Consider the following 57671-nt stretch of genomic DNA (forward strand, 5'->3'; position numbering starts at 1 on the left):
TCAAACAAGATTTGAAGATCTGATCATGACATTGAGATTTAGTTCAAAAAAATCCCCGCTAATTTCTTAGCAGGGATTTGTGTATAAGAGACAGCTAAAATAGCGGCTTTTTTATGTTTGTTAAACTTTAAAAGTTAGTAATAAATCGTTCACTCTACGTGAGCCTTCAACAAGCTCAGCTGCACCTTTTGCCACATTAAAGCTTAAACTTAAGTTGTTATCGCCAAAGTCTTTAATTTGCGAAACATTATTACTAATGTCGTTACTAACCATTTGTTGCTCTTCTGCAGCGGATGATATTTGTATTGCTAAGTGAGATATTTCACTGATTTGGATAAAAATCCCCTCAAGTTCAACTTGGGTTTTATCGGTTGTCAAAACACAGTTATCGGCTTGTGCTTTAGTGCTTTGCATTACTTTGGACCAGCTAAATAAAGTGTCTTGTATTTCTTTAATAGAACTGTGGATTTGTGTTGTAGCATTTTGAGTACGTGACGAAAGAGTCCTTACCTCATCGGCGACTACAGCAAAGCCTCGCCCATGTTCTCCCGCTCTAGCTGCTTCAATCGCTGCATTAAGAGCAAGTAAGTTAGTTTGATCGGCAATTCCTTCTATTTCACTCATTACCTTACCAATTTTATCTGCTTCAGAGGCTAAGCTGGTGGCTGTATTTGCTGCTTGTTCCACTTGAAAAGCTAAATCAGATACCATTTTACTATTATCTGCAATGTGGTCTTTTATCTCTGAGCAACTTTGATGGGTGTTATTCACTTTATCAGCTGTTTGAGCTGTATTTACTGATATTTCACCAATGGTAGAACTCATTTGAGTCATCGCTGATGCAATTTGTTCTAAACGCTCACCTTGAGAAGAAATCCCTTTTTCGGTGAGTGTTGATTGTTTGTCTAAATCAGTTGCGATGCCATTAAAGCTTAATGTTGAGTCTTTCATACGGCCAAGGACTGTGCGCAATTTTGCACTTAGCATTTGCTCTCTATAATCACTTACACTGTGCGGTGTATGGCCGCTGTAAATATAACGAGAGATTGAATCGGCTTTTGCTTTTTGTTCTCGTAATATTTTAGGGGTAACAATGAGTTCGTCATAATTTAGCACAATAACTAAAGCACAAATAAATAGGCTAATTGCAGCAATGGTGATTGATGCCGCAACAGCAATAAAAATCAGCCAAAATAATAGGCTTATAAAAGTAAGGCTTTGTCGTATTGTGGTGTGTTCTCGTAGTTTAAATAATGACTTGTTGGTATTTATTTTGTTGTAAAGTGTTTGTGCACGTTGCTTAAGTTGAGAGCTTGCTTTGGTTCTTACAGATTGATAACCAACAAGTCGGCCATGTTCAAAAATGGGGGTTACAAAGGCATCTACCCAGTAATAGCGGCCATCTTTACAGCGGTTTTTAACCATACCGCGCCACGAGTGTTCTTGTTTTAATGTTGCCCACATTTCTTTAAAGGCTGCTTTTGGCATATCAGGGTGGCGCACGATATTATGATGCTGACCGATAAGCTCTTGTGCGCTATATCCGGCTATAGAACAAAACGCTTGATTGACGTATGTTATTACACCTTTAAGATCAGTAGTGGAAACCAGCTCTTGTGATTCATCAAAGTATACTTCTTCATTTTTTAAGCTTTTATCATTGTGCATTGTATTTATTATCATCCTTTATTGTTGCAGTCATTATATTGCTTACACACTACAAAGCAAAAAATAGCGTCTTTCCTTCTATGCTCATAAGACAAATGATTGTATTTATTGATCTAGATCAAGTTTAAATACCAGACAGCTAAATTGAACTGATTTTGTATAAGTTCCGGTCTATTACTATAGGCTGATATTTTACTTATTTGATTTATAATTAAATACGTATATAAAGCATTTGTATAATGCACATAGCAATGGCAATATTACGACTTAATATAATGATGTTGGTCATATTAAGCGCATGTATAAAGTGGGCAAATAATTATTAGATTTGAAAAGTTATATTGTTCTTAGCAATTTATTCCAGTTGCATTAAATGAATGATCTATTATAGCGCCAAGAAAATAGCACAATAACAAGGCGAAAATTATGACATATAGTTGTTCTATATGAATAATTTTTAACGCAGTGAGGGCGTTATTTAACGCGATATAATGATCATATTTTCAATAAAATTGGTATTCATCTTGAGTCTAAGTAATTAGCCCCCATAACCTTATGATTAAGCCACGTGGCCCGAGGAAAGATTTTTTGACAACACATGATTTAGCTAACGCACTTGAAGCGTTATCAGTAGATGAGCACCAACATGCAGTTAAAGGCATTAAACGTGGCATAGAGCGAGAGTCACTAAGAATACAAGAGAATGGTGCTATATCACCTAAAGGCCATCCAAAAGGGGTGGGCAGTGCGTTAACTAATGGCCATATCACAACTGATTTTTCTGAATCTTTACTTGAATTTATTACTCCAGTTAGTGAGTCGTCAACGCAAACTCTTAAACAATTAAAGGACCTTCAAAAGTTCACTCTAGAAAAGATGGACGATGAACTGCTTTGGCCTATCAGTATGCCATGCTTTATTGAACACCAAGATGATATTGTTTTAGCTCAATTTGGTAGTTCTAATACAGGCAAAATGAAAACACTATACCGTGAAGGATTAAAAAATCGCTACGGTAGTATGATGCAAGCAATTGCAGGCGTTCACTTTAATATTTCATTTCCAGATACGCTTTGGCAGTCGCTTCACTCGTTACAACAAAGTAATGCAAGCCTTCAAGATTTTATTTCAGAGGGTTATTTAGCGCTTATTCGTAACTTTAAACGCGAACTATGGCTAATAAGTTACATGTTTGGTGCATCACCAGCATTATGTAACTCATTTTTACAAGGTCGAAAAACCGATTTACCATTTAAAAAACTAGGTAAAGGTACGCTTTACTTAGAAGTTGGTACGGCACTGCGTTTAGGCAATTTAGGTTATACAAATAGCGCCCAGTCGTCACTACGCGTAATGTATAACTCGTTAGATGAATATGTTGCAGGTCTTAAAAAAGCAATCAACACACCATCAGAAATTTATGGTGATCTTGATGACTATAAGAGTGAAAACCCTAAACAATTAAATAAAAATATTCTGCAGATTGAAAACGAATTTTACTCGCCAATTCGTCCTAAGCGTAATGCTAAAAGTGGCGAAACGCCAACGGATGCATTGCTTCGAGCAGGCATTGAATATGTAGAAATTCGCGCGTTAGACGTTAACCCGTTTAGCGAAGTGGGTATTGATATTGAGCAAATTCACTTTTTAGATGTGTTTTTAACGTATTGTTTATTAAAAGATTCAGCTCCAATGGATTGGAAAGAACAAGCACGCAGTACTGAAAACCTCGACACAGTAGTCAATCAAGGTCGAGAAGAAGGGCTAATGCTTAACTTTAATAACACACAGCGTAGTTTTCAGTCGTGGGGCGATGAAATATTTGCACAGCTCACTGATGTCGCTAAATGGATGGATAATGCTTATGGTGTTAATTATTACTCCGATACTATAAAGCGCATGGCAACGTGGGTGCATAATCCAGAGCTTACTTATTCTGGACGTTACGTGTCGCAATTAAAAGAGTCTGGTTTAGACAACGGTCACTTTGCACTAGCACTGGCTAATAAATACAAACAAAGTCACGCTGACACTGATTACAGTGAGTTTTTAAAGCCTTGGCTGGAACAACAAGTTGTAGAGTCTAACGAAGCACAAACTGCAATTGAGCAAGCAGATACCCAGTCATTTACCGCCTTTTTAGATGCGTATTTTGGCGGTAAATAATCTTAATACTTAGTAAAATTTAAGCAAAAAAAAACGCAGCCTAAGTAGGCTGCGTAAATATATATTCAGGGATGAACTAATGCTGTACTGCTGCATTCATTGAGTCAGACCCACACTTTTTAGAAAAGTTCTGTGAGATCTTAGAAAAATGAAAAAAAATTCAATTATTTTATCTCTTGCCATTACTTTAGCTGGTTGTGCTACAGCGCCTCCAAAGCAACCTAATGATCTATGTAAAATCTTTGAAGAAAAACCTGATTGGTATTTTGACGCAAAAGATGCGCAAGAAAAATGGGGCTCTCCTAAGCATGTACTCATGAGTATGATGTACCAGGAAAGCTCCTTTAAGCATGATGCGGCTCCACCTATGGAGTACTTCTTATGGATAATTCCAACCGGTCGCGCAAGTGATGCTTATGGTTACTCACAGGCTAAAACACCAACATGGTCTGATTATATTCGTGAAACAGGAAACAATGGTGCTGATAGAGACGACTTTGACGATGCAATCGACTTTATGGCGTGGTTTGTTTATAAAACGCATAAAGTAAATAAAATCTCTAAATGGGATGCTTACGCACAATACCTTAATTATCATGAAGGTTGGGGTGGCTATAAGCGTGGCACATATAAAAAGAAAAAGTGGTTAATGGGTGTAGCAAATAAAGTTAAACACAGAGCGAGCCGTTATGGCGCGCAATTAAAGCGCTGTGAAGACGAGCTTGATAAAGGTTGGTTTGAACGTCTTATATTTGGCTAGAGAGTTATTAATGGATATAAAAAAGGAGCCAATCGGCTCCTTTTATACTTAGCGAGAACGCTTATTAGGCTGAATCTTCACCTGTTTTATCATATTCTCTTTTACTTCGAGTACTTCAATAGGGTACCCCGCAATACGTAGACTAATATTTGCATCGGGAATATCTTCTAAGTATTCAACAATTAAACCACTCAAAGTTTTTGGGCCGTCTAGTGGGAAATCCCAACCCATCTCTTTATTTAAATCGCGTACGTTAGCGCCGCCATCTACAATACAAGAGCCATCAGTTTGTGTTTCTACTTCTTCGCTTGGCGTACGAGTTTGTGTAGTTGTAAAATCGCCAACAACTTCTTCTAAAATATCTTCAAGCGTTACTAAACCTTGAATATCGCCATACTCGTCTACTACTAAGCCAATACGCTCTTTAGACTGCTGAAACTTTAACAGCTGAGTGTTAAGTGATGTTCCCTCTGGGATAAAGTAAATTTCGCGTACAGCACGCAGCAAAGATGGTTTATCAAATTGCTCTTTTGTAAGTAGACGAAGTGCATCTCGAGAGTGAATAAAGCCTACTGCGTCATCTATATTGTCGCGATACAACAACACGCGAGTATGTTGTGCATGGGTAAGCTGACGACTAATTAGTTTCCAATCATCATTAATATCAATAGCCACAATTTCGTTACGTGGGATCATGATATCTTCAACGGTTACTTGCTCTAAATCTAAAATTGAGGTCAGCATACTTTGATGGCGAGCAGGGATAAGTGCGCCTGACTCATTGAGCACTGTTTTTAATTCTTCTTTGCTCATGCTGTGCTCGTCGATTTGAGCGGCACTAATACCAAATAATCGCAATATCCCGTTGGTCATCCAGTTAACGATAACAACAAAAGGAAAAAGAATTTTTAGTAACCCTTTAAGTATTATTGAGCTTGGAAAAGCAACTTTTTCAGGATAAAGGGCAGCAAGAGTTTTAGGTGTTACTTCGGCAAATATAAGCACGACTAAAGTTAACACACCCGTAGCGATAGCAATACCAAGGTCACCATAAAGGCGAATACCTATAATGGTAGCAACTTGAGCTGCAGCTATATTGACAAGATTATTGCCAATTAAGATTAAACCGATGAGCCTATCTGGACGGCTAAGTAATTTACTGACTCGTTTAGCTGCACGATGATCCTCTTTAGCGAGGTGTCGCAGGCGTATACGATTGATTGACATAATTCCGGTTTCTGAACCAGAAAAATAAGCAGAAAAAAGCACCAAAAAACCTAAAATGATAAATAGGGTACTTGTCGATATGTCGTCCAACGATGGATCCTTTTCTTATAAATCAATGCGTATTAAGCTAGAGTGAGCAAGCAGAGTCAAGTTAAAACTTATTTAGTATCACTTCTTGTATGAAACGGCTGCCAAAATATGCGAGTGTGAGGACAAATGCAGCGACCATGATCGTAATAACCACAGGTTTACCGCGCCAACCCTTTTTCATATGCCCGATGGCTACAGTGGCAAAAATAGCCCACGCAACTAACGACAATATCGTTTTATGAATGAACTCTTTAGCAAACATCCCATCAAGAAATACAAACCCCGAGAGTAATGCGAACGTGAGTAATATGGTGCCTAAATTAAGGAGTTGGTAAAGCTGGCGCTCAACAACCATTAAAGGCGGAAGGTGACTATGCACAATTGCTAAATCTTTACGTTTTAAACGTTTATCAATAAAGTAGAACTGTACACCATATAAAGTAGCAATAATTAAAATACAGTAGGCCAATAGGGATAAGGAAATGTGTGTTACTAAGCCAACCTCAATATTAATGCTTTGCAGTAAAATATGATGAGGAATAAATAAACTGGCAATTGTAAGTAAAGCACCAAAACCATAAACAACGGGCAATAATAAAGTGGCAGGGAACTTTAGCGACACAGCTGTTACTGAAACTACAATAACCCAGCATGTTAAAAGGGAGACGTTTACAATACTTAAGTCTTGACCGTCGGATCTAAAAACAGAGTTAACTAACAGCAGCATATGCGCCACTATAGCAACAGTGCTCAATATGACGGTTACCTTTTGGCTAGGGCCTTGTTGATGAAACAGGCGTGAGAGCACGTGAGACGTTGCTAACACATAAAATAAACTGGCAATAATAGTTAAACTAATAATCAGCATTGTGCTTGGGCCACTTAATTTGAGACAAAATAATCCTTGTTGTTATATAGCCATTGTATTTTATAGCAAAGCAAATGCATAGACCTTAAAAAAAGAAACTCAACAAGGTGCACTTGAACACTGTATTGTAAGACGCCATATACGGTATACTACTTTTAATTGAAACTTAATAAGTCAATCCTGGTTAATTGAAAATCAAACTAACCGTAAAATTTTAATGGATTGATATAAACGTCTTATCGGAACCGTTACATGTTTGAGAACCTCCAAGAACGATTAGGTAAAACCTTAAAAAATATCAGTGGCCGTGGCCGTCTGACTGAAGACAACATAAAAGACACACTTCGCGAAGTGCGTATGGCATTTTTAGAAGCCGATGTGGCACTGCCTGTTGTTCGCGAGTTTGTAAAACAAGTTAAAGAACGTGCAGTTGGGGTTGAAGTTACAAAAAGCTTAAGCCCAGGCCAAGTATTTATAAAAATAGTGCGTGAAGAACTAGAAAAAGCAATGGGTGAGGCCAATGAAGAGCTAAGCCTAAATGCACAACCGCCAGCCGTTGTTATGGTAGCGGGTCTGCAAGGTGCGGGTAAAACCACCAGTGTAGCTAAGCTTGCTAAGTTTTTAAAAGAACGCAAAAAGAAATCAGTGCTTGTAGTAAGTGCCGATGTTTATCGCCCTGCTGCGATTAAACAGCTAGAAACGCTTGCTACAGAAGTTGACGTTGATTTCTTTCCAAGTGATATTTCGCAAAAGCCAGTGGATATTGCAAACGCTGCAATCTCTCATGCTAAAAAGAAATTTATAGATGTAGTACTTGTTGATACCGCAGGTCGTTTACATGTTGACAGCAACATGATGGACGAGATTAAAGATCTTCACAAAGCAATCAACCCAATTGAAACTTTATTCGTTGTTGATGCAATGACGGGTCAAGATGCGGCAAATACAGCTAAAGCATTTGACGAAGCTCTGCCACTAACCGGTGTAATATTAACAAAAACCGATGGTGATGCACGTGGTGGTGCTGCTTTATCTATTCGTCATATCACAGGCAAACCAATCAAATTTATGGGTGTGGGTGAGCGAACTGACGCACTTGAGCCTTTCCATCCAGACCGTATAGCGTCGCGTATTTTAGGCATGGGTGATGTACTTTCATTAATCGAAGAAGTCGAAATGAAAGTAGATAAAGAGCAAGCTGCTAAAGTTGCTGAAAAAGTATTTAAAGGTGCCGGTTTTACCCTTGATGACTTTGCTGATCAATTAAAGCAAATGAAAAACATGGGTGGCATGATGTCGATGCTTGATAAGCTCCCTGGTATGTCTAACTTACCAGATGCTGTTAAAGGCCAAATGGGTGACAAAACATTTATCCAAATGGAAGCTATTATTAGCTCAATGACTAAAAAAGAGCGTGCACGTCCAGAAATCATCAAAGGTTCGCGTAAAAAACGTATAGCAGCAGGCTCTGGTACACAAGTACAAGAGATTAATAAGTTGCTTAAGCAGTTTACGCAAATGCAAAAAATGATGAAAAAGATGAAAGGTAAAGGCGGCATGACTAAAATGATGCGCGGTATGAAAGGCATGTTACCACCTGGGATGATGGGTGGCGGTGGTCCTAAGTTTTAAAAAATACTTTTGAGTTATTTTTTAAAACAATAGCGAATCATATTTAAAGGAGCAAATAGCTCCTTTTTTGTTGAATAAATTATGCATGTAATACACCTTTAACCCTAATTTGTCGTTGAGATCACGGTTTAACCTACTAAACTGTCTTTTTGCTTCACTTCTTACTTGCGTTATTGCCAAAAACTCGTACAATTCCCCAGCTCCCCATTCTGGGGAGTAAATCTTATTAATGAAAACAGTCAATCTTTATAGAGGACGGTATGGTAACTATTCGTTTGCAACGTGGTGGCGCTAAAAAACGCCCTTTCTATCAAATTGTGGTTGCGGATAGCCGTTTCTCGCGTGACGGTCGCTTCATCGAGAAAGTAGGCTTTTTTAACCCAATTGCTTCAGGTCAAGAAGAAAAAATTCGTTTAGATTTACCACGTGTTGAACACTGGGTAGGTCAGGGCGCATCTCTTTCAGATCGCGTAGCTAAGTTAGTAAAAGACGCTCGTAAAGCGGCTTAATAGGCGTAAGTGTAACCATGAGTCAAGAGAACACCTCATCAATAATTGTCGTAGGAAAGCTCGGTGCCCCATATGGTATAAAGGGCTGGCTTAAGGTACATTCATTTACTGATGATCCCGTAGGGATCTTCGATTTCAGCCCGTGGTTGATAGGGCAGCAAGGTAAATGGCAGTCCTTAGAAGTGGTCGACTGGCGTCGCCACAACAAAGGCTTTATCGCTAAATTTGCGCAGATAAACGACCGAGACGAAGCAATGGCTTATACCCATGCTGAAATCTCAATGGATGCAGCGCATTTACCAGAACTTCCGCAAGGTGAGTTCTATTGGCGAGATCTCATTGGCATGTCTGTTGTAACCGATAAAGGTTATAGCTTAGGCATTGTTGATGACCTTATGGAGACAGGGTCAAATGACGTACTAGTTGTGAAAGCAAACAGTAAAGACGCATTTGGTCAAGCTGAACGTTTGATTCCTTTTTTAACTGATTCAGTTATTAAAGAAGTTAAATACGACGCAAAAGAAATTACCGTAGATTGGGATCCAGGGTTTTAATGACGCAAACTAGTTCATTATGGGTAGGGGTGATAAGCCTTTTTCCAGACATGTTTGACGCTATTACAGACCAAGGTGTTACCGGTCGCGCAGTAAAAAATGGTTTAATTGATTTTAACTGTTGGAATCCGCGAGACTACGCTTTAGATAAGCATAGAACCGTAGATGACCGTCCTTACGGGGGCGGACCAGGTATGTTAATGATGGTTGAGCCATTAAAAAAAGCGATTGCCGAAGCTAAAAAAGCAGCTGGTGATGGCGCTAAAGTAATTTATATGTCTCCGCAAGGGCGCAAACTTGATCAGCAGGGCGCTAGCGAACTCGCTAACTCTAATAAACTGATTTTGATTGCCGGTCGCTATGAAGGTATAGATGAGAGAATAATAGAATCATATGTTGACGAAGAATGGTCAATTGGTGATTTTATTTTGAGTGGTGGTGAACTACCTGCCATGACATTAATTGACGCAGTAGCGCGATTAGTGCCAGGTGTGTTAGGTCATAACCAGTCAGCAGAACAAGATTCGTTTTCGGATGGCTTGTTAGATTGTCCACACTATACACGACCAGAAACATTGGACGACAAACAGGTTCCTGCTGTATTACTCAGCGGAAACCACCAAGAGATAGCAAAGTGGCGGCTTAAGCAGTCATTAGGTAGAACTTGGTTACGACGTCCTGACTTGTTGCATAACCTAGCTCTGACTGAGGAGCAAGCGGTATTACTCGCAGAATTTCAGCAAGAGTACCAAAAAGCTTGTGGCTAGAAGACAGTTACACCTAGGAAAGTGAGAAACATAATGGCAAAAGTAAACCAAAATATTATTAAAGCGCTTGAAGATGAGCAGCTTAAAACAGACGTACCTGCATTTGGCCCTGGTGATACAGTGGTTGTACAGGTAAAAGTAAAAGAAGGTGCTAAAGAGCGTCTACAGGCCTTTGAAGGTGTTGTAATCGCTAAGCGTAATCGTGGTCTTCACTCAGCATTCACAGTTCGTAAAATTTCGAACGGTGAAGGTGTTGAGCGTGTATTCCAAACGCACAGCCCTCTTATTGATAGCGTAGCAGTTAAGCGTCGCGGTGCAGTTCGCCGTGCTAAGCTTTACTACCTACGTGAGCGTTCTGGTAAATCTGCACGTATTAGAGAAAAACTTAACTAATACGCGCTGTTTATCAACGCAAAAAAACGGGTTGCATCCTTCGGGTTGCAACCCGTTTTGGTTTTAGAATATTATTTTCTCAATTCTCAATTCTCAATCCTCATTAGTAAAATTTAAGCTTTAGCCTTTTATCAGTTAGCTGATCCTGTTAGTATTTATCGTATTGATTAGCTTACTTTTATGTAAATTTATATTTACGTTATTTGTTTTTTAAGGTGGTATGAACGTGGCTGACATAAGTGATTTAGCACAGCTGAGAGAAGGTATAGATGAATGCGACGCACAACTTGTTGCCTTACTCGCTAAACGTAATGGTATTACGCAAAAAATTGGTGAGATAAAACAACAAACAGGCGCGCCTTTACATGCACCTAATCGTGAAGCAGAGCTATTAGCGGCAAGAAGACAAGAAGCAATAAATCAAAATGTAAGCCCCGATCTCGTTGAAGATATACTAAGACGCATGATGCGAGAAGCCTATCAAAACCAACAAGCAAAACTTGCATGTGCAGCGCCAGAACTTTCGCCAATTGTTATTGTAGGTGGCCAAGGTGCTATGGGGCAGCTATTTGCTCAGCAGTTTATTCGCTCAGGTTACGAAGTTAAAGTTTTAGATAAAGATCAGCAAAACGATGCGCAAAATATTTTAAAAGGTGCCAAGCTAGTAATGATTAGCGTACCAATTAATGCATTGGACGCAGTAGTTGCTAAGTTACCTAAACTAGATGATGACTGTTTACTAGTTGATATTACATCGGTAAAGCAATCGCCTATTAAAGCACTAAAAGCCGCGCATAGTGGCCCTGTGGTTGGTTTGCATCCTATGTTTGGCCCTGACATATCACACTGGGTAAAACAAACAGTCGTTGTATGTGAAGGGCGAGATCACCAAGCGGCAAAAGGCTTGTTACAGCAGTTACAAGTATGGGGTTGTCAGCTTGTTGAGCTTGATGCTAAAAAGCACGACGAAGCAATGCAAATTATTCAGGTAATGCGCCATTTAACAACATTTGTGTACGGACAGTTTTTAGCAAAACAAAGTCATACACTAGAAGAGTTACGTAGTTGCTCGTCACCTATATATCAACTAGAGCTAATGATGGTAGGGCGTTTATTTGCGCAGTCGCCGGAGTTGTACTCAGATATTATGTTAGCGCAATTCGATGATGTAGAGAGCCTACTCGCACAGTACCAAGACACTTTTGCAAGTACATTGGAAAAATTAAAAGCAGGAGATAAAGCAGCGCTTATTGATTCTTTTGCACAGGCGAAAGTTTACTTTTCTGACTCAACAGAGCACTTTTTAACACAAAGCCGAAGCTTATTAAATAAAGCAAATGATTCAAAAGTTTTAGACTAATACTTGTCACTTTTTACTAAAAAGGGCCGATATCGGCCCTTTTTAATTATGAAAGTGTGTATTAGGTATTAACGCTTACTGCCTGTAATGACTCGCTTTGATAGCAGCCTAAAATACGCACATATTGGGTGTGTTCTTTAAGCTCTTCTAGCGCTTCTTTTACTTGGCTATCAGCTAAGTTTGCTTCAAGATCTACATAAAATACTTCTTCCCACGGATTGCCCGGAGTTGGGCGCGACTCAAGTTTTACTAAATTAATCTTATGCTGTTTAAAAATCATCAACGCATCGGCTAGTGAGCCCGCTTGTTGTTTTGTCGACATGATCAAACTAGTTTTAGTTGGAATTTGGTTAGACACTTGCAGAGGTTTACGCGCAACAACAATAAAGCGGCTATGATTTTCGCTTTGATTAGCAAGATTTGATTTGATGACTTCAAGGCCGACATTTTTTCCTGCTTGTGCAGAGCCAATTGCAGCACTATTTGGTGTGTTCAGAGCTGATTGTAATGCACTTGATGTAGAGTCACATGTTTCGTGTTGTAAATCACCTAAGCCTTGTAAAAAGCGGCTGCACTGCGCAAATGGTTGTGGATGTGCAAATACTTTTGTCAGTTGGCTAAGTTCAGTATCAGGGTTTGCGAGTAAGCAATGCTCTACACTGTGAGTGACTTCTCCAACAATCGAGACTTGTGCGTGCTGTAATAAGTCAAATACTTCGTTAATACTACCAGAGCTTGTGTTTTCAATCGGTAATAAACCAAAATCAGCTTGGCCGTTTTCTACTTTACCTGTTATGTCGTCAAACGATGTACAGCCAATTTCAATTAATTTACCAGGGCGGCGACTAAAGTATTTATGACATGCAAGCTGGCTATAAGAACCCTGACCACCTAAGTAAGTAACACGATGTGTTTCACTGAGGGCATCTGGATTAAGGTTTTTTTGCAGCATTGCTTGTTGGTGTAAAACTGAATCTTCCAAAATAGTTTGAAACACATTATTTACGTAGTAAGCATCTAACCCCAGTGATTTACCATAACCAATCAATTTTTCTAGAAGCGCGAGTTCACGTGCTTCATCGCGAATTGGCTTATTGTTCGCGATTTTGTATTCAACCACGCCGTGGCTAATGCGACGGCGTTTAGCTAATAACACCAGTAAGTCGGAGTCTATTTCATTTATATCGTGTCTTAGTGCATTTAATACATCATTTGTCATTTTGGTATCCTCATTCCAAAAGTAGGCTGTTACTACACAGCAAAAACAAAAAAGCCTCCCAGTTGGGAGGCTTTACTATTCGATTGATTTTATCTCACAAACAGGGAAGCCTCTTTTATATAAAGAAGCTAAAAAACGAAAAAAAAGTGCGAGAGATAAATAGTTTCATGCAGTTAATGTATGGAGAGTTACTAACAATGTCAATAACGATACGTTGCTAAATAAGCGCAAAGCGCTATTTATTTGGTCATAGTTAGTTTTTAGTGATATTTAACAAATAATTTATAAATATTAAGTCAGATCTGATATATTTCGTAAACTGGTTCAAATAATAACAATTATTAATAATTAAGGTTGACCTGTGGTTTACAGACGCCCTCCATCGCGTTTTGGATTTAATTCTTTAAGTGTAAAACTTTCACTACTTATATCTGCTATTTGTTTAATAGCAGGGGTGTGTGCGGCTGCCTTAATGCTTAAATCTGAAGAGAAGCAACTTGTTTTTGAAGAGCATGAGGTGTTAAAAAGCTCTACAGATTTATTAGTGAAGCAGTTTAATGAACGTATTAAAACAAAAATAAATATAGCTCAGCAAGCCAATAACGTAGTGACAGAGCAGCTATTTCAATCTAATTTACCAATTAATTTAAGTAATAAATCACAGTTACAGTTTAATAGCGATGGTACGATTCGAAGTGCCTCGGCTGATGGATTATCAGCAGCATTTTTACCACAGCAAAATTACTCTCCTTTTTATAAACGCCTATTTAATGATTCCGAAATGTTATGGCGTATAATTTCTCCGACTCTGGTACACGACTTTTTTAACTTTTATTTAATTACCGATGACGATTTCATTCGTGTTTCTCCTCCAAACTGGGCATTAAATGCGCCAGCCGAGTTTAGAGTTACTCAAGGGTCAACGTACAAATCTATTAAAAGTATGCTGGGGTCAGAGCGAGAGCCTGCATGGTCAAAAGTTTATTACGATACAGTATGGCGAAAGTGGGTTATTAGCTTACTAGTGCCGGTGTATGTTGATAACGAGTTTTTAGGTGTAACGGGAAGCGATATTTCCCTCAACAAACTTATTTCGTTTTTACCTGTTGGTGATAAAGAAAAACACCTACTTGTGTTTGATAGTAAAGGGCAATTGTTGGCACACCCAGACTTAAATCCGACCTTACTAGCTGACTATGGTAGTGATAATAAAGCACTCGCTACTAACGAATTTGTAAACCCAGCGCTGCAGTCGATTATTGACGATGTTATTACAGTGAAGTTACCTGAATACGCAAATTCATTTGGAAAAAATGACGAAGCTCATATTATCAATATTCGTAAGATTGATGACTTAGATTGGTACATAGGGGTATATAAAAAGCGTTCATCTACGTTATCTGCATTACAAGATTTAAAACTGAAGTTTTTCGGTCTCTTTATTTTATACGCAATATTAGTTGCCTTATTGCTGCATCAAGCGCTTTATCAACTAGTCCTTCGCCGTTTACATACTTTGGTTTATGCAGTTACAAGTTTTGGCAAAGGTCAATTAACAACTGAGTTTCCGCCAGAAAACAAAGATGAGATTGGCACGCTTAATGGCTCATTTAGAGACATGACGGTAGAAATTCGCAAACTTATCGATGGCTTAAACCAGAGAATTACAGAAAAAGAAATTGCTGAAAAAGCAGCTAACCGTTTATCTAAAGCGGTAGCATTCTCGGGCACTGGCGTTGTGATCACCGATGAGAATTTTGTAATTGAATACGTAAATCCAAAAATGCTAGAAATGACAGGCTACCCAGAAAGTCATTTTAATAGAGCGCCATTACTTAATATTATTGCCTCAGAGATGTCTATTTTAGTTGAAGATATAGACATAAATTTACGCAGCCGTAATTATTGGCGCGGTGATACATTAATCCAAGGCTTGAATAAAGAGCCAATTTGGGTATCTCTAAGTGTTTCACCAATTCGTGAAGAGGGCGGTGAAATAACCAGTTACGTAGCATCAGCACAAGACATTTCGTTTGTAAAAGAAAGCCAGCGTAAAATGGAGCAACTTGCTTACTTTGACACCCTTACTGGTCTTGCCAACAGAACGTTCTTTAGAATGCAATTACGCAAATCAATGGCATTAGCTGAACGTGCGCACTATGCGTTTGCATTGTTTTACTTTGATTTAGACGAATTTAAACGTATTAACGATACATTAGGCCACGATGCAGGCGATCAATTATTAATTGAAGTGGCAAACAGACTTAAAAAACGTTTACGAGCCGAGGATACCATAGCGCGCTTAGGTGGTGATGAATTTGCAGTGTTGCTCAGTGGTATAGAAAGCCAAGCTCACGCGGCTGATGTTGCCAATACAATTCAAAAAACACTGAACGTGCCTATAAAACTAGGTAGCAATGAAGTTATTGTCAGTGCAAGTATTGGTATAACTATGGCTCCTTACGATAGCTTAGAGGAAGATCAGTTACTCAAACATGCTGATTTGGCAATGTATGAGGCAAAAGCAAAAGGACGTAATACCTTCCACTTTTATAGCCAAGAATTAAATGCGGCCGCAAATGAGCGTTTATTTATTGAAAATGAGTTACGTATAGGGCTCAAAGAAAAGCAATTTGTAGTTTACTACCAACCTCAAGTTGATAGCCGTACTCATCAAGTTGTTGGCTATGAAGCGTTATTAAGATGGTTCCACCCAGCTGAGGGCGTAATCCCTCCAGATAAATTTATTCCTATTGCTGAGGCGACAGGCCTTATAGTTGAATTAGGCGAATGGGTGCTTCAAGAGTCCTGTGATTTTGCCGTAAGATTAGCAGAACAAGGTCTAGAAAATAATATATCGATAAACTTATCGGCCCGCCAGTTTAAAGACTCAAGCTTAGTTACAACGCTGAGCAAAATGATAATTAAGTCGGGTGTTTCAGCAAAGCGCCTTCACTTAGAGCTTACCGAAAGCATGCTAATGGGTAATGTAGAGGCAGCCATTACACAATTGCACGAGCTTAAAGCATTAGGTATATCTATTTCTATTGATGACTTTGGTACAGGTTATTCGTCGCTCAGTTACTTAAAACGATTCCCGGTTGATATATTGAAAATTGACCGTTCATTTGTAAAAGATATCCCAGAGGATACGAATGATATGGAAATCACTGCAGCTATTATTGCCATGGCGCAAAAGTTAAAGCTAGACGTGGTTGCAGAAGGGGTTGAGACAATAGAGCAGATGCAGTTTTTACAAAATAATAATTGCTTCATTGTGCAAGGTTATTATTTTAGTAAGCCAATTGCGGAACACGAACTACCGAATTTGTATGAAAGGTTAAATGAACTCGCAAATAGCGAAGTAATTAGTTAATAAAATTGCGGGTTAACCACCCGCAATTTTAACTTTAAATTTTAAAGCTTCTAAAATGCCTTTTAGTTTATCTCGGTCATCACCTTGTACTTCAATAATGCCTTCTTTTACTGCGCCTCCTTGGCCCATTTTGCTTTTTATAGTTTTAGCTAACTTTTTTAAATCGTGATCTTTTGGATCAATGCCAACAACTAGCATAACTCCTTTGCCTTTACGCCCTTTTGTTTGACGCTCAATGCGAATAAAACCATCTTTAAAAAGTTTAGCGTGTAACTCTTTTTCTGGTTTTGGCTGGTCAATGCGACCCGTACTAGTTGAATATACTAAGTGACTATCACTCATACCTTACCTTTGTGGATAAAAATGAATTAAATACTGGTGTAAATGATAGCAAATTTGAAGTTGTGTGTTTTTCTTTTTGCTAAATACTTTTAACAGGTTATATTTAGTTCAAAGGAAATATTATTGGAGTTTAATATGAGTTTAACTAAGAATGAATCAGTCGATGGCACTACATTAACAATACAAATCAAAGGTAAATTTGACTTTAATTTAGTGCAATCTTTTCGCCAAGCTTATGCTCAAATGAGCGAAAAAACAGTAAAGGTTATTATCGATTTAAGAGAGACTGACTACATGGATAGCTCAGCACTTGGCATGTTACTTAACATGAAAAAAACAATTGATAGCCAAGTGAAAACTATTGAAATAAGCAATTGCCAACCTCAGCTTAGAAAAATTATACAAATTTCACGTTTTGATAAAAAGTTTGATATTAGCTAATGATACATGTGTTAATTGTGGATGATCAGGCGCTCAATCGCATTTTACTAAGTAAAATGCTTGAGCAAGAGGGCTATAAAATATCAGTGGCTTATAACGGGCTAGATGCGCTTAATGTACTTAAAAGAGAGCAGATAGACGTTGTTTTACTTGATGTTTTAATGCCTGTAATGGATGGTTTTGAAGCTGCTGAAAAAATAAAGCAGCAGTATAGTGAAGTCTACTTACCGATTATTTTTATAACCTCCTTAGACGATCAAGCAAGTTTTGAGCGCTGCCTCGAAGTGGGTGGCGATGACTTTATTCATAAACCATTTGAAAAAGTTATTTTACACGCAAAAATTAAAGCACATATTCGCACCAGAGAGCTGAGTAAAAAAGCAAACCAACAAAAGAAACTACTTGAATATCATCATAATCAAATTGAACGTGAACACGAAATAATTGAGCATATTTTTAATAACTCATTAGAAAACCAAGGTAAGTTTAAAGAGTATTTAGATTTTAATTTATCACCGGCCTCTATGTTTAACGGCGATATGTTTTTAGTAGCGCAAAGCCCAATCGGTAATTTGTATTGCATGTTGGGAGATTTTACGGGCCATGGCCTTGCAGCAGCTATTGGTGCGTTACCAACTTCTCGTGTGTTTTATACTATGGTACAAAAAGGCATGGCGGTTAACGATATTGCCAGCGAGCTAAATACACTACTGTACAACCTACTACCTGGGCATATGTTTTGTGCTGCAACCATTATAGAGCTTAGTGCATCAGGTAAAAGTGTTTCTGCATGGATGGGCGGCCTGCCAGATGCGTACCTAATAGATAAAGACGGTAATGTAAAACAAACATTAGAATCGCAGCATATGGCGCTGGGGATTTTAGATGAACAAGAATTTGAATATGAAGTTATTCATTTTGAAACAAATAGTAATACACGCCTAGTATTAGCAACCGACGGTATTATAGAAACAGCAAACAAAGAGGATATATTTTTTGGGGAAGAGCGTTTTTTACAAACCTTAAAAAGTAAATCGATGATTAGTAGTGAAGACATAGTTGCTAATGTTACTAAGTTTGCTGATGGTACTAAGCAGCAAGACGATTTAAGCATTGTTTTACTAAACTGCCTGCCTTTAATTCCTGAGGAACAAGAGCGAGAAGCATTTTCTACTTTGGCTTTTAATTTGTCTTTGAGCTTAAACTCAGAGCAAATAAAAAAAACAGACCCCGTTTACGACGTCGTTAATATTTTAAGTAGTGTTGAGGGGCTAAATACTCATCGCTCTAATATATTTTTACTGTTGTCTGAGGCTTACAACAATGCGCTTGATCATGGTGTATTAGGCCTTAACTCAGAAATTAAAAAACAAGAGGACGGCTTTTTTCGATATTACGAGTTGAGAGAGGCTGCCCTTGCTAAACTTACAGATGCCATGATTATTATTGATATGCGCTATTGCCCCGACACGCTCAGTTTATATTTTATTATTTGTGATTCAGGCCGAGGGTTTAGTAGTAAGCACGATTAGTTGGCAAAGGCTAATAACGAATTTGGCAGAGGGGTGTCTTTATTAGAAGAAATAGCCGAAAAAGTCACTTATAACGCCAGTGGTAACCAAGTTGAAATGTGCTACAAGTTGAGCTAGCTCTGTAAAAATATCCATGCTATTATTCTCGAAACTTTAGATGTATGGATGGCCAAATGATTTCTTCTTACTTAAAACAAGCACAACTTAGTGCTAATCCAGCTTTGATTTCAACAGAGCTTGAAAAGCTTGATCTACATTTAGCAAACACTGCTTTGCCTGATGTGTGTTGGGAGTATCAAATACCTGAGCTTGGCGAGGGCGGTGCATGTAGTTTATTTGGTTACTTACAAGATGAGCCATTCAAATTAACTGACTATCTTAAAAATGATGAGCAAACACAGTTCAAGCTAGCTAATTTACAAAGTATTGTAAGCTACATTGAGCAGCAAACAGGCGTTGATTGGTATGGTATTTATCAATCAACTAATACCCATGAAGGTAATCAACTATTAAAATTGGCTTATCATGGTGCGCCTAGTCGTCCGTTGTTTCCTTTAACGCAAGCATTTTCGGCTGGCAGTAACAACGTACAGGTTGCGCTATCTCACAAGGGCCGCATTATTAATAACGTTGAAGCGTATTTATCACAAGGTGGTGAATACTACACATGCGATCCTAAAGTTAAATCAGAAACCTGCCTACCTTTATTTAATGCACAAAATGAATGCGTTGGTATTGTAGATGCAGAAGCCTTTAAAAATGATTTTTTTGATGAAAAGACGCTTGCCATTTTAATTGCATGTTGTATTAAAATTCCTCACTTTCTAGTGTAAATAACGCTAGTCAATATGATGTGCTTTTATGTTAAGCTTAGCTTAACAGCTAACCCCTAAATAACGATAAGAGATAGCCAATGTTCTCAGTATTAAAACCATTACCAACAGATCCTATTCTTGGCCTTATGGCGGCCTATAAACAAGATACAAACCCTAATAAAATTGATTTAGGTGTAGGTGTCTACAAAGATGAGCAAGGCAATACACCGGTTCTTAAAGCGGTAAAAAAAGCTGAAGCGTTTCGTCTTGAAAACGAAATGAGCAAATCTTACATTGGTTTAGCGGGTAATTTAGATTACTGCCAAAAAATGGAGCAGTTACTATTAGGTGAACACCAAGCATTACTAGCTAACCGCGTACGTACTGCACAAGCTCCTGGTGGTACGGGTGCACTTCGTGTTGCAGCTGAATTTATTAAGCGTTGCAATAAAGACGCGACTGTTTGGGTAACTAACCCAACATGGGCTAACCACATTAGTTTGTTTGAAGCTGCAGGCTTAACAGTAAAAGAATACCCATATTACGATTACGAAAATAAAGATTTACTGTTTGATGAAATGATCAACACACTTAAACAAGTGCCTAAAGGTGATGTGGTTTTAGTGCATGCATGTTGTCATAATCCAAGCGGTATGGATTTAAATGAAACACAGTGGAATACGGTTGCCGAACTTGCAAAAGAAGTTGGCTTTACACCACTTGTTGATATTGCATACCAAGGCTTTGGTGCTTCACTTGAAGAAGATGCACGTGGCTTACGTATTTTAGCCGATGCAGTAGAAGAGCTGATTATTTGTTCTTCATGTTCTAAAAACTTTGGCTTATACCGCGAGCGTATTGGTGCATGTTCACTAATTGCAAAAGACAGCGCAACAGCAGATATTTCAAACTCTGTAATGCTAAGCGTTGTACGTAGTATTTACTCAATGCCGCCAGCGCATGGTGCTGACATTGTTAATACTATTTTAAGCAGTACTGAGCTTACACAATTATGGCACTCTGAGCTTGATGAAATGCGTAGCCGCATAAATGGCTTACGTAGCTTAATTAAAGAAAGCTTAGCAACTAAAGATATTGCTCAAGATTTCTCGTTTATCGAGCGCCAAAACGGTATGTTTTCTTTCTTAGGTATTAATAAAGAGCAAATTGCTCGCCTACAAAAAGAATACGGCATTTACATTGTTGGCTCTAGCCGCGTAAATGTTGCAGGTGTTAGTCATTCAAATATTGAATACTTTTCAAATGCTGTAGCTGACGTTTGTAAATAAACGCAGTTAATATAAAAAACCGCACACCTGATGATGTGCGGTTTTTTATTATCTAAATTAAAACAAAAAACGGTTTTTTATTATCTAAATTAAAACAAAAAACTTTAACCAATAGCAGGAATAAGCCCCACCATTTGCATAAACTGTGCAGCAATAATAGTTATGCCACATATAGCTGCTATACCAAGCCCAACATTCCCACTTTTTACTTTATAGCCTGTTTTATTTGATGTTGTACGCTGTTTATAAACCATTGCTACAGGCAAAAATATAGCCAGCACGACAAGTGCTATTGCAGCGTACCCTAAGGCCATAATAAAGCCTTGAGGATAAAACAATGCAAAGCCAAGCGGCGGAATAAACGTAATCAAGGCCGTTTTAATTCGGTCCGTTTTATTGTCACCTTTTTTAAATGCATCAGCAAAAAAATCAAATAACCCTAAACTCACCCCTAAAAATGATGTCGCCAGTGCTAAATCAGCAAATAACTTAACGGCCGTTGCCACACTTGGGTTATGCGCAATGCTTGCCACGCTAGATACAAACCCATTAAGCCCTTGGCTGTTGAGTAAATCAGCTTGACTCATAATACCTTGGCTAAGTAGTTGCCAAAAAATATAAATAACTAAAGGTAGGGCGGCTCCAGCAATCATTACTTTGCGCAGTACTTTTATTTCAACACCAACATATTTAACAATAGAGGGGATAGAACCATGAAAGCCAAACGAAGTAAATATAACCGGTATAGCCGAAAGGATTAATCCTTGCTCTACGGGCATCTCTAATAAGTGCTTACCTTGCACATAAGGGGTAAGCATGTAAAACAAGCTAGCTAATACAACAATTTTTATTGTAAATAACACTCTATTTAATTTATCTACCTTGCTAGTGCCTAGCGTTACCACACTAGCAATAATAACAGCGAGGATCACAGAGCCAAACTGTGGGGCTATATTTACATCAAAGCCTATATTTATACGCGCTTGAAGTTGTGCACCACCACCTGCAATATAAGCAGCGCATAAAGCATAAAATAAAAAAACCATCGAAAAATTCGCAATATATTGTCCGCGTTTTCCAAGCCATAATTTAGCCAATGTATTTAATGTAGCATCGCGTGGTGCATATTGGTGTAGCTCTAACATGAGTAGTGCGGTGTAGGTCATTAGCAACCAGCTAGCAATTATTAATGCAAGTGCAGTACTAAACCCAAGCCCGGCAGATGCAATTGGCAATGCCAACATACCTGCACCAATAGTGGTGCCTGCAACAATTAACATGCTTCCAGTTGTTTTATTTTTAAGCACTTAATTACCTTAATTATTATTAATATACATGCACGATATAACTAGTTGCTCAAATCTCAAATAGTTTTGTAATAAAAGAGCGTTATTAAAATGTAACTTACAATTTACAACTGTATTTATTAAGGACTTTAGTGTTTAAAAAGTACTAAAGCACGGCTGTGAGCGTATAATTTGTTTTTTGTTTTATTCATTCATATAAAGCGTAGGGATGGCACGTGCCAGTTAAAGTATCGTATTTTTTAATGGTTCTTATATGGTCTACTACACCACTGGGTATAGTGTGGAGTAGTGACACCGTATCGCCAACACTTGCAGTGTTAATGCGGATGCTGGTGGGGCTATTTTTAGGCGGGTTAATTGTTGCTATTACAAATATTAGAGTGCCTTGGAGCAAAAATGCATGCTTACTTTATTTTTATTCGAGTATAGGTATTTTTGGCGGTATGTTGTTGAGCTATATGGCAGCTAAAACAGTCCCTTCGGGTATTATTTCGCTTATGTTTGGCCTTGCTCCTATTTTGTCAGGGTTGCTTGCTCAGCAATTATTAAATGAACCTAAATTTAGCCCGATTAAATTAGTTGCGTTAGCGTGCGCCTTAATTGGCTTATATTTCGTTAGTTATAACCAAGTACAAAACTCGCAAACTCAAGGGCTCGGGTTACTTTATGTGTTTATGGCTGTCTGCTTTTTTAGTTTAAGTGGTGTGATGATCAAGCGCGTGAAAATTGCGATTCATCCTATGGCAACAACATTTGGCGCCTTAGTTTTTGTAACCCCACTCTTTTTATTGCTTGGTGGTTATTAGATGGTGAATTGCATATACAAAACTGGAGTGCAAAATCATTGTGGGCTATTGGTTATCTAGGAATATTTGGATCTTTAGTAGGGGCTTTGGCGTATTTTCATGTGCTGCAAAACCTAAATGCAAGCACGGTATCACTTACTACACTTATAACTCCTAGCTTTGCGTTAGGCTTGGGGGCTTGGCTAAATAATGAGTCATTAAGCCAAGAACTAATAATTGGTGCGGTTATTATTTTAATTAGTCTGGGTTTTTTCCAATTTGGTGATAAGTTTTTAAAGCGAAAGAAAGTAAACACAAATTAGCTTTACTACATTTTCTCTATTTGAATAATTAAACGACGGTTTTTGTCTCGGCTTAAAATGTTATCGTTATTATCAACAAAGCGTTTTTCGCCCAAACCGGTTGTTTGTACTTTGGCTTCATCAACACCCAAGCTCACCATGTAATCTTTTATAGTTTTGGCGCGCTTGCGCGATAAATCTAAGTTATTCCAGCGTCCGCCATAACTATCGGTGTATGAGTCAATACTAATGGACTCTATGCTTGCATCATTTTTTAAATACTCAGCAATCTTATCAAGACGTTGTTGCGAGGATTTAGTTAATTTACTGCTGTTAGATTGATAGTTCATTACAGTAAACGAAATATCTTCAAAGCTGTAAGGGAGTAGCTCATCGCGGCATTGTAAAAAAGCCCAGTAAGCTTGTTTAAAGTTTACACTCGATATACCAACGGCAATTTTATCGGCACTGTTTTGCCAGTCTTGATAATAAAAAGTAGGGTAGTAGCCTTTTTCAAGCTCGCTAAGCATCTCCCATGCGGTTTTATTGCCTAGCTCGCCATCAAACTTTTTAAGTAATTTCATATTTGCAATATCGCGAGCGGGCAATCCTGCACGCCATGTAGGTGGCACGGCTTTTAAACCTGCAATTGCGTATTTATCTGGGCGTACAACCATATCTAAATTAAATGTTAAGTTTTTATTTTTACTTGCAGAAGCTTTAAATATAGCTTCACCGTAATAAGGAACCTCATGATTTAATTGGCATTGTAAGCGCGTTGTTTTAACGACTTCCCAGTTGGAGTTGTCTTGGGTTGCTGTGTATTGGCGCATAGCAGCTTGCGAGTGAGTACTGCAAAGCACTGCACTTATACTAAGGCTAATAAATAACAACTTATACTTCATGGTGCTCTCCAGCTATCCGGGAATGCCAATAATTTGGCAAATTAACGACTGCAATGATTAGTTTGTTCTCTACGTAACTAACTTATAAGTTAAAGCAAGTTATGTGCCTACAATTTTAAAGCAATAAATACTTAAATCCCCTAGCCTATGGGGCATCAATTTTGACATAATAGTCAGCTTACACGTATAAACAAAGAAGACTATGGCAAATACTGAGCAAACACCTTTCGCAAAACGCTTTCGTGGATTTTTTCCTGTTGTTATTGATGTTGAAACTGCAGGTTTTAACAAAGAAACAGATGCCTTGTTAGAAATAGCAGCTTCTGTTTTAAAAATGGATGACGAAGGACTGCTCAGCATAGATCATACTGTCCATTTTCATGTTCAGCCATTCGAAGGCGCGAATATAGAACAAGCAGCCATCGACTTTAACGGCATAGACCCGTTTTCACCATTACGTGGTGCAGTACCTGAAGACGAAGTAATTAAAGAAATATGTAAAGTAGTACGCAAAGCGCAAAAGGCCGCAGGGTGCCAACGCTCAGTTATTGTGGCGCATAATGCCGCATTCGACCATGGCTTTTTAAATGCAGCAATAGAGCGTAATAACATTAAGCGTACACCATTTCATCCATTTGTAAGCTTTGATACAACATCTTTAGCGGGTTTAGCGTTAGGGCAGACTGTATTAGCAAAAGCATGTAGAGCGGCAGGTATCGAGTTTGATAACAGCCAAGCACACTCAGCGCTTTATGACACAGAACGTACAGCTGAGCTTTATTGTCTAATAGTAAACCGCTGGCAGCAATTAGGTGGTTGGCCATTAGCGCCACTAGATGACGCTGACACTGATGCGGAAGTTGAAACTGAAAACGACGAAGAAACTAAAACGTCTGAGTAATTTTACCCTCAGTTAGCTTAACTAGGTGGGGCGGGTAAATACGCGAAAATTGTTTAGAATCTTTCGCTATTTTAAGTTCCACACCAGGGTGCATTAATTCATTTACTTTTAAACGACTACTGGCAAGTAATTGCACTATTTTTTGCTTAATAAGTAGTTTTTGACGATGAATATGCGCAGAGCGTATTTTTATATGCTTTTCATTTTCAGTTATCTTATTCATGAATTGCTGACGCTGAGCAGCCCCCGCAATTTTACTCGCTTTTTCACGAGCCTGTTGTAAAGCGGTTACTTTAGTCGCAAGTGCTTTTTCAAAATCGGTTATTTGTGTTTGCTTTTGGCGAAGCTCAAACCAGAGTTGTGCTAAAAATACGCGTGTTTTAGTACCGGCTGGNCCGCCAATAATTTTACCTCGCGGATCATTTGCTTTGCCTACACGTATTAATCGCCTAGCGCTTAAATCACAATGTAGAGCTTGGCGTTCAATAAATAAATCTTGTTCTGATTTAATATTGCAGTACTGAGCATAACCAATAGAAATAGTTCGTTGAGCGGTTATAGAGCATGTAAATGCTTCCTCGCCTTCACGTTTTCTACCAATTGCGCCAAGCATAATGGTTACCGCACTTTTACTTTCAACAGTTCCTGATTCTACAAAACCAAGTACCGTAATATCACCATTGGCTTTTACACGCATGCCGTCTTTAATATCGCCAGTAATAATTACGCTACCATCAAAATCAACGTGGCAGGTGCTTACATCTACGTTATCAAAGCATAAAACATCATCTACACGCATACCACGGGGTAGGGCAACGGGCACACCTTTGCAGTCGGCAATAAGCATATTAGGATTATTAGGATCTACTTTTGTACCTTCGAAAGGCTGGAGTTGGTGATCTTTACCTGGTTTTGCACTAATTGAATCGCCAAATACCGTATAGCCTTCTTCTCCAGGGGTAGCTGCAATACGCTGCATTAAAGGAGTGCCAGGTTTTACGGTGATAATAGCGCCAAGGTTTTTCATATCAACCTTACCGCCTTCTTTAGCTTGTGGGCTGAGTACTCGGTCTTGAGCTGTTGAGCATAAACGTACAAATTTGGCATCGCTGCCTTCTTTTGGATTGCGCCCATGTGCAATTATGGCACTGGAAGAGCTTCCTGCTGGTTGCTCAAACTGCTGGCCCAAAAAGGTATCAAGCGCACGAGGACTTATTCCTTTTTTAACACCTGCATCAGCAAGTGCTTTTTGCGCGCCTTCCATAGACAAAAGTGCGCCACCTTTAGCGGTAGTTAATGTTGCTTCTGCGACCATGTTTTTTTCATCAATATTAATGACAAGCGACGCATCTACAGCTTTAGCAACGACAAGCGATACTTCCTGATAATTTTTAGTTGGCGCAAAAAGCTTTCCAATATTGGCAATGACAGCTTCGTACTCACTAAACTCAGATTGCTCTAGCATTTGTGTTAACTGAGTACTCGTAACAGGAAAACCACTATCAATAGGGTGACTTTCTAAAGAGACAAACCCTGTACTTTTATCAAATGAAAAAACCGACATTTATTAATTCCCTACTCTATGCCTGTTATTATTTTTATTTTTTACAACTAAAGGTTTAGAAATAGCAAAAACCTTAACTCCTTATTTGAACACAGGTTAAACACATTGTTAAGTAAATGTTTATATAGGCTTGCATAAACTAAATTTTGGTTACTTAACACGCGATTGGCGCATACAATTAAAATAAAGCGTTACTAGGCCTTGAGTATCAGTACTTTACTCAGTTATACTGTTTGCACGCTCTGAATTGAGTTACTAATTCAGGGGCTGATTAGGATTCGACGGAATTCAAGAAGCCCAAGGTGCATGTCGAGGTGCGGTTTGCCTCGTTAAACAGCCGCAACCTAAAGTAATCGCAAACGACGATAACTACTCTCTAGCAGCTTAGGCTGGCTAGCGCTCCTTCCATGTATTCTTGTGGACTGGATTTTGGAGTGTCACCCTAACACCTGATCGCGACGGAAACCCTGGCCGGGGTTGAAGCGCTAAAACTAAGCGGCCTCGCCTTTATTTACCGTGTTTGTCCGGGACTTAAAGGTTAATTAAATGACAATACTAAACATGTAGTACCGACGGTCGAGGCTTTTCGGACGGGGGTTCAAATCCCCCCAGCTCCACCAATAAAGGTTTTTGAACTCGTTATTCGAAAACCATAAGAAACCCGCAAATTTGTTAATCCAAATTTGCGGGTTTTTTTTATGGAATTTATAAAGTAAAAATAAAGTTTAAGAATGTCTTATTGCACGTAGCTTCATTTTTATTGCAATCACAAGCAGGCTAAATAACGACAGCATACTTATTACTTATTAACAACGTTAGATTAAGTATTGGGTTGCTTGGCTCATCGGTACTGACCGGAGAGCTGTTTATAGTTTGCGAGTTTTGATGTTGCCTAATATAGCTTTGGCTGATCCAATCTACCGCGTTTATCCATTGTACTTTGGCGGGGTCAGTATTATTGAGCATCCCTATTACATGCTTATCGTTATCTAAGCCTTTTGAAAGTTGTACCAGTTGCTGCCAAAATTCATTTTTAGGGCCTAGGTCATCTATTTCTTGCAGGTGCTGTTGTAATTTATCGCCCCCCATCGTTTTTATATCAGCTTGTCCTGTACTTTGCGCGTAGCTATTTATTAGCGATGAAAAGCGTCTAAAGTACTCATTACTTTTTTGCTGTGTAGGGCTAGCTGTTCGCTCGTTTGTTACTTTTTTTGCTGGTTGATTTAGGCTATTTTGATCAATCAAATATTGTTTATAATTTTGGTAACTTAAGTTGTTTGTAGTTGTGTTATTTGTAGTTCCGTTATTTAGAATGCCAAAGTTGTTTTTCAGTGCATTAACACTGATCACTACGCCTATTAAGGTAATAATACAAAGTGCGCTATAGCAAAAGTACAATACGCTTTTTAAAGTGTTACGCAGTAGTTTATATTTATTATAACTTTGCTTAATAGCGGCAGCTGTATTTGGGGCTTTGCCCGTATCTAGGCGTTCACTTTGTACTGAGATACTTTTGCCTTCAGTACTTTCACTAATGTGTTTATCTGTATTTTTACTGTGCTCAGTGAGTGCTATTTGATTATTTTGAGATTGAGAGATTACAGTAGAGAGTTGCAGTTCTACTTTAGTAATTAATCCTAGCTTTTTTAGTGAGGATTCTGTTTTAACAGCATCAATACTCGATAAATCTTTTTTTAAAGCGTAAGCTTTTCCATCAAATAACTGAACAACAATATTATGAGGAATATTTAGAAGTTGGCTAAGTTTTTCTTGGGCAGAGGTAAGGTCAGTATTTTGATATAACTGACCATTAAAAACAATTTTAAATGTAGCGCTCACGTTAGTACCTTGCTTGTGTAATTCCATTTTTGGAATTCTATTTTTATTATTTGATACACAAAGCTAATTTAACAGATAAAGGGTATGCTTTCTAATGATTTGTGATTAAAAAAAGCCTTAACAAACAGCGTTAAGGCTTTGGCGTGTAGCTGTTATTTTACTTTATAATTTAGCGAGTGATTTAACTGATTGCTTTTGAGCACTTGCTGGTTGAGTTGCTTTGTCTATTAATGTTTCAAGTGGCTTATTTCGAACGCACATAAGTACTTTGTTCATCGCTTGGCATGTGCCTGTCGCTTTTTTATCATGGCTTGTGTAGCTGCAATCTTCATTAATGGCTTTTGCTTCACATGCTTCCCAAGGCGCATTTGAGCCGTGGCCTGCATGACTTAGCGCTGAGCATGAGGCAGCAAGTAAAAAGCCAGTGGTTAGTGCTTTTATCACGTTAAATATTTTCATTAGTATCTCAGTTAATTATTTGGCCAGAATGCGAGTTATCTTGCGGTAGCACCTTTAAAACAACCAATAAACATGTTTTCAGATACATCGGCTGCATGGTAGTGGTATCCGCGTGTATCGTCGGTGTGGCCTCTACATTCGTCTAAATCAGTGGGTTCTAATCCATCTTCGTTAAGCATGCCAAATATACCAAATCCATCGAGTGCATAACCCATCATGGCGGCATGACCGTCTGATTGAATTTGTGTTTGGCTACAACCTGCTTCACCGTGGTAGTGATAGCCTGCTACTAAGTTAATATGGCCAGCGCAATCATCAAAGGCTGCAATAGTGTATGCGCCTAAAATAGCCTCAACAGGCGCGGGTGCAGCAAGTACAACACCATTGAGAGCAACACCCACATTAGCGTTACCAATACTGCTATTTTGAGTGGTTGCAACAGGCGTTATTGGAATTAAAAATGATTCTGATATACCGCCATCAACATAATCAATAGAGCATTCTACGCAGTGGTTTTGGTATTGTTCTTCTACGTTTGGACGTGCAGCGCCATCACACGATTCTTGTGTGTCGGTTACATTTACAAGGCCTGTACCTTCGTCGTATAGCTGCCAATGACTATCGTTATATAATGTAGGTAGATTTAAAATAAAGTCTCCGGTTATATCGTAAACCTCACCGGTGCCATCAAACCAAATACCGGCTTCGTCTGCTGTTGAGGTGATATTTTGAGGGCAAAATACACCAATCTCGTAATTTGAAGGCGCACCTGCAATATCAATTTTGTAGCATGAAGCTTCATCACCATTACTTAGCGTACATGTTTGAGTGGTAATTGATGAAATGAGCGCATCGCTTTCAAAGTTAAAAGGGTCAACTTCTACAACAAAATCGGTTGAAGTATCTGTTGTAGCTCCCTCGTCGGTGGTTGTTTCAGTTACGACGCTACTTTGAGTATCGCTACCGTTACAGGCAGCTAAACCCAGTGCAAGTATACAAACAGCAAGCGGTGCTAAAATTGGTGCGTTAAGTTTTCTCATCAAAAATATCCGGTAATGAAGTTGAATGTATAATATTTGTTAAATGTGCAAACAAAGTGCAAAAACAACGCAACATAATACACTGCCTGAAATAGAGGCTGACAGCGCTTGCTATAAGTGTATGTTGTACCTTTAATTGTTTAAGATACTGCGACTTTAAAGTACCTAAATAGGCAGTGGAGTTTTATGGACTTTTTATTTCCCGACAGCATGTCTTTATTTTTGTTTTTATTGTTGATAATTACAGCTGGGTTTACTTCTTTTATATCTGCTGCATTTGGTGCGGGTGGCGGATTAATGCTGCTTGTTGTTATGGCGTCGTTTATGCCTATGGCAGTTGTTGTGCCTGTGCATGGTTTAGTACAGCTTGGCTCTAATGCAAATAGGTTTTTACTCAGCTTTAAACATATAGATAAAAGCATGTTTGTATATTTTGCGTTAGGCGGCTTAGTAGGGGCGGGGTTATCAAGTTTTGTTATTGATGATATATCGCTTGATGCTATGAAGTTAGTGGTCGCTATTTTTGTTATTTATTTACTGTGGGGTAAAACGCCACCTATAAAATTAACCTCTAAGCTATGGCGTATGGTTGCCGGTGGCATAACGACTTTTATTTCTATGTTTGTGGGGGCAAGCGGGCCATTAGTTGGTAGCTGTTTATATATAAATAATTACGAAAAGTTAAAGTTTACGGCAACGTTTTCGAGCATTATGAGTGTGCAGCATTTATTAAAAGCCGTAATTTATGGTGCTGTTGGTTTTAGCTTTTGGCAATGGATGCCGCTTGTAATTGCTATGGTGCTAAGTGGTGCTGTAGGTACTTGGTTTGGAATTAAATTACTTAAAAGTATGTCTGGGGATAAATTTAAGCGTATTTTTAGAGTCGTTTTAACGCTATTAACGCTACAACTCGGTTGGCAAGGTATTAAAATATTACTCCACTAATTTACTTAGTGGAGTAAATTTAACTTTATTAAACATAAATTACTTATGCGAATTAAATAACTCATTGCCTAAAAACTACCGATGCAGAGCGACTACACTGTAATTTTTTGGCTTATCGATGAGCTATACTAATCTGCAATAATTGTTTATACGTTTAATTAAATTGGTATTAAAGCTTATTTAACAGCGGCTTTAATTGGTTTGTCGCCATCAAATAACTCAAAAATGCGGTTACTAATAAATGAGTTAGTCGCAATATGTAATAATGCATTAGCTACGTTTTCACGGCTAATTTTAGCCTCAGAACGATCACTTGGTCGCTGCGTTGTTACTTGCATTGAAGCGCTATCATCAGTCAGTGTACCAGGGCGAACAATGGTGTAATTTAAACCACTATTGATTAAGTGCTCGTCAGCCATGTGCTTAGCAACTAAGTAAGGTTTTAAATCACCTTGAATTGAATCTGGGTCGTCTGCACCGATTGAGCTGACCATGATAAAGTGTTTAACGCCATGCTCTTTTGCAAAGTTAGCTGCTTTAGTTGCAGCCCATAAATCAATAAGTACAGTTTTATCATCGCCTGTACTTCCGCCAGAGCCAGCAGCAAAAATCACTTGGTCACAGCCTTTCATTGCATCACCAAAATCGCCTTCAAGATCTTGCTCAACAATAGTCAAAAAAGAGCTGTTTAAATCACTTAACTTTTTTTTGTCGCGAACTAATGCCACCACATTTTGCTCATTTTTTAAAAGTAGCTCAGTTGCCATTTTACCTATTTGTCCGCTTGCGCCAATAATTAGGGTCTTACTCATAATTAACTCCTTCCAATAAATAGTAAAAGTAATGTGCTTACAAACAGACCTTGGGGTAGGGGATAATTTTTAAAGGGTAAAAAAGAGTTTAAATGAGCTAATTTCAAAAAATACTTTAATTAAAATTAAATACTTAACTGAGCATTAAAATTAGCTACTTTTGGCGTGTTTTTTAGAACTTTTTATTCAACCATTATACTTACTTCGGTCACATAACTACGGCGATATAGACTAATACGAACTTTATGTTCTTGGTAATTATAAAACAAAGTGCGATATGTATTATTGCCGTTTGTTTTTAACGGCTCACCTAATTTTTGCTGATAAAAGCGAGCGATATCAGAAATTGAATCTGTTAAATAACCAGTGCGAACCATTGGGTATTCACCTGCTACATCCATTGTTGTAACAAACTCTTCAGGAAGTGGGATTTCAGTGACGTTTTGGCTAAGTACATTAAACGATAGAGTGCATAGCAGTATTATTAAAAATGCTAAAGTTTTCATTAAAGTCCTTTAAATAATAAATTCCATTTATTGATACTCATTTTACCTCAATAAGCACCTTTGTCATTTAAATTTTATTACGAATTAAATCTCGTACTATAAACCGAGCAGGGTGAATAGCTTGGCTTACACGTTCGCTTAATGGGCGGGGTTCATTATTTAAACAACTTATTAACCGACGCATTATACAACTCTTAATATGGCTGCACTCCAGTTACACGTTGAAGTGAGAAAAAGTTACACAAATAAGGATCGTTGAATTAAGTTTGCTCATTAGGCATAGTGCTAATGTAAACTAATACTTTAAAAGGAATTTTTATGAAAAATAATATTATCAAAGTACTTTTAATTTGTACTACCTACCTGTGCTGCATATTTAACCTGCAAGCAAAGCCATTATTAACGGCTTACCCCGATGCGAAATTAGAGAGAAAAGTCACTTTATCGGGTGAAGAAACACAACTTGTATCAGCCTTTAACCCTGCGCTAAAAAAATCTCAGCAATGTGAATATAAGACATTTGTTGGAGATGTAAGTCATTTTTCTTATCAAATAAAGAATGTTGCTTCTTTAAAGGTAATGGAAAACTACAAAAACGCTTTAAGTGACGCTGGATTTAAAGTTTTGTATACATGTTCTTTAAACGATTGTTATGAAAAGCGAGAGGATAAATTGCTGGCTGAAGAGTCGAGCTATTTCAACGTTTCTAGTTATTACGGGCAACCACATTATATTTACGCAACAAAAGGAGAGGTTCCTGAGGCTGCCATTTCGTTATTTGTTGGACAATATAAAAATATGACACAAGCACTTTTGACGACAGTTAATATTAAAGAAATTGAAACTGGGCTGATAAAAGCTGATTTTGAAGCATTCAAGAAAAAAGTTAGTAATAAAATAAAAAAATCTACACATGAAGATCTTAAAGGTTCTGCAGATCATCTTTTATTAAGTCGTTACCCTGGTAGCTATATCGAGGATTATCAAAATGTTGATTATGAGGAGTTTAGTATCCCAATTGGCAAGTCTGATAAAAAAACGAGTACTTCACCTATGCTTGATGTTACAGGAGATTTAACGCGAATTACTTACATTGCGAATAAAGTATCGACGTTAAAAATTTATCATAACTATGTGAGTGCTTTGACTAAAGAAGGTTTTGAAACCGTATTTTCTTGTCAAAAAAATGAATGCGGTACAAAAAGAAAAGAGATTCAAGCATTAGGCGATAAGCTGGCAATCAAATCTGTTTATAACTACTTTCACCAACCTAGATATCAAGTTATGAAAAACACTCTAAATGAGCAAACTACCTACGTTGCCTTTTTTATAGGTAATTATAATGGCGATTCTCGTATTCAGCTTGTTGTTGCTCGTACAGAGCCCTTAGTGACAGGCTTAATAGAAACGAATAGTGATAAAATTCTTGAGCAGTTAGAGCAAAAAGGAAAGGCGTCTATTTACGGTATTTTATTTGATTATGATAAAGCCACTATTAAAGCTGAATCTAAAGAGGCGTTAGATGTTATTGCTCAAGTAATGGAAAAAAATAAAAAGTTGAGTTTATATGTTGTTGGACATACTGATGATAAAGGCTCGCCTGATTATAATTTAAACCTTTCAAAGCGCCGTGCTGATGCGGTTGTTAACGCATTAATTGCTGATTATGGGGTAGCTAAAGAAAGGTTATTAGCTCAAGGAGCGGGTCCTTATTCACCCGTTGCAACTAATAAAAATGATTTAGGTCGTGAACTAAATCGCCGTGTTGAATTAGTTGAAAGGTTGTCTAGTTCAAAATAATTTATGCTTTTAATTTATATGCACATTAGATCTATTATTTTAATGTGCATACTTCATTTAAATCTTATTACGAATTAAATCTCGTACTATAAACCGAGCAGGGTGAATAGCTTGGCTTACACGTTCGCTTAATGGGCGAGGCTCGTTATTTAAACAACTTACGAGATGTTCTGCACTTAGCGGTGCGCTACATAAAGCGCGGGCGCCAAAGCCGGTAAAAATATGTAGGCCTTGTTGTGGCTTATTAAGTTGCTCGTACTGATAGCGTTTACCTAAGCGTAAGTTAGCAAAGGCCATTGTATAATCACTTTGTTCGCACCATTGCCCTGCCANGGTGATCTATAAATGTGCAGCGAACAGCCGCTTTTGCCGAGGTTATATTGCCGAGGGTGGAGGCAAATTCACTTTGCTTATAAAAGCTAAGTAGTTGCTCTTGGTTTAATTGGTTGTCGATCGCTGTAACTTGGCGGCTTTTAGTGTTTTTTTCAAACGTGGCACCCATACAGTGATGATCTAAATAAGCCGGTGTAAAATATCCTTTATGGCATAGCACTGTTTTAAGTTTGCGTGATTGCTCACTTGCCTCAATATGTGAAACCTGACCGCGTACGCTCACTATAGGTAGCGCTTTTGTTTGCTCAAATGCATCGCTGTGCTCACCTGCACAAATAACTACATCGCTAAACGGGCCTAATTGCTCATCATTCGTTAATAAAAACCAACCGCTATCAGTTTTTTTAAGCTGCTTTATATTGCAGTTAAATACGCTTTTGAATGGGTTTATGCTATTTGCAGCGCTTAGCATAGCGTTTACTAATTGCGGCGGGTTAACCCAGCCGCCTTGTTCAAAATACACACCTGAATAACCTGTCGTTACGCCGGCTATTTCATCGCCTTGCTCTGCGGTTACGTTACGCATTAGCTGCGTTGGCCACAGTTGCTTTTGTGCTAAGTTTTCGTGCTTATCAGCTAGAGGTTTTTTCACTGCGTGTTGTAATACGCCGCACCAATCATAATCAAAACTAAAACCACTGCTAAGTAAGTTGTTATATAGGCGTTTGGCGTATAAAAAGCTATGTGCAAACAATTCACTGTGCGGCGAGTTTTTAGCCTGTAGGTGAGGGTAAATAGCGCCTTGCACATTGTGCGATGCCCCCATTGCAGGCTTTTCATCTTGGCAGAATAAGTGGCTGGCTATGCCTCGTTTAGCCAAGCTGTATAAAATACAGCTACTGGCAATACCACCGCCAATGACCGCTACGTTTTTTAAAGTGCTGCTATCTTGATTAAAATAAGCGGGGGGTGATTGAGCGTTATTAACATGTTTAAGTTGGCCAATAAGGATATCTTCTCTTTGATTAAAATATTTGGCTTTTTTAGTGCTAAAGGCAGCCTCTATTAATCCTCGTTGAACAAAGTCAGCGGCAGTAAAAGTCGATAAGGTTGCATTAGCTCTTGATATATCAGCCATGGAGTTAAATAAACTTTGCTGCCACATATCAGGATTTTTACTTGGCTCAAGCCCATTTAAATACCAAGCATCAACGATACCTGTTTGTGGATAGCTCATTGCTTTTATTGATTCAAGCGCATCACCAAAGTATAAATCGAGAACAACACTGCCATTATTAAATTCGAGCCGGTGGCATCCTTCTAAATTAATTGGGTAGTTTACTGTTAGTTGCTCACTAAAATAATTTAAGGCAGGCCAAGCGGTTAATGCTTGTTTTAAGTCAGTTAATGTTAAGGGATACTTTTCAAACGAAATATAGTGTAGGCGTTTTACGCTTTTTTCACATTCATTTTGAACTTGCATCCGCTCAAGGTGGTCTTTAAAGCGTTGCCACGTATTTAAAAAGTTTAAACCGGTGCCAAAATCGGTTTCGGCAATAACAAAATGTGATTGGTCATGATTTTGTAATCGTGCATCTATATTATTTTGCTCATAGTACACACAATTCGATTGAGCTAAGTCATCGTCATTAGAAAAATAAATATCACCGGAGTTATTAGTCAAAGGTGTACCTAAATTATTAATGTGACTATGTGCGTTTTTAATCATATTTTTTAAATTTATAGATATATTTTTAATTATTTTACGGGTTTTCTTTGTAATAGTCTGGCGTTATTTATAAGCTAGCAGTTCAGAGTACAAGTGTACGCTAGAAAGCTGACCACTTAGGTGATTAAATTCGCGTAAAATAGAATGCAATTAAGTATTAAGCTAAGGGAATTACCCATGAGAAGAGCTGTAATTACAGGTATCGGTGTTGTATCAAGCATTGGTAACAACAAAGAAGAAGTATTAGAATCGTTAAAAACGGGTAAAAGCGGCATCGCTTTTAATCAAGAATTTGCCGATTATAAGTTACGTAGTAACGTATCGGGTAAAATTGATATTGACGTTAAAGCACACGTTGACCGTAAAGCAATGCGCTTTATGGGAGATGCTGCTGCTTACTCTTATATTTCAATGCAGCAAGCAATTGAAGATGCAGGCTTATCTGACGATCAAGTGTCTAACGAACGTACTGGTTTATTAGTTGGCTCAGGTGGTGGTTCGTCTAAATGGCAAGTAGAAGCTGCTGACATTTTACGTGAAAAAGGCGTAAAACGCGTAGGGCCTTATATGGTGCCACGTACTATGGCAAGCACTACATCAGCATGTTTAGCAACACCATTTAAAATTAAAGGTGTTAACTATTCAATTAGCTCTGCTTGTGCAACATCTGCGCACTGTATTGGCCACGCTGTAGAGCAAATCCAACTTGGTAAACAAGATGTAATTTTTGCAGGTGGCGGTGAAGAGCTACACTGGACATTGGCAATGGAATTTGACGCTATGGGCGCACTTTCTACTAAATATAACGAAACACCTGAAAAAGCATCTCGTACATACGATGCTAATCGCGATGGTTTTGTTATTTCTGGCGGTGGTGGTATTGTTGTCGTTGAAGAGCTTGAACATGCACTTGCACGTGGCGCGCACATTTACGCTGAAATTGTTGGCTACGGTGCAACATCAGATGGCTACGACATGGTTGCTCCATCGGGCGAAGGTGCAGCACGTTGTATGCGCCAAGCTATGCAAGATGTAGATAGTATTGATTACCTAAATACGCACGGCACATCAACGCCTGTAGGCGATGTTAAAGAGTTAGGTGCGATACAAGAAGTGTTTGGTGGTAAATCACCAATGATCAGTGCAACTAAAGCAATGACAGGTCATGCATTAGGTGCTGCAGGTGTTCACGAAGCTATTTTCTCATTATTAATGCTAGAGCACAGCTTTGTAGCACCTTCAATTAATATTGATGAGTTAGATGAGCAAGCAGCAGGTTTAGATATTATTACTGAGCGTCGTGATGTTGAGTTAAATACTGTAATGTCTAATAGCTTTGGCTTTGGTGGCACAAACGCGACTTTAGTTATGAGTAAGTACAAAGGTTAATTTGAGCTTATAAGCCCTATATGCAAACGCATAACTGGGCTAAATAGCCCAAAACAAAAAAGGAAAGCCGAGGCTTTCCTTTTTTATTATCGAAAGTTTAATTAACCTTCGTTATGTTCTTGACGCGCTTGCTCAATTTCGTCTGCAATTTCTTGCGCTTTTTGCTTAGTTTTTTCAGTTAACTCGCCAGCAGCTTCTTTGCTTTTAATCCATGCGTCAACCGCAATCTCTTTGCCGTCGTCGTACATGTCTAAGCCCATTGCTTTACTTTGCTCTAATAGCTCGTTTAAAGACTCGTCATTTTTAAGATCGTTAGTTGTCTCTTTAACGTCGTTCCATGCATCACCAAGCTTTTCTTGCATTTGTGCGCTTTTATCTTTTGCATCTTCTTTTACTTCGTTGGCATCTTCACAACCAGTTAATGTAATTAAAGTGCCTAATAAAGCTAAACCTGCTAATTTATTCATGTGCTATCTCCTTTAGAGACTGATAATTAATTCGAGGCAGACTATACAACAATGAAAATGAACGCCCCCGTAACAAAACGATTAAATTTTAAATTAATGAGTGAGCACGATTGGCCCCAATTATTTGAACTCGACCAAGACCCAGCCGTAATGCAGTATTTAACGCGAGGTGTACCTACCTCCGCAGAGCAAATAAAAAATGAGGGAGTGCCTCGTATGCTCGCATATCGAAATGAGCTAAAAGGCTGGGGGCTGTGGAGTATCACTCTAAAGCAAACCAATACATTTATTGGCTGGGTATTAATAAGACCTATGGATTTCTTTAGTGATGCACCAAATTACAGCGATATTGAAATAGGTTGGCGCTTTAAACAAGCGAGTTGGGGGCATGGTTATGCAACCGAGGCGGCTTTAGCATTATGTGATGAACTCATTAAGCAAGATGACGTTAAGGCGATAAGCGCAACTGCACTAAAAGATAATACGGCCTCTATAAATATAATGAAAAAGCTAGGCCTGCAATTTATAAAAAATTATACACATACAGATGAGCAAGGCGACTTACCTGCGGTGCTTTATTCAAAAAATGTTTAAAGATGATTAAATATCAACAGTATAAAGATTGACCTGTCCTTAAGTGACGTGCATTAATAAGAATGCGTAACTAAAAAATAATAAATTAAGGATGTTGTATGGGATTGTTTTTTGCACCAAGTAAATTAATTGTCAAAAGTGTGCTGGTTTTACAGTTCGCTGCTTTTAGTGTTTTAGCGCAGCCTTTATCGCAAAGCGCGGTCGCAATGCCTGACTCGTTCAGTGCCGATGCTGCTAAAAGTATATTAGAGCAAGGCGGTAATGCTGTTGATGCGGCTATTACGGCACAATTTGTACTTGCAGTAACGCTTCCTGAAGCCGGCAATATTGGCGGCGGGGGATTTATGCTTATTCAAAAAGATGGCAAGGGCGATTTTATAGATTATCGCGAAACAGCGCCAACAGCGGCTCATCGTGATATGTATTTAGATGAGCAAGGTAATGTTATTGCAAACAAATCAATATATGGTATTCACGCAAGCGGTGTACCTGGCAGCGTAGCGGGCATGTGGCTTGCCCATCAAAAACATGGCACTTTAAAGTGGGAAGAATTAGTACAACCAGCGGTAACGTTGGCTGAGCAAGGGTTTGTAGTTCCGCCTAAGTTAGCAAAAGGTGTGAGCAATTATATAGCCCACCTAAAAGAGCAAAAAATAAATGTAAACTTCGAAAAATACTTTGCTGATGTAAAAGCTAATAAAGTATTTAAGCAACCCGAGTTAGCGGCAACGCTAAAGCGTATCCGTGATAACGGCCAAGATGGGTTTTATAAAGGCGAAACTGCAAATATTATTGCTAAATTTATGCACCAACATGGCGGTATAATTAATCAAGATGATTTAAAAGGTTACACCGCTAAATCACGTACACCTATTAAAGCGAGTTGGAATGGTTATGAAGTACTTACCTCGCCACCGCCGAGCTCAGGTGGTATTGCTATTTTACAGTGGCTTAAAATGTATGAGCTACAAAAACCAGATGCGGGCTTAGCGCATAACTCTACTCAGTATGTACACTTACTTTCTGAAATAGGTAAACGTGTATTTGCAGATAGGGCGGAGTATTTAGGCGATCCTGATTTTTTTGATGTACCAGTCAACGCATTAACTAATATTAACTACCTCAAAGAGCGCAGTAATGGCATTTCGTTAACCGCTATCTCGACTACCGAAAATATTAAACCGGGCCTTAAAGAAAGTGAGCAAACTACACACTTTTCAATCGTTGATAAAATGGGTAACGCTGTCGCAAATACCACCACAATAAACTTAGGGTTTGGTAGCGGTGTAGTTGTTGAAGGTGCAGGGTTTATTTTAAATGATGAAATGGACGATTTTAGTGCCAAACCAGGCGTTATGAATGTGTTTGGTGCAATAGGCGGCAAAGCTAACGAAATACAGCCGCACAAGCGTATGCTTAGCTCTATGACGCCTACAATACTCCTTAAAGACAACACCGTTAAAATGGTGACAGGCTCGCCAGGTGGCACAACAATTATTAGCTCTGTGTACGAATCTATTTTAAATGCGGTAGAGTTTGATATGACTGCAGAGCAGGTTGTAAATAGCCCTCGTTTTCATCATCAACTGTGGCCTAAAAATATAATTAGAACACACATAGGTTTAACCGATAGCGTAAAAGCAGAACTTACAAAAATGGGCTACACCATAGATGAGAATCACTTTGGTGACTTACACGTTATTATTAATAAAGAGGGCCAATTAGATGCCGCTTCTGAAGCATCAGGACGTGGTAAATCAATTGTTTTTTAAATAAAAAAAACACCGCGTTAAGAGCGCGGTGTTTTAAACAATATAAAATTATTAAGTATCAATTAAATCTTCAACACCCACTATTAGCCATGGAGCATCGTCTGAAATTAGACGCTCTAAGTGCCAAATTTCTAAAATAGGCTCTTCTTTTTTATCGCCTAAATCACGGTACTTACCTTTAAAGCGAACACTAACCTGCCACGATTGCGCGTTTGTATCTGCGCGCACAAGTTCGGCATCAATAAACATCACTTCTGTTTCTACGCTTTGTATAGCTTCACGTTCAGCTTTAAACTCGGCAACAAGTGCAGGGCTTAAGTATTCAGCCATTGTGGAGTAATCGGCATTGTTCCATGCAGTTTGTAGTGTGTGGTAATGACTACGGGCGCCTTGCAAAAAGCCATTAACGTCAAAGTTAGGTGGTAAATTAAAAGGCACACTTTCACCTTGTGGGGCGCTGCTTGCAAAGCCTGTACTTGTTGGTTGCTCGATAGGTGCTTGTTTAAAAGCATTTTGCTGAGCACTTGTACTTGCACTGGCAAGTTGTGGGGCACGATTAGCACGTAAAAAACCCGTTACTAGCTTAAATAAAATAAAGAGTCCGCCAGCTAATAAAATCATTTCTAATAGCTTAAAACCTTCAAAATCGTCGCCTAACATTGCTGCAATTAAGCCACCCGCTAAAAGCCCTCCAAAAACGCCTGCCATAATGCCTTTTTTATTTGATGTGGCTTTAGGTGTAGCGTTAGGTGTTGTTGTATCTGTTTGTTGTTTTTGCGCTGTTTGTTGTGTTGCAGGTGTCTGTCCGCGTTTACTACTGCCAAACTTTTTACGTGCGTGTGCATCAAAACTGGCAGTACATAATAATGCCAATAATGAAAAAATAACGATGATGTTCTTCATGAAATTCCCTAATTAAAATCGAGCCGCGATTATAATTTACTTTCTTTAGGAATTTAATTAATTACTTTAAAATCAGAGGTTTTGGGGAGAGAAGAAACGCTTTGTTGGTGAGTATATAATCAAAAAACCGCTCAGTAGAAACTAAGCGGTAAAATTGTCTATTTTAAAGCCAACGAATTGCGCCAGTAACGCGTTCGTTATATGTATCTAGAGGTGCTCCAAGACTTGCCACTAAAATAGTATCAGCTTGTGAGCCACGATTAATGTGACCTTCAAAGCGCTCATCGCGGAAGCTGTCATCCCCAAAACCAAATGATTTATTTTCAGAAGGCACTATAAATACCGTCATAGGACCAAAGTCAGACTCAAATATTAAATGCAGTCCTTTTTCGCCTTTAAAATCACAAAACATGGCATAAGTTACAGCGCCAGGAAGCTCATCAAGGTGACCACCTAATACTGCAAGCTTGTCGTTGACGCTTTGTAGGCTAATGGGCTCTTTTTTATCAAGCGCATTAATTTCGTAATACACATGGGCAAGCGCATGCTCACCCGCTTCGTGTGCAATATTTTGCTCTGTACTAAAAAAGAAGGCACTTATCGCCACTACAAAAGACGCTGCTAACGCAAGATGTACACGATCAAACTTAAAACGCGATCGAGCATCAACCACGTTTTTGCCTTTTGCTTGTTCTTCTTGGAGTGCTTTTTCTTTTAACGATGTGTTTAAAAGAATGCGGTCTGCAAGATTTTCAGGCACAGGTATATCTAAAGAATCTTGAATGAATTTATCAAAACCCTTCATATCGTTAATAAAACTTTGTCGCTCTGGGTTATTGTCAGCAAACTCCATAAGCTCCTTGTCAATGTCGTTTGGCTGCGCAATAGTGCGGCGACGAAACTCAAGTTCATCCATTATTTTGATGCCCCTTTAAGTTGTTCATCATCACGGCTTAAAGCCTCTTTAAGTTGATTTCTGGCACGGTATAAACGAGTCATTACCGTGTTTTTATTTAAATTAAGTATGCCTGCAATTTCTTCACCAGAGCAGCCCATTACAACTTGCAGTAATAATGGCTCTCGGTATTCATCAGATAGCAGTGCAATCTGGCGTTGAATTACCGTTTGTTCCATTTCATCGTCTAATGAATGGCTGGTTTCATCAACAAGCGTATCGTTTTCTACGTCGCTGCAATCAAACTGTTTACGTTCAAATCGGCGTGCGTTTTCTCTTCGTAATATAGTAAGCAGCCAAGGTTTAGCTGCCTTTTGATCAAGTAAAGAGTCGAGTGAACGCCATGCGCGTAAAAACGTTTCCTGTACTAAATCATCTGCTATGTGCGGATCACGGCATAACCAATAAGCAAAGCGATAAAGCTCTTTATTGTAAACGTGGACCAAGGCTTCATAACGCTTTTGTTTCTCTGCCATATCGATTAAGACCTGATTGTTTGATTTTTTCTTTCCAAGCATAAGCACTTTTTTAATTAAAAATTATTAGTTATTGCAAAAAAAGACCTAAGGTTCGTAGTTATTAATCATAAAGGTCTTTTAATACAGCTTGTTGCGACTTTGATGCCTGAGTTTGATAGATCTCAAGGATTTTAATAATAGCATTAAGATCCGTGTTTGCGCCTTTATTACTATAAAGTTGTGCCTGCAATTGGCTAATGAGACCATTTAGCTCGCTGCTGTTTACGCGGATGCAGAGCTCATCAATCGCGCCAACATTTTTATGGGTCACCTTTACAGAAAAGTTATTTAATGCGGTGTAAAAGGCTTTCACATCGTGTGTTTTGGCTAATGCTTTAAGCTCATTTAAGCTTGGCTGAGAAGTACCACGGGTGTTTAGCTGTAATTTTTCAGTCGTATTTTTAGTAGAACGGCTTATTAAGTAAAAAATTACAGTACCAATCCATAAAATATACCCTAAAGCGGCAACAACTATTAACCAAAGAGGAGTATCACTTTTAGTTTCAATAGGTTGTGTGCCAGTTGCTTGATTCGAAATATTTTCAAGAGTAGGTGAATTATTTGTGCTGGGTTGTGGGTTTGCTATGGCTGTATTAGGCGCGGTAGTACTTGGCGTTACTGTAATAGTACGCTTTGGTAATGTGGCTAAGCTAATACGGTTCATTTTGGTATTAAACCAAGGCAGCTTTATTTCAGGCAAAGTATAAGTACCTGGTTTTTGCGGCAGTAAGGCATATGATGCCGTTTGCTGCGACACAACGCGTCCGTCTCGCACTGCATTGTTATTTTCTTTTTTATCAGGGTAGCTGCGTATGCCATCAATAGTAGGCATAGAGATTTCAGGTAATTGCTCTTTTGTAACTCCAAGCGCGGTAAGTGTAATAGTACGAGTTATAGGCGTACCTACTTCTACTGTGTTGTCGTTAGGTTGCCATTCTTCATCAAGGTTAACCAATTCGCTTGGTAACCATGCACCTTTATAGTCACTCGGGATTGGTTTTATTTCTACTTGCTGATCATCGCCAAGAGCAGATACCTCCAGTTGGCGGTAATTTTGCTGTACTCGCCCTTGAAACGCAGGGCCTGCAATCGTGTAGGCACCACTTTTTTGTGGCTGAATCAAATACTCACGGGTAATAACAAGGTAGCGTTTGCCATCAACCAGCTCATAACTCTCAGTTTGTTTACCTAGTTGGGTTAGCTGAGCATCTTCCATACTTGGTGTGCTTAAGCTGCCATCAAGCAGTTCTTTGGCAAGGTAGAGCTTAACAGTGTAAACACCGGCTTCTTGCACAAATAATGAATTACTTGAGAGCGACGTTTTTAAAAATATTTCGTTATTTTTATCTGCATCAACTGAGCGTTTTGCCACTTTTAATTTAATAGGTTGTGAGGTTAACCCTGCAACGCTAAATGCCGGTATCGTGTAATCACCCTCTGTGCGGGTCATTAGTTTAACTGACCACGTAGTTTGTTTATTAATGCTGCCATTAATAATGTTGGTACGAGAGCTTAAGCTTGTTGGGCCTACAACAAAGTCTTTTAACAGCGATGAGGTGTCTGGTTGCTCGCCTTTAACTGTATCGTCTACCGATATATTAAGCATAAAAAATTCACCCGTTAATACAGGATTTTTATCTACGCTGGCTTCTAATTTGGTGGCAGCCCACGAAGGCATCGCACTTAATAACAATAAACAGCAAAATAATCGCATTACCATGATTTTTCGACTCCTGTAGGGCGACGTTTGTATTGTCTTTTTTGGGCTTCTAATTGCATTTTATTCCGTAATAAAATAGCCGGATCGTCCGGGACTTTTCTAAGTAGTTGATTAAGCTGTTGTGCTTTTTCTTTTTCTTCATTAGTGAGCTCACTTGCTTGGGCTTGCATCGCTTGTTGCTGAGCATTTTGTTTTTGCTCATCAGTGGCAGGTTGCTCACTTATTGCTTGTGGCTTACTTTGTTGCTGCTCATCCTCTTTAGGCTGATCAGCGTCTTTATTTTGCCTTTGTTCGCTTTGTGGCTGGGCTTGCATATCAGGTTCATTTTGCTTATCTGATTGCTCGCCAGGCTCACCTTGTTGATCTTTTGATTGTTCAGACTCTTTATCTGATTCTTTATCAGATTTTTCATCGCTTGAACTTTGACTTTCGTTTTCGCCTTTTTCAGAATCGCTTTTATCACCATTTTGTTGCTGATCCTGTTTTGACTCATCAGAATTTTGCCCTTGGTTTTGCTCATCTTTTTTCTGACTCTCATCTTGGTCTTGAGAGTCGTCGCCGTCGCTTTGCTGATCTTGTTGGTTTTGTTGCTCTTGTTGATTTAGTAATTGCTCAACTAAGGCTTGGTTATCGGCTGCTTGTGTAAAGTCATCTTGTAAGGTTTGGGCCTGTTTGTACGCCTCAATTGCGTCCTCAAGTTTGCCAGCTTTGGCAAGGGCATTACCGTAGTTGTATAATCCGGTAGCCGACTTATCATTACTAAACTCATTAAGTGCAGCATCAAAATTACCTTGCTGGTAAAGCGCCGCGCCTTTCAACTCACTCGATTGCGCCTGTGTTGCTGCATCGTATTCTTTATTATTGTAAGCCTCTAATGCACGTTGATCTGCATTTTGCAAAAGAGTAGGGAGCTCTACGGCATACGCATTTTGCTGCGGTAAAAAACCAAAAGCTAAAAATGCGCCTAGCAAGGCAGCGCGTCTAAATAAATACAAACCAAATGGCAGTAATAACAAGAGTCCGTAAATACCTGCATCTATTCGCCAAAGCGCATGGCTTTGTTTTTCGTCTTTCAATAATTCACTCTGCGCATTTGGGGCAAACGTATTGATGTCGTTATTGCTAGGTTGGTAACTAGCAAATTTACCACCGCTGCTCGATGCTAAATTTTTAAGCTGAGAGGCATTAATTGTAGGTACTACAATTTGGCCGTATCTGTCTTTCAAAAATCCGCCTTCAGGTAACTTAATTGGTGCGCCTTGAGCGGTACCTACACCATATATATTTAATCTATATTGGGTGTTACTGGTAAAGCTACTCACGTCGCTTTGTTCTTGTTGGTCAATACCGTCTGTCACTAAAATAATGTCGCCATCAATATAACCCGCTTGCGTTAATAGCTCTTTGGCCATATCAAGACCCGCTAAAACGTTTGAGCCTTTGTCTGGCATTATTTCAGGGCTCAAGCTTGGAATTAAATTACTGAGTGTTGTGGCATCGTTTGTTAGTGGCGAAATTACATAGGCCGTGCCTGCGTAAGCTACAAGCGCGGTATCACCTTCTTTAAATAGCTCAATCATATCAAGCGCTTTAAAGCGTGATTGCATTAAACGATTTGGCAAAATATCGGTGCTGTACATTGAGTACGACATATCCATAACAATTACACGGGCACTTTTACTTTGAAATACAGGAACTTGTTTTTTCTCAAAACTAGGCCCAGCACTAAATAAAATGCTAAGGCTGCAAAACAAAGCAACTAACCAAAGTGGCTGGCTGGCTTTAGTATTTGCTTCGCTCATTATAAATTGTGCTAAATGAGGTGCAATTAGCTGCTCACTGGTGGTTTTTTTATGCTTAATTAAGGCAACAAAAAATAATGCCACAGCAGGTATGAGTAACCATAAAAGAGCGGGGCGAATAAATTCAAAATCCATTAGTTTGGCTCCTTTAATGCACGCAGTGTACTAAGCATTACTTTTAAGCTAATAAGTAAAATGGCAATAAGTAACGGGTAGTAAAATAATGAGCTTTGTGGGCGGAATGTTTGTTCATCAGCGCTAATAGGTTCAAGTTTATCAAGCTCTGCGTAAATTTGTTGAAGGCCTGCTACATCTTTGGCCCTAAAGTATAATCCGCCAGTTTGCTCGGCAATCTTTTTAAGTAAGCTTTCATCTAAACTACTGCCACTAGAGCCACCCATGTTAAAGAGGCTAAAGCCGCGCGGATTATCTGAGCCAACGCCAATGGTGTACACTTTAATACCTTCCTCGCGAGCTAGCAGCAGAGCATCTTCTGGGTTTAAATTGCCCGCGGTATTTTGTCCGTCGGTTAATAGCACCACAATTCGGTTACTTTCATCTTTATTGGCAAAGCGTTTTACCGAAAGACCCAATGCATCACCAATGGCTGTTGCGCGCCCCACTAAACCAATTTGCGCTTCGCTGAGCATTTTACTTACTGTTTTAACGTCGCGGGTGAGCGGGGTTTGTAAAAACGCGGTGTCGCCAAATAATATTAGCCCAAGCCTGTCGCCTTGACGTTGCTCTATAAAATCACTGAGTACAGCTTTTACCATGGTAAGGCGGTCAACATATTGGCCATTATAAGCCATGTCTTGTTCGGTCATCGAGCCTGATAAGTCAACTGCTAACATTATATCGCGTCCTTCATTTGGTAATGAAATTGGCTCATCTAACCATGTTGGATTGGCAGCGGCGGTCACAAGTAATAACCAAATTATCCATTCGAAAGGATTTAAACGTCGTGCGTGTGGCTCGATGCTTTGGCTGGTTAAATTGTGCTTTGCAAAACTGGGTATACGTAAACGCGTACTGGCATTACTTGCTGCGGGTTTTAATAGTAAAAGTAATAAAGGCAAGGGTAGTAATAAAAATAACCATGGCCAGCTAAATTCAAACATTTACTGACTCCTTTATTTTAAATTGCTTAATACCTTGGCGAAATTTTTCGCACAGTGTTGTATCTTTTTGGCTAGGGTTATACAAGCTTAGTATTTCTTGTTCTGTAAAGCTTAAACCGGTGAGTGTATTAAGTGTTGTGCACCATTTAGAGGTAGATTGCGCAGCAAGTCGCTTGTCGTAATATTCAATCACTAAACGTTTTAAAATAATATGCAGTTGCTGAGGGTTTTGCTCACTTTGACTCAATTGTATTGCGTAGCGTTTAGGTTTTTTAAATTTATGTTTTTTATAAAATATATAAATAGCTGCGCACAGTGCTAAAAACAGCAGTGCAATAATAACCCACCAAGCAGGGGCGAGTGGCCACCAATTAACTTGGCTTGGCGCTATTATATCGTGCAGGCCATCGAGTGGATTGGTTTGCATGGTTATTTTCTCACTAATTGCAGCTCAAGCGGTGTTGCTGCATTGAATGATATTAAATTAAGACCCGATTTAGTTAGGCGATTAAAGCGTGCGCTAAATGCTTGCTCAGCATTTTTAGCAAAACGTTCTCTAAAGCTGTTATCCATTAATGGTAGGGCAAAGTCTTGACCATTTGCATTAACAGTAACGGCTTGCTTAAACGCAGGTAACTGATGCTCAAACGGATCGCTTATGTGGCAACCAATGAGCTCGCAGTGGCGGCTTAATATTTCGAGTTGCTTAAAGCTGGCATCATCCAGAGCATTAAAATCAGACACTAAATACACTAAGCTGCCTGGTTTTGCTAAATGATTAAGGCGCTTTAGGTTATCGCTAAAGTTGTTAGGGGCTGTTTTATCAATATTGTTGAGCGCTTGCTGGTGGTTGTCGCATAAATTATGACAAAGCTTAAGCACGGCTTTTTCACGGGCGCTGGGTTTTAGCTCTAAATGCGAGTGCTGATTAAACACAATACCGCCAATTCTATCGCCGCGCTGACACGCCGACCATGCAACAAGGGCGCTTATATGCGCAGCTTGCACCGACTTTAACAGTAACTTTGAGCCAAACAGCATTGAGTTTGAAAAATCAGTGAACACAAACACAGGGCGCTCTTTTTCTTCTTGAAAGAGCTTTGTGTGAGTCTCGCCGGTACGCGCAGTAACTCGCCAATCAATAGAGCGAATATCGTCACCTTGCTGATAATGTCGCACTTCGGCAAATTCCATTCCTCGGCCTTTGTGCGGTGCAAGGTATTGTCCTGTTAAGATATTTTTTATTTTTACCTTAGGGGCAAGTTCAAGCAATTGCGCTTTGGCTTTGTAATACATCAGCTCTTTGAGTGCTAAATTAACACCGTGGCTATGGCTCTGTTTGAGCCATGCTTGGGTTTCTAATTGTTTTTGCATAACTTATGGTACGGCTACAAGTTCAACTATACGGCTTATTACTTGATCTTTAGTAATGCCATCGGCTTGGGCTTCGTAACTTAAGATAATGCGATGACGCAGTACGTTATGCACAACAGCTTGAATATCATCAGGTGCTACAAAGTCACGGCCTTGAAGCCATGCGTGGGCGCGAGCACATTTATCAAGTGCTATTGTTGCACGCGGACTTGCACCAAACTCAATCCAGCTACCTAGTTGCGCATCTAATTTAGCGCCTTCACGAGTGGCTATAATAAGTTGTACTAAATATTGCTCAAGCGGCTCTGCTAAATAAAGGCCTAATATTTCTTTACGAGCTGCAAATAAATCGCTTTGACTAATTTTTTGCATTACTGGTTGTTGTTCATTAAGCGCCTCGCCGCGTGTTAAACGCAGTATATCAAGCTCATGCTCTGCGCCAGGGTAGTCAATACTTAGGTGCAGTAAAAAGCGATCCAGTTGGGCTTCTGGTAACGGGTATGTGCCTTCTTGCTCTAGCGGGTTTTGCGTTGCCATAACTAAGAACAGTTCGCTAAGCGGATAGGTATTTTTACCCACGGTAACTTGTCGCTCTGCCATGGCTTCTAATAGTGCTGATTGTACTTTGGCTGGTGCGCGGTTAATTTCGTCAGCTAAAATTAGGTTGTGAAAAAGAGGGCCTTTTTCAAATACAAACTCGCTAGTTTGTTGGCGGTAAATATCGGTACCTGTTACATCAGCTGGTAATAAATCTGGCGTAAACTGTACGCGTTGAAATGAGCCTTCAATGCCTTTAGCAAGTGCATTAACTGCACGTGTTTTTGCAAGCCCAGGAGGGCCTTCTACTAATAAGTGACCATCAGCTAAAATAGCAATAAGTAGCGCTTGTGTAAGCTCTGGCTGGCCAATGATTTGTGTATCTAAGTACGTTTTTAATTGTGAAAATGCGTTAGCTGCCATAATAAGTGGACTGTCCTCGTCAGCTGGGTTTGTACCTAATAGTGTTAGGTGATAAATACTGACCTATTTATAAGGTTTATAATTGGGTAACTCAAGAGTTAGACTGTATTTTTTAAAATAGTTCGTTATTTTTTAACGATTTTTAGCGTACCACAAAACTTTGTAAATGCGTCTAAAAAAGCCTATTGTGATAGTCGTGATTAAACACTGTTTATATAAATTTGTGTTTATCTATTGGCTTTAGGGCACGGGTTGTTTAGAATCGAGGAAAACAAACAGGTCAGACCTGTCAGCGGGAGAGCATAAATGTCTGAGCAAAACATACTAAAAACACCAAAGGGCGACCGTATTGCCATCGTTAGCGGCTTACGTACACCTTTTGCAAAACAAGCAACAGCGTTTCACCATGTACCAGCACTTGATATGGGTAAATTGGTGGTTAACGAAATGCTTGAACGATTAAATTTCAATAAGTCAGAAATTGATCAACTTGTATTTGGTCAAGTAGTACAAATGCCAGAAGCGCCAAATATTGCACGTGAAATTGTATTGGGCACAGGTATGCCTGTATCGGTTGATGCATATTCTGTATCGCGCGCATGTGCTACCAGCTTTCAGGCTATTGCTAATGTAGCTGAATCTATTATGGCGGGATCTGTAAGTGTAGGTATTGCAGGCGGCGCAGATTCGTCATCAGTACTGCCAATCGGTGTTAGTAAAAAGCTAGCAGGCAGCTTAGTTGATTTAAATAAAGCGCGTACGCTTGGTCAACGCTTAAAAATATTTTCAAAACTACGTTTAAAAGATTTATTACCAGTGCCACCTGCAGTTGCAGAGTACTCAACAGGCCTTTCAATGGGGCAAACTGCTGAGCAAATGGCTAAAACACACAACATTAGCCGTGAAGATCAAGATGCGTTAGCGCATCGTTCTCACTCACTTGCAACGCAAGCATGGGCTGATGGTAAGTTAAAAGATGAAGTAATGACGGCGCATTTACCGCCATATAAAAGCTTTATTTCAGAAGACAACAACATTCGTAAAAACTCAACGGTTGAAGGCTACGCCAAGCTTAAACCTGTTTTTGACCGTCAGCACGGTACTGTTACCGCTGCAAATGCAACACCATTAACTGATGGTGCAGCGGCCGTACTTATGATGAGCGAAAGCAAAGCAAAAGCACTTGGCTATGAAATACTAGGTTACGTACGTAGCTTTGCATTTTCGGCAATTGGCGTAGAAAAAGACATGTTAATGGGCCCAGCTCATTCAACGCCTATTGCACTAGATAGAGCGGGTATTACGCTTGCTGATTTAGATTTAATTGAAATGCACGAAGCGTTTGCATCGCAAACACTTGCCAATATGAAAATGTTTGCCTCAGACAAATTTGCACAAGAGCATTTAGGTCGCAGCAAAGCAATTGGCGAAATTAACATGGATAAGTTTAACGTTAACGGCGGCTCTTTAGCATATGGTCACCCATTTGCAGCAACAGGTGCACGCTTAATTACGCAAAGCTTACACGAGCTTAAACGTCGTGGTGGCGGTTTGGCATTAACAACAGCGTGTGCTGCTGGTGGTTTAGGTGCAGCCTTTGTATTGGAGAGCGCGTAATGACTGATTCAGTATTTAATTTAGCGGTAGATGAAAACAAAATTGCCGTAGTAACGATTGATGTGCCAGGGGAGAAAATGAATACCCTGCGCAGTAGTTTTGCCGATGACTTAAAAGCGTTATTAGAAGACGCTAAATCGCAAAACGTAAAAGGCATGGTATTTATAAGCGGAAAAAGCGATAACTTTATTGCAGGCGCCGATGTAAAAATGCTTGATAGCGTTCAAAAGCGTGAAGATGCTTTAGCGATTAGCGAACTATGCCATCAGGCATTTTTTGATATGACAAAACTGCCATACACAACAGTAAGTGCCATTCATGGCGCTGCATTAGGTGGTGGTTTAGAGTTTGCTTTAGCGTGTGATTACCGTATTGGTACCGACAGCGATTTAACAAAAATTGGCTTACCTGAAGTACAACTTGGCTTATTACCAGGTGGTGGCGGTACGCAGCGTTTAACTAAAATTGTAGGCATTCAAAAAGCACTAGAGTGGATGCTAACAGGTAAGCAAATTCGTCCTAAGCAAGCTAAAAAAGCAGGCGTGCTTGATGATTGTGTACCGCACAGTGTACTTTTAAAAGTAGCAAAAGAATTTGCCGCGAAGAAAAAGCCACAAGCAAAAGAGCCAAAGCTCGACAATATTAGTAAATTATTAGAATCAAACCCGTTTGGTCGTAACTTTATCTTTAAAAAAGCTAAAGAAAACGTACTTAAAAAAACGGGCGGGCACTACCCAGCACCACTAGCTATTATTAAAGCAGTGCGAGCTAGTGTAGAGCTTGATGAGCTAAAAGCGTATAAAACAGAAGCTGAAAGCTTTGCAACACTTGTAATGAGTGATGAATCTAAAGCGCTTCGCGGTATTTTCTTTGCAACCACTGAAATGAAAAAAGAGTGGCGCAATGATGACGCACCAGCAATTAGCAAAACCGCTGTTTTAGGTGGTGGACTAATGGGCGCTGGCATTGCGCACGTAAGTGCTGTTAAAGCTAAAGTGCCGGTACGTATTAAAGATGTAGCAGAGCAGGGCATTAGTAATGCAATGAGCTACACCTACAAAATTTTAGACAAGCGCCTTAAGCGCCGTATTATGTCTAAAGCTGATATGCAGTTAACAATGAACCGTATTACAGGTACAACAGACTACAGCGGCTTTAAACACATTGATTTAGTAATAGAAGCTGTGTTTGAAGATCTTGCGCTTAAGCAAGGTATGGTTGCCGACGTAGAGCAGCAATGCCAAGAAAATACAATTTTTGCTAGTAACACGTCATCATTACCAATTTCGCAAATTGCAGCGCAGGCAGCACGTCCTGAAAATGTAATTGGCTTACATTACTTTTCACCAGTAGAAAAAATGCCATTAGTGGAAATTATTCCACACGAAGGTACATCTAAAGAGACTATTGCTCGCGTTGTTAACTTTGCACGTAAGCAAGGCAAAACGCCAATTGTTGTAAAAGACATGGCCGGTTTTTACGTAAACCGTATTTTAGCGCCTTACTTAAACGAAGCTGCTAATTTAATGCTTGCGGGTGAGCCAATTGAAAAGATTGATGCAGCCCTAGTTGAGTTTGGCTTTCCGGTAGGACCGCTGGCTCTACTTGATGAAGTAGGGATTGATATTGGCTCTAAAATTACTCCAATTCTTGAAAAAGAATTAGGTGAGCGTTTTAAAGGCCCTGATGCATTTATGCGTATGATTGATTCAAAACGCCTTGGCCGTAAGTCCGGTCGTGGTTTTTATGAATACGACAAAAAAGGCAAAAAGGTTGATGAGTCAGTTTACGAACTATTGGGTGTTACCCCAGCTCCACGTTTAAACAAAAGCGAAATTGCTAAGCGATGTGTATCTAAAATGCTTAACGAAGCAGTACGCTGTTTAGATGATGGCATTATTGCAAGCCCTCGTGATGGCGACATTGGTGCAATATTTGGTATTGGTTTCCCACCATTTTTAGGTGGCCCGTTTAGCTATATGGATAAATTAGGCGCAAGTAAAATAAGCTCTGATATGTCTACACTAGCTAACAGCGATGCTAACTTTGCTCCATGTGAGTCACTGGTAACAATGGCAAGCTCTGGTACTACTTTTTATAATGCAGCAACTGTTGAGGTTGTAGCTCCTGAAGTACAAAGCACTGAGCCACAAGAGCAAAGTGTCACTGAGCCTGAAGTTACTAAAGAGATTGAAACAAAAGAATAAAGTTTCTACTGTTTATAAAAACCGCATTTAGATGCGGTTTTTTTATGATTTTTAATATTTAAATGAGGAGCTTAATGACATTATTTACACAAAGATTGAGCATGTACCAAATGGAAGAATCTGATTGGCCTCTTTTTCTAGCGCTTCATCGCGATCCTCAAGTCCTTAAGTATTGTTTTGATATGCCAATGGAGTCACTGATAAGAAACCGCTTTGAGATACGCTTACCTCAGTGGAATACTAAATCACGCCACCCACTGTGCTTACTCATTATTAATAATAAAACAAAACAACCAGTGGGTGTTACAGGCTTTGCCTATGACGGAGAAACCGCAGAGCTTGGTTATTTATTATTGCCAGAGTATTTTAATAAAGGCTACGCGACAGAGTCTTTAAGAGCTGTGATTGATTGGGCTTGGAAAGAATGTGGTATTAGGCAGTTTAAAGCTGTCGTAACGCGTGGCAATATTGGTTCTGTAAAGGTGCTTAGTAAGTGCGGCTTAACCCATACCGATACACTTTTTAAAGTGCATACAATAGGCGAAAAGTTATACGACGATTTAATTTATACGCTTAAGGTGTAAGGTTTTAATGGGCTAGTAGCCTAGCCCAAAAAGTGCTACAAGTGAAGTGCGATAGCTTTTCGGTCTTTTTCTGGCATGTTTTCTACGACTAAATTAAATGAGTTATCAATCATTCTCTCAATTTCACTTTGTGCAATTGTGCCGTCTAAAATTACTGTGTTCCATAAGCGTTTATTCATATGGTAACCAGGGATCACTGCCGGGAAAGTATCACGCAATGATATTGCTTCATCAGGATCGCATTTTAAGTTAAGCCACCAAATAACCTCACCATCATCATTAGTTTGACCGTCATTGCCAATAGCAAGAGTCGCAAACATTTTATGATTCACTTTATATACATCAACCTCTTGCGCAAATGGTTTTGTAACCTGAACAAGTGGTTTTTTAACTAAATACTCATGTACTTTTTTCTGGTCCATGATCCATTCCTTGAAGTCATACTCGGTAAAGCTACCATAGCAGTTTTTTTCACATTTGATTATATGTATTTTAGTATAAATTAAAATTTTACAAGCTAATACAACATGTAGCGTAAAACCAACGTAATTTTAGTTGAACAAAATCCAGTTCGTGGTATGTTTCTGCCAATCAAAAAAATAATAGGAATTCACACATGCCAAAGGCGAGTGATGTTAAAAAAGGTACTGCTATTGACTTCAATGGCCGCGTTTTAGTTGTAAAAGATATTGTGCGCTCTGTGCCGCAAGGTCGTGCTGGTGGTAGTTTATACCGTATGCGTTTATACGATGTGGTAACCGGTGGTAAAGTTGACGAAACATTCAAAGACAGTGACATGCTAACGCTGGCTGATTTAACACGCCGTGAAGTAATGCTATCGTACATTGATGGCGACGAGTATGTGTTCATGGATAATGAAGATTACACGCCTTACAACTTAAACAAAGATGCTATTAGCGAAGAAATTTTGTTTGTTAATGAAGAAACGCAAGGCGTACACGTCATTGTTATTGATGGCGCGCCAGTAGGACTTGATTTACCATCAAGTGTTGAACTTGTTGTTGAAGAAACAGACCCATCTATTAAAGGTGCATCTGCAAGTGCTCGTTCAAAACCTGCACGTATGTCTACTGGCTTAAATATTTCTGTGCCAGAGCATATTTCAACAGGTGACCGTATCCGTATTAATACTGTTGAACACAAATTTATGGGTCGTGCTGAAAAGTAACTTGTAAATTATAATTTTAAAAGCCGAATCTGTGTTTAACAGGTTCGGATTTTTTGTGCGCGGGGATTTGTTGCTTTAAATTTAATCACGTTAGCGTTAGAATAAACGCCGTATTTTTGAGCAATTTTAAGGGGTAGCTTTGTTTATAGTTTTACTAAGCAGTGCATTTATAGCTTTAATGTATTTAGAAACCATTAAAAAAGGCATGCCAATTAAGCGATGGCTGATTTTAGGCGGTTTACTTGGACCTGTAGCCTGGTGCTTGTTTAATCTACATTATCGTCGTGCTTTAGTAAGAAATGTAGGAATAAATGCGTGTATATGGCGCCCTTAATTTATTGACGCCACATTTTTATTTTTTCTAATTAAGCTTGGGGCTGCTTTAGTTTGTTGTTGCTTTAAAAATTCAGTAAATTCACTTTTTGATAGAGGCTTAGAATAGTAATAACCTTGTACTGTTTCGCAATTAAGCTTTTTGAGTATATCAATTTGATGAGCTTGTTCTACACCTTCAGCCACTACATGTAAATCAAGGTTATGTGCAATAGTGACTATTGAGTCGACCATATTACGGCCACGTTCGTTGGTCATGTCATCTATAAATGCTTTATCTACTTTAAGTGTATTAAGCGGAAATTGCTTTAAATACGCTAATGATGAATAACCAGTACCAAAATCATCCATTGCTAAATGAATACCTCGGGCACTTAACGAACGCATAATTGCAATGGCTTCTTTAGGGTCATCCATTACAGTACCTTCTGTTATTTCAAGCTCTAAAAAGTAAGAAGGTAATTCATTTTTTTGCAAAATAACGTCAATACGAGAGGTTAAATCGGGGAGGCTAAATTGCTTTGCTGATAAGTTGACAGCTACTCGGCCGCTAAATAAACCGCTATCTAGCCATTCTTTTACGTCTCTGCAGGCTTTGTTTAATACCACCTCACCAATTTCAATTATTTGGCCCGTTTCCTCGGCTATAGGTATAAAAACTCCCGGACTAATAATGCCTTTTTTGGGTGTAATAAAGCGCACTAATGCTTCCATTCCGGTTAGCTTGCCTGTGCGAATATTCATTTTTGGTTGGTAGTACACTTCAAAATGGTCTTCTTTTAAACCAAAGCGCATGAGGTTTTCAATTTGCAGTCGTTTAACGGCTTGACGGTTCATCGTGTCGTTAAAAAATAGGTAGCTATTACCTTTCTTTTTAGCATGATACATCGCGGTATCTGCATTTTTTAAAAGCAGTTCAGGTGTATTACCGTCTTCAGGGAATAATACAATACCTACACTTGAGGTGATTGCCAGTTCGTGGCCTGCCATTTTAAATGGTGTAGCAATGGCTGCTAAAAACTGTTTAGCCATGCGTGTAATTACATGTATGTCGTTAGTGTCAGACATTACCAGAGCAAACTCATCGCCGCCTAAACGATAAAATACATCATTTTCACGGGTTAGTTTATTTAAGCGCATTGCTAGTTTAGCTAATAAGCTGTCACCTAGCTGATGTCCTAACGAGTCATTTATTTTTTTAAAGTTATCTAAATCGAACACAAGTAAGGCGTGATGCGAATTGAGCTTTACTAGCTTTTGCAAATCAGTAAAAAATAAATTTCGGTTAGGCAGACTGGTTGTGCGATCTCGATTCGATAAGTTATGTAATTGCGATTCTGCTTTTTTACGCTCTGTTAAATCTGAATATACAACGACATAATTAGTTATTTGATTTTGATCGTTTTTAATTTCATCTATCGATATTTCTATCGGCAATAAAATGCGCTCACTATTACGAAGCTTCACTTCTTGTTGAATATGTTCGCGCTCTTTTACTATTTCAATAATTCTGTTTGTGTAGCTTGGCTCATAACCAGATAGGCTAAAATCTTTTCCTAAGTATTGTTCGCGTACGCCACCAAATAAGGTTAAAAAGCTGGGGTTTATATCAACCAGTTTAAAGTTTTTATCATAAATTGCTAAGGCGTCAGTGAGCGACTCAACACATTTTGCAAAAAGGTTTAAGCGCTCTTCAGTTGATTTTAACTGTGATATATCGCGAACGGTACCTGTCATTCTAAGGGGGGATAAGTTGGCGTCTTTTTCAATTATTTTTCCGCGATCGAGCACCCAGTGCCAACGACCAAAAGTATCTTTGATTCGGTAGGTGGCTTCAAAAAAAGCAGACTGCTCTGCAAAGTGCACTTTTAGCAAGTGCTCAACGTTATTAATATCGTGAGGATGGATAAGGCCTTTATTTGGTGGAAACC

General features: G+C 39.0%; 48 protein-coding genes, 1 other RNA gene and 3 pseudogenes (1 of these 52 running past the window's edge). 26 read left to right on the forward strand and 26 right to left on the reverse strand.

The window, feature by feature from the left end; genetic code table 11:
• Positions 1-120: 120 nt before the first annotated feature.
• Entirely contained in the window at positions 121-1668 is a 1548-nt protein-coding gene (locus L655_RS0106110; protein WP_024604444.1) for a PAS domain-containing methyl-accepting chemotaxis protein, read from the reverse strand.
• 588 nt (positions 1669-2256) lie between these two features.
• Here L655_RS0106110 and gshA point away from each other — a divergent pair.
• Complete coding sequence (gene gshA, locus L655_RS0106115) at positions 2257-3834, forward strand: glutamate--cysteine ligase (protein WP_024604445.1); 1578 nt, start codon at positions 2257-2259, stop codon at positions 3832-3834.
• 148 nt (positions 3835-3982) lie between these two features.
• A complete protein-coding gene (locus L655_RS0106120) occupies positions 3983-4594 on the forward strand; it encodes a transglycosylase SLT domain-containing protein (protein WP_024604446.1) in 612 nt (203 codons plus the stop codon).
• A 48-nt stretch (positions 4595-4642) separates the two neighbouring features.
• Here the strand turns inward: L655_RS0106120 and L655_RS0106125 are convergent, their stop codons facing one another.
• Both L655_RS0106125 and ccsA read right to left on the reverse strand, forming a co-directional pair.
• Positions 4643-5911, reverse strand: coding sequence for a CNNM domain-containing protein (locus L655_RS0106125; RefSeq protein WP_002962198.1), 1269 nt, complete (start codon positions 5909-5911; stop codon positions 4643-4645).
• 61 nt (positions 5912-5972) lie between these two features.
• Positions 5973-6779 carry a cytochrome c biogenesis protein CcsA gene (ccsA, locus tag L655_RS0106130; protein WP_024604447.1) on the reverse strand — a complete coding sequence of 269 codons (807 nt, stop codon included), beginning with the start codon at positions 6777-6779 and terminating at the stop codon, positions 5973-5975.
• Positions 6780-7031: 252 nt separating this feature from the next.
• Between ccsA and ffh the strand changes: the two genes are divergently transcribed.
• From ffh to tyrA, 6 genes are all read left to right on the forward strand, one after another.
• Positions 7032-8411, forward strand: coding sequence for a signal recognition particle protein (gene ffh, locus L655_RS0106135; RefSeq protein WP_002962194.1), 1380 nt, complete (start codon positions 7032-7034; stop codon positions 8409-8411).
• 260 nt (positions 8412-8671) lie between these two features.
• Positions 8672-8920 (forward strand): 30S ribosomal protein S16, encoded by a 249-nt coding sequence (rpsP, locus tag L655_RS0106140; protein WP_002962192.1) that lies wholly within the window; start codon positions 8672-8674, stop codon positions 8918-8920.
• A 17-nt stretch (positions 8921-8937) separates the two neighbouring features.
• Entirely contained in the window at positions 8938-9474 is a 537-nt protein-coding gene (rimM, locus tag L655_RS0106145) for a ribosome maturation factor RimM (RefSeq protein ID WP_024604448.1), read from the forward strand.
• A complete protein-coding gene (trmD, locus tag L655_RS0106150; protein WP_002962190.1) occupies positions 9474-10241 on the forward strand; it encodes a tRNA (guanosine(37)-N1)-methyltransferase TrmD in 768 nt (255 codons plus the stop codon). Before rimM ends, trmD begins: the two co-directional genes overlap by 1 nt.
• A 33-nt stretch (positions 10242-10274) precedes the next feature.
• Positions 10275-10634, forward strand: a complete 360-nt coding sequence (gene rplS, locus L655_RS0106155) for a 50S ribosomal protein L19 (RefSeq protein WP_002962189.1) — start codon at positions 10275-10277, stop codon at positions 10632-10634.
• 226 nt (positions 10635-10860) lie between these two features.
• Positions 10861-11994 carry a bifunctional chorismate mutase/prephenate dehydrogenase gene (gene tyrA / locus L655_RS0106160; RefSeq protein WP_024604449.1) on the forward strand — a complete coding sequence of 378 codons (1134 nt, stop codon included), beginning with the start codon at positions 10861-10863 and terminating at the stop codon, positions 11992-11994.
• A 61-nt stretch (positions 11995-12055) separates the two neighbouring features.
• Here the strand turns inward: tyrA and L655_RS0106165 are convergent, their stop codons facing one another.
• Positions 12056-13213 (reverse strand): chorismate mutase, encoded by a 1158-nt coding sequence (locus L655_RS0106165; RefSeq protein ID WP_024604450.1) that lies wholly within the window; start codon positions 13211-13213, stop codon positions 12056-12058.
• A 361-nt stretch (positions 13214-13574) separates the two neighbouring features.
• On the opposite strand from L655_RS0106165, the gene L655_RS0106170 reads away from it, so the two are divergent.
• Positions 13575-16589 carry an EAL domain-containing protein gene (locus tag L655_RS0106170; RefSeq protein ID WP_024604451.1) on the forward strand — a complete coding sequence of 1005 codons (3015 nt, stop codon included), beginning with the start codon at positions 13575-13577 and terminating at the stop codon, positions 16587-16589.
• A gap of 12 nt (positions 16590-16601) precedes the next feature.
• Here L655_RS0106170 and L655_RS0106175 read toward each other — a convergent pair whose 3' ends face one another.
• Positions 16602-16931, reverse strand: coding sequence for a translation initiation factor (locus L655_RS0106175; RefSeq protein WP_002962947.1), 330 nt, complete (start codon positions 16929-16931; stop codon positions 16602-16604).
• A gap of 135 nt (positions 16932-17066) precedes the next feature.
• Between L655_RS0106175 and L655_RS0106180 the strand changes: the two genes are divergently transcribed.
• From L655_RS0106180 to L655_RS0106195, 4 genes and pseudogenes are all read left to right on the forward strand, one after another.
• Positions 17067-17372, forward strand: coding sequence for an STAS domain-containing protein (locus tag L655_RS0106180; protein ID WP_024604452.1), 306 nt, complete (start codon positions 17067-17069; stop codon positions 17370-17372).
• Positions 17372-19021: pseudogene (locus tag L655_RS01000000125200) on the forward strand (fused response regulator/phosphatase). Before L655_RS0106180 ends, L655_RS01000000125200 begins: the two are co-directional and overlap by 1 nt.
• Positions 19022-19077: 56 nt before the next feature.
• On the forward strand, positions 19078-19737 hold the full coding sequence (locus L655_RS0106190; RefSeq protein ID WP_024604453.1) for a GAF domain-containing protein: 660 nt from the start codon (positions 19078-19080) through the stop codon (positions 19735-19737).
• Between the two features lie 80 nt (positions 19738-19817).
• On the forward strand, positions 19818-21008 hold the full coding sequence (locus tag L655_RS0106195; protein WP_024598427.1) for an amino acid aminotransferase: 1191 nt from the start codon (positions 19818-19820) through the stop codon (positions 21006-21008).
• 104 nt (positions 21009-21112) lie between these two features.
• Here the strand turns inward: L655_RS0106195 and L655_RS0106200 are convergent, their stop codons facing one another.
• The gene (locus tag L655_RS0106200; RefSeq protein ID WP_024598426.1) at positions 21113-22315 is read right to left on the reverse strand and encodes an aromatic amino acid transport family protein; all 1203 of its coding nucleotides are present in this window, start codon (positions 22313-22315) and stop codon (positions 21113-21115) included.
• A gap of 215 nt (positions 22316-22530) precedes the next feature.
• On the opposite strand from L655_RS0106200, the pseudogene L655_RS01000000125205 reads away from it, so the two are divergent.
• Positions 22531-23423 (forward strand): annotated as a pseudogene (locus L655_RS01000000125205) (DMT family transporter).
• A gap of 5 nt (positions 23424-23428) precedes the next feature.
• Here the strand turns inward: L655_RS01000000125205 and L655_RS0106210 are convergent.
• Entirely contained in the window at positions 23429-24307 is an 879-nt protein-coding gene (locus L655_RS0106210; protein WP_024604454.1) for an OmpA family protein, read from the reverse strand.
• 202 nt (positions 24308-24509) lie between these two features.
• Here L655_RS0106210 and rnt point away from each other — a divergent pair, with 202 nt between their 5' ends.
• Positions 24510-25208: a ribonuclease T gene (gene rnt / locus L655_RS0106215; protein WP_024604455.1), complete on the forward strand. Its 699-nt coding sequence runs from the start codon at positions 24510-24512 to the stop codon at positions 25206-25208.
• Here rnt and L655_RS0106220 read toward each other — a convergent pair.
• A complete protein-coding gene (locus L655_RS0106220; protein ID WP_024604456.1) occupies positions 25192-26772 on the reverse strand; it encodes a FapA family protein in 1581 nt (526 codons plus the stop codon). The genes rnt and L655_RS0106220 overlap by 17 nt on opposite strands.
• 263 nt (positions 26773-27035) lie before the next feature.
• On the opposite strand from L655_RS0106220, the gene ssrA reads away from it, so the two are divergent.
• Positions 27036-27392: a transfer-messenger RNA gene (gene ssrA, locus L655_RS1000000126515) on the forward strand.
• A 157-nt stretch (positions 27393-27549) separates the two neighbouring features.
• Here the strand turns inward: ssrA and L655_RS01000000125210 are convergent.
• From L655_RS01000000125210 to L655_RS0106235, 3 genes are all read right to left on the reverse strand, one after another.
• Positions 27550-28638: a hypothetical protein gene (locus L655_RS01000000125210; RefSeq protein WP_241764457.1), complete on the reverse strand. Its 1089-nt coding sequence runs from the start codon at positions 28636-28638 to the stop codon at positions 27550-27552.
• A 135-nt stretch (positions 28639-28773) separates the two neighbouring features.
• Complete coding sequence (locus tag L655_RS0106230) at positions 28774-29070, reverse strand: hypothetical protein (protein WP_024604457.1); 297 nt, start codon at positions 29068-29070, stop codon at positions 28774-28776.
• 35 nt (positions 29071-29105) lie between these two features.
• The gene (locus tag L655_RS0106235; RefSeq protein ID WP_024604458.1) at positions 29106-30110 is read right to left on the reverse strand and encodes a YHYH protein; all 1005 of its coding nucleotides are present in this window, start codon (positions 30108-30110) and stop codon (positions 29106-29108) included.
• A 186-nt stretch (positions 30111-30296) separates the two neighbouring features.
• Between L655_RS0106235 and L655_RS0106240 the strand changes: the two genes are divergently transcribed.
• Complete coding sequence (locus L655_RS0106240; RefSeq protein WP_024604459.1) at positions 30297-31055, forward strand: sulfite exporter TauE/SafE family protein; 759 nt, start codon at positions 30297-30299, stop codon at positions 31053-31055.
• 176 nt (positions 31056-31231) lie between these two features.
• On the opposite strand, the gene L655_RS0106245 is transcribed toward L655_RS0106240, so the two are convergent.
• Complete coding sequence (locus L655_RS0106245) at positions 31232-31867, reverse strand: NAD(P)-binding oxidoreductase (protein WP_024604460.1); 636 nt, start codon at positions 31865-31867, stop codon at positions 31232-31234.
• 182 nt (positions 31868-32049) lie between these two features.
• Positions 32050-32373 carry a hypothetical protein gene (locus tag L655_RS0106250; protein ID WP_004335602.1) on the reverse strand — a complete coding sequence of 108 codons (324 nt, stop codon included), beginning with the start codon at positions 32371-32373 and terminating at the stop codon, positions 32050-32052.
• A gap of 318 nt (positions 32374-32691) precedes the next feature.
• Between L655_RS0106250 and L655_RS0106255 the strand changes: the two genes are divergently transcribed.
• Positions 32692-34173, forward strand: a complete 1482-nt coding sequence (locus L655_RS0106255; protein WP_024604461.1) for an OmpA family protein — start codon at positions 32692-32694, stop codon at positions 34171-34173.
• A 57-nt stretch (positions 34174-34230) separates the two neighbouring features.
• Here L655_RS0106255 and mnmC read toward each other — a convergent pair.
• Positions 34231-36235, reverse strand: a pseudogene (mnmC, locus tag L655_RS01000000125215) (bifunctional tRNA (5-methylaminomethyl-2-thiouridine)(34)-methyltransferase MnmD/FAD-dependent 5-carboxymethylaminomethyl-2-thiouridine(34) oxidoreductase MnmC).
• 177 nt (positions 36236-36412) lie between these two features.
• Here mnmC and fabB point away from each other — a divergent pair.
• Complete coding sequence (gene fabB / locus L655_RS0106265; protein ID WP_024604462.1) at positions 36413-37624, forward strand: beta-ketoacyl-ACP synthase I; 1212 nt, start codon at positions 36413-36415, stop codon at positions 37622-37624.
• 101 nt (positions 37625-37725) lie between these two features.
• Here the strand turns inward: fabB and L655_RS0106270 are convergent, their stop codons facing one another.
• On the reverse strand, positions 37726-38091 hold the full coding sequence (locus L655_RS0106270; protein WP_024596750.1) for a hypothetical protein: 366 nt from the start codon (positions 38089-38091) through the stop codon (positions 37726-37728).
• Positions 38092-38142: 51 nt separating this feature from the next.
• On the opposite strand from L655_RS0106270, the gene L655_RS0106275 reads away from it, so the two are divergent.
• Together L655_RS0106275 and ggt are read left to right on the forward strand one after the other, a co-directional pair.
• Positions 38143-38685: a GNAT family N-acetyltransferase gene (locus L655_RS0106275; RefSeq protein WP_024604463.1), complete on the forward strand. Its 543-nt coding sequence runs from the start codon at positions 38143-38145 to the stop codon at positions 38683-38685.
• Positions 38686-38783: 98 nt separating this feature from the next.
• Positions 38784-40457 (forward strand): gamma-glutamyltransferase, encoded by a 1674-nt coding sequence (gene ggt / locus L655_RS0106280; protein WP_004335612.1) that lies wholly within the window; start codon positions 38784-38786, stop codon positions 40455-40457.
• A 51-nt stretch (positions 40458-40508) separates the two neighbouring features.
• Here the strand turns inward: ggt and L655_RS0106285 are convergent, their stop codons facing one another.
• The 9 genes from L655_RS0106285 to L655_RS0106325 all read right to left on the reverse strand — a co-directional run bounded on the left by L655_RS0106285 (position 40509) and on the right by L655_RS0106325 (position 49810).
• Positions 40509-41360, reverse strand: a complete 852-nt coding sequence (locus L655_RS0106285) for a Tim44-like domain-containing protein (RefSeq protein WP_024604464.1) — start codon at positions 41358-41360, stop codon at positions 40509-40511.
• 163 nt (positions 41361-41523) lie between these two features.
• Positions 41524-42276 (reverse strand): DUF3379 family protein, encoded by a 753-nt coding sequence (locus L655_RS0106290; RefSeq protein ID WP_024604465.1) that lies wholly within the window; start codon positions 42274-42276, stop codon positions 41524-41526.
• Positions 42276-42833 (reverse strand): sigma-70 family RNA polymerase sigma factor, encoded by a 558-nt coding sequence (locus L655_RS0106295; protein WP_033011540.1) that lies wholly within the window; start codon positions 42831-42833, stop codon positions 42276-42278. The genes L655_RS0106290 and L655_RS0106295 overlap by 1 nt, the downstream gene beginning before the upstream one ends.
• A 61-nt stretch (positions 42834-42894) precedes the next feature.
• Positions 42895-44553, reverse strand: coding sequence for a BatD family protein (locus L655_RS0106300; RefSeq protein WP_024604467.1), 1659 nt, complete (start codon positions 44551-44553; stop codon positions 42895-42897).
• Positions 44547-46490, reverse strand: a complete 1944-nt coding sequence (locus L655_RS0106305) for a VWA domain-containing protein (protein WP_024604468.1) — start codon at positions 46488-46490, stop codon at positions 44547-44549. Before L655_RS0106305 ends, L655_RS0106300 begins: the two co-directional genes overlap by 7 nt.
• Positions 46490-47476, reverse strand: coding sequence for a VWA domain-containing protein (locus tag L655_RS0106310; RefSeq protein ID WP_024604469.1), 987 nt, complete (start codon positions 47474-47476; stop codon positions 46490-46492). Before L655_RS0106310 ends, L655_RS0106305 begins: the two co-directional genes overlap by 1 nt.
• Positions 47469-47903, reverse strand: a complete 435-nt coding sequence (locus tag L655_RS0106315; RefSeq protein WP_004335624.1) for a DUF4381 domain-containing protein — start codon at positions 47901-47903, stop codon at positions 47469-47471. Before L655_RS0106315 ends, L655_RS0106310 begins: the two co-directional genes overlap by 8 nt.
• 2 nt (positions 47904-47905) lie before the next feature.
• Entirely contained in the window at positions 47906-48850 is a 945-nt protein-coding gene (locus L655_RS0106320; RefSeq protein WP_024604470.1) for a DUF58 domain-containing protein, read from the reverse strand.
• Between the two features lie 3 nt (positions 48851-48853).
• The gene (locus L655_RS0106325) at positions 48854-49810 is read right to left on the reverse strand and encodes a MoxR family ATPase (RefSeq protein ID WP_007377762.1); all 957 of its coding nucleotides are present in this window, start codon (positions 49808-49810) and stop codon (positions 48854-48856) included.
• Between the two features lie 306 nt (positions 49811-50116).
• Here L655_RS0106325 and fadI point away from each other — a divergent pair, with 306 nt between their 5' ends.
• From fadI to L655_RS0106340, 3 genes are all read left to right on the forward strand, one after another.
• Positions 50117-51427, forward strand: a complete 1311-nt coding sequence (gene fadI / locus L655_RS0106330; protein WP_004335629.1) for an acetyl-CoA C-acyltransferase FadI — start codon at positions 50117-50119, stop codon at positions 51425-51427.
• A complete protein-coding gene (gene fadJ, locus L655_RS0106335; protein WP_024604471.1) occupies positions 51427-53634 on the forward strand; it encodes a fatty acid oxidation complex subunit alpha FadJ in 2208 nt (735 codons plus the stop codon). Before fadI ends, fadJ begins: the two co-directional genes overlap by 1 nt.
• Positions 53635-53708: 74 nt before the next feature.
• Complete coding sequence (locus L655_RS0106340) at positions 53709-54218, forward strand: GNAT family N-acetyltransferase (protein WP_024604472.1); 510 nt, start codon at positions 53709-53711, stop codon at positions 54216-54218.
• 35 nt (positions 54219-54253) lie between these two features.
• On the opposite strand, the gene L655_RS0106345 is transcribed toward L655_RS0106340, so the two are convergent.
• Positions 54254-54640: an MmcQ/YjbR family DNA-binding protein gene (locus L655_RS0106345; RefSeq protein ID WP_024596739.1), complete on the reverse strand. Its 387-nt coding sequence runs from the start codon at positions 54638-54640 to the stop codon at positions 54254-54256.
• A 194-nt stretch (positions 54641-54834) separates the two neighbouring features.
• On the opposite strand from L655_RS0106345, the gene yeiP reads away from it, so the two are divergent.
• Positions 54835-55407: an elongation factor P-like protein YeiP gene (gene yeiP / locus L655_RS0106350; RefSeq protein WP_002962153.1), complete on the forward strand. Its 573-nt coding sequence runs from the start codon at positions 54835-54837 to the stop codon at positions 55405-55407.
• Positions 55408-55546: 139 nt separating this feature from the next.
• Entirely contained in the window at positions 55547-55741 is a 195-nt protein-coding gene (locus L655_RS0106355) for a hypothetical protein (RefSeq protein ID WP_024604473.1), read from the forward strand.
• Here the strand turns inward: L655_RS0106355 and L655_RS0106360 are convergent.
• Positions 55738-57671 carry the 3' portion of an EAL domain-containing protein gene (locus L655_RS0106360; RefSeq protein ID WP_024604474.1) on the reverse strand. It continues 319 nt past the right edge of the window, so only the last 1934 of its 2253 coding nucleotides appear in the window; its start codon lies off the right edge, out of view; the stop codon is at positions 55738-55740. The two genes, L655_RS0106355 and L655_RS0106360, sit on opposite strands and share 4 nt — an antisense overlap.

This window comes from Pseudoalteromonas sp. TAE79 (assembly GCF_000498015.1).
Taxonomy (GTDB): Bacteria; Pseudomonadota; Gammaproteobacteria; order Enterobacterales; family Alteromonadaceae; genus Pseudoalteromonas.

Bases quoted from the DNA above. Each gene is read 5' to 3' on its own strand.
- L655_RS0106310 (WP_024604469.1), bottom strand. From the start codon at position 47,476: ATGTTTGAATTTAGCTGGCCATGGTTATTTTTATTACTACCCTTGCCT.
- L655_RS0106255 (WP_024604461.1), top strand. From the start codon at position 32,692: ATGAAAAATAATATTATCAAAGTACTTTTAATTTGTACTACCTACCTG.
- rpsP (WP_002962192.1), top strand. From the start codon at position 8,672: ATGGTAACTATTCGTTTGCAACGTGGTGGCGCTAAAAAACGCCCTTTC.
- L655_RS0106340 (WP_024604472.1), top strand. From the start codon at position 53,709: ATGACATTATTTACACAAAGATTGAGCATGTACCAAATGGAAGAATCT.
- L655_RS0106175 (WP_002962947.1), bottom strand. From the start codon at position 16,931: ATGAGTGATAGTCACTTAGTATATTCAACTAGTACGGGTCGCATTGAC.
- yeiP (WP_002962153.1), top strand. From the start codon at position 54,835: ATGCCAAAGGCGAGTGATGTTAAAAAAGGTACTGCTATTGACTTCAAT.
- L655_RS0106315 (WP_004335624.1), bottom strand. From the start codon at position 47,903: ATGCAAACCAATCCACTCGATGGCCTGCACGATATAATAGCGCCAAGC.
- ggt (WP_004335612.1), top strand. From the start codon at position 38,784: ATGGGATTGTTTTTTGCACCAAGTAAATTAATTGTCAAAAGTGTGCTG.
- L655_RS0106210 (WP_024604454.1), bottom strand. From the start codon at position 24,307: ATGAAGTATAAGTTGTTATTTATTAGCCTTAGTATAAGTGCAGTGCTT.
- L655_RS0106275 (WP_024604463.1), top strand. From the start codon at position 38,143: ATGAAAATGAACGCCCCCGTAACAAAACGATTAAATTTTAAATTAATG.
- rnt (WP_024604455.1), top strand. From the start codon at position 24,510: ATGGCAAATACTGAGCAAACACCTTTCGCAAAACGCTTTCGTGGATTT.
- trmD (WP_002962190.1), top strand. From the start codon at position 9,474: ATGACGCAAACTAGTTCATTATGGGTAGGGGTGATAAGCCTTTTTCCA.
- L655_RS0106190 (WP_024604453.1), top strand. From the start codon at position 19,078: ATGATTTCTTCTTACTTAAAACAAGCACAACTTAGTGCTAATCCAGCT.
- rimM (WP_024604448.1), top strand. From the start codon at position 8,938: ATGAGTCAAGAGAACACCTCATCAATAATTGTCGTAGGAAAGCTCGGT.
- L655_RS0106270 (WP_024596750.1), bottom strand. From the start codon at position 38,091: ATGAATAAATTAGCAGGTTTAGCTTTATTAGGCACTTTAATTACATTA.
- L655_RS0106245 (WP_024604460.1), bottom strand. From the start codon at position 31,867: ATGAGTAAGACCCTAATTATTGGCGCAAGCGGACAAATAGGTAAAATG.
- L655_RS0106230 (WP_024604457.1), bottom strand. From the start codon at position 29,070: ATGAAAATATTTAACGTGATAAAAGCACTAACCACTGGCTTTTTACTT.
- rplS (WP_002962189.1), top strand. From the start codon at position 10,275: ATGGCAAAAGTAAACCAAAATATTATTAAAGCGCTTGAAGATGAGCAG.
- L655_RS0106300 (WP_024604467.1), bottom strand. From the start codon at position 44,553: ATGGTAATGCGATTATTTTGCTGTTTATTGTTATTAAGTGCGATGCCT.
- L655_RS0106110 (WP_024604444.1), bottom strand. From the start codon at position 1,668: ATGCACAATGATAAAAGCTTAAAAAATGAAGAAGTATACTTTGATGAA.
- L655_RS0106165 (WP_024604450.1), bottom strand. From the start codon at position 13,213: ATGACAAATGATGTATTAAATGCACTAAGACACGATATAAATGAAATA.
- L655_RS0106195 (WP_024598427.1), top strand. From the start codon at position 19,818: ATGTTCTCAGTATTAAAACCATTACCAACAGATCCTATTCTTGGCCTT.
- fadJ (WP_024604471.1), top strand. From the start codon at position 51,427: ATGACTGATTCAGTATTTAATTTAGCGGTAGATGAAAACAAAATTGCC.
- L655_RS0106120 (WP_024604446.1), top strand. From the start codon at position 3,983: ATGAAAAAAAATTCAATTATTTTATCTCTTGCCATTACTTTAGCTGGT.
- L655_RS0106320 (WP_024604470.1), bottom strand. From the start codon at position 48,850: ATGCAAAAACAATTAGAAACCCAAGCATGGCTCAAACAGAGCCATAGC.
- L655_RS0106285 (WP_024604464.1), bottom strand. From the start codon at position 41,360: ATGAAGAACATCATCGTTATTTTTTCATTATTGGCATTATTATGTACT.
- L655_RS0106180 (WP_024604452.1), top strand. From the start codon at position 17,067: ATGAGTTTAACTAAGAATGAATCAGTCGATGGCACTACATTAACAATA.
- fadI (WP_004335629.1), top strand. From the start codon at position 50,117: ATGTCTGAGCAAAACATACTAAAAACACCAAAGGGCGACCGTATTGCC.
- L655_RS0106325 (WP_007377762.1), bottom strand. From the start codon at position 49,810: ATGGCAGCTAACGCATTTTCACAATTAAAAACGTACTTAGATACACAA.
- L655_RS0106235 (WP_024604458.1), bottom strand. From the start codon at position 30,110: ATGAGAAAACTTAACGCACCAATTTTAGCACCGCTTGCTGTTTGTATA.
- L655_RS01000000125210 (WP_241764457.1), bottom strand. From the start codon at position 28,638: ATGGAATTACACAAGCAAGGTACTAACGTGAGCGCTACATTTAAAATT.
- L655_RS0106290 (WP_024604465.1), bottom strand. From the start codon at position 42,276: ATGGATGAACTTGAGTTTCGTCGCCGCACTATTGCGCAGCCAAACGAC.
- ffh (WP_002962194.1), top strand. From the start codon at position 7,032: ATGTTTGAGAACCTCCAAGAACGATTAGGTAAAACCTTAAAAAATATC.
- ccsA (WP_024604447.1), bottom strand. From the start codon at position 6,779: ATGCTGATTATTAGTTTAACTATTATTGCCAGTTTATTTTATGTGTTA.
- L655_RS0106305 (WP_024604468.1), bottom strand. From the start codon at position 46,490: ATGGATTTTGAATTTATTCGCCCCGCTCTTTTATGGTTACTCATACCT.
- L655_RS0106250 (WP_004335602.1), bottom strand. From the start codon at position 32,373: ATGAAAACTTTAGCATTTTTAATAATACTGCTATGCACTCTATCGTTT.
- L655_RS0106295 (WP_033011540.1), bottom strand. From the start codon at position 42,833: ATGCTTGGAAAGAAAAAATCAAACAATCAGGTCTTAATCGATATGGCA.
- fabB (WP_024604462.1), top strand. From the start codon at position 36,413: ATGAGAAGAGCTGTAATTACAGGTATCGGTGTTGTATCAAGCATTGGT.
- L655_RS0106345 (WP_024596739.1), bottom strand. From the start codon at position 54,640: ATGGACCAGAAAAAAGTACATGAGTATTTAGTTAAAAAACCACTTGTT.
- L655_RS0106240 (WP_024604459.1), top strand. From the start codon at position 30,297: ATGGACTTTTTATTTCCCGACAGCATGTCTTTATTTTTGTTTTTATTG.